The sequence below is a fragment of the Pedobacter nutrimenti genome, from assembly GCF_003208655.1.
GTDB lineage: Bacteria > Bacteroidota > Bacteroidia > Sphingobacteriales > Sphingobacteriaceae > Pedobacter > Pedobacter nutrimenti.
This window is the reverse complement of the sequence record NZ_QKLU01000005.1, coordinates 30,889-88,559: the sequence shown is the minus strand read 5'-3', so window position 1 is coordinate 88,559 and position 57,671 is coordinate 30,889. Positions and strand designations below refer to the sequence as shown.

Here is a 57,671-nt window from a genome sequence, read left to right as displayed (position 1 = left end):
TGGTTAACTTTTTCTATGTTCTGTTGGTGAACTATCGCTTTTGGATTTTTGGTCAGATCAGTGATAAACTCTACAATCCTGAATTTTTCTGCTGCACCCAAAACCATGTCCACCCCTTCAATCTCTGCAATTTCAGTTGGTTTCAATTGTGCATAACAACCAACTATGGTAATGTAAGCGCTGGGTGAATATTTTAAAGCTTCTTTAACAACCTTTCTGCATTTTTTATCCGCATGATCAGTTACAGAACAAGTATTGATTACATATACATCTGCACCTGCAGTAAAATCCACTACAGCATAACCAGCGTCGGTAAATAAACGACCTATTGTTGAAGTCTCCGAGAAATTCAACTTACAACCTAAGGTATAAAATGCAACTTTCTTCATTAATATTCGATTGCTTCTTTAATTAGAAACCACCTTTAGTCTTTAATAAGTTCTATAGCGCAGTTCCATTTTGAATCCGCAAAGATACAGTTTTGGATTACTTATCTCATCAGAAAGCTTTCAGGTATTGTAAATTTTGTATAAAATTAATCATTCCACCGATAGCTATCCTGCTCTAAACCAGCCAGGTCTACAACCCTACTGACAACCGTTTGAGCGAGTTCCTCTATCGTTTTGGGTAAACTATAATAAGATGGATTTGCCGGACAGACAATGCCACCTGCCTCTGTGACGGTTTTCATATTATTAATATGGATCAGGCTAAAGGGGGTATCCCGAACCACTGCAATGAGTTTTCGTCGTTCTTTAAGAACCACATCAGCCGCCCTGGTGATCAGGTCATTGGAAATTCCTTGCGCAATTCTCCCTAAGGTTCCCATAGAACAGGGAACAATAATCATGGTATCGTATTTTGCAGAACCAGAGGCAAAAGGTGCATTAAAATCCATCTTTGAATAAAAATCAAACGGATAATTATCATAATCCCTATTCCCAAGCTCCACCTGCCATACTTCCTTTGCATTGTCCGACATCACCACTCCAACTTTTTCGATCTGCCCGGGCAGCAACTTCAGGTTGTCCAGCAAAAGTTTTGCATAAATTGAGCCACTGGCACCAGTAACAGCAACAACAATCTTCTTTCTTTTCATCATTTAAACACAAAGGTACAAGCTTTAGGCATAAAAAAAGGGCCGAATATTACTATTCGACCCTACATCTACCTATGAAAAACATACCCTCGAAAGGGTAAGCCCAAATGTAATTATCTTTTCTCAATAAATAAAGTTTAAACACTCTTTTTTTTAAATAAAATTAAAAAAGCTTAAACAAGGCCCCAAAAAGCACAAAAAAAAATAATCTACCTGATAAAGAATTATTTACCAAATATTCCCTTTCAATTGTCAAATAAATTTGAATAATAGATAAATGTTCGTACTTTTGTCGACACGAAAAAACACGGTGGTTTTAGCTCAGTTGGTTAGAGCGCCTGATTGTGGTTCAGGAGGTCGTGGGTTCGAGCCCCATATTCCACCCATCGTTTTAAAAGCAACTCTTTTCAGAGTTGCTTTTTTTTTGACATAAAGCTCCGCTCTGAATAACCCTTTCTTTTACAGCTTCACATAGCACCACCTATAAAACCTGCATATGCTAAAGGTCTGACATAAAAAAATATCTTTAAACAATATTTTTTTTACTATATTTATTTAAAAACAATCTATCCTTTTACCTATGGACAAAGATAGGCTTACATCAGCAATTGGATTTACAAAACTGAAAGAGTGAAATATGAAAAATCTAAGTTTTAATCTGATTCTTTTCATGGTTTCATTATTTAGTACCACAGATGCACTTGCTTGTTTCTGTGTATCACCTTTAATAACAGATAATTTTCAAAGGTCTCAGTTTGTTGCGCAAGTTAAGATTCTCAAAGTCACCCCAGATTCAAACAACACAGATTATCATGATGCACAGATTGAAGTACTCACGTTGTACAAAGGGGAGCGCCTAAAAAAAATTAAAATTTTGAGCAAACTAAATAGTTCATGTGCTTTTCTACCATCCGCAAACTCAACCTGGATTGTATTTGCCTCAGTCTGGCAAGGCATTCTTAACTTTGACTACTGTTCCGGCAGTTATAAACTAGATGTAGACTTCAATGGTCAGTACCCAAATGCAACCAAAAATCTCAGCAAGTCAACTATGTTAAAATTGCAAGTATTGGAGTATTTAAGCCATCACAGAATTTGGGATCCAAATCCAAGTGGTTTATATGCTATTAATGCCGGATTAAAAACAATAAAAGGATTTAAAAATAAAGATAGCTTTGCGGTATTCCAGGTTGATGTGAATACTGATTTGTCGGTTAATGGCGTCAGTATTCTGAAAAAATTTCAAAATAATGAGCTAACTAAAATTGTTTTCAACAATTTCAAGACAGATTTAAAGTTTGTAAATCCCCCTCACCATACCATACCAAACCCCACAAGAGTAATTGTATTTTGTTATTTTTATGAAAATCAGGACCCAAAAACAAGAGAGAGTATGGTAAGTCTTTTTGATATATAAATCAGATTCCTTATTGTCCCCATCAGCCCCGTTTTAGTTTTGCTAGACTAATGAAACGTAAGTCTTGACATTACAGCAAAACAGATGTGATTTCGCACCGTTATGAATCCAAAAATTTAAAAGTAGTTCTGAAAAGAACTACTTTTAAATTTTTGGATTCATATGTAATTTCCCAAACCAATCACTTGCCAAGAAATTTTAAAATCAGTTCGTTTAGCCTTTCAGGTTGCTCAAAAGGCACATAATGCGTACTGTTGGGAATAATCTCCAATTCGGAGTTCCGGATCTGCTGATGGATGAACCGTGTATGTTCTTCCCTGATCACATCTTTGCTTCCGGCAATGATCAAAACCGGGTTTTTGATGCGATCCAGTTGTCCCGAAGCGATATCCGGCTGGCTGAGCATGAGTTTCAATAAACGGGGATCTGTCATTTTATTTTCCGAAAGTTGCTGTTTAAATCCATCCATAATGGCTTTATCAACGCCCGAAGGATTCAAATTTGCCCCAATGGTAACCAGTTTAGCCACAAGCTCCGGATGGGCAGCGTTAAAAATTAAACCGGTATTTCCCCCATCGCTCCAACCGACAATATTCACCTTAGAAAGCTGCAGATGCTGTATGACCTTATACAAATCGGCAGCAAACTGTTCATAGCTATATTCACGTCCAGTCAAATCAGTACTTCTTCCCTGCCCACGGGTATCCAAGGCAATCACCTGGTAATTTTTCGAAAAAGCAGGAATTTGCTGATAAAAATCAGCAATACTTCCATTGTTACCATGGAGCAATAACAAAGGCGCTCCCTTTCCATATATCTCATAATAGATTTTAGCGTCCCCCACATCAGTAAAGGTTCCTTTTTTGTTTTTACCGTAATTTGTTTTTTTTGCTTTCTCCCGGTTTCTGTAGAAGTCAACCAATTGCTCAGTAGCGACATCAGAAGTTGTTGTGTCGCCTTGCTCCCGGGCAATGTTTTCTTCTTTGCCGGCATTACGGTAACCGACATCAATGTTGGAGATAAAATTGCCTTCGCTTGCTTCCCAACTTCCCTGAGGCTGGTACCTGAACAATAAGTTTTTTGACAATGATTTTTTTGCAGACATTCCAAATATAAACTTTGTATTCTCCAGGGATTTGCTATCAATCAATTGTATGGTAACAGCAATCTCTTTAAGATGATTAAAGACCAATTTGTAAGGGGATAAATCTATTTTTTGCCAACCCGTGGCAGAAGTTTTATAAATAACATTTTTGTTCAGAAGCGATTGGTCTGGCAAACCATTTTTCACCGCATATACATTAAGCTTTAAGGTAAGCTCGGCGAATTTCGAACTTGGGATAATGTAAAAACTGTAAGCATTCAATCTTGTTTTTTCATAAATCGGAAAAATATTACCTTGTTCAACGGTCGGTACATTTTCGTCAAACATTTTCGAAAAAGTAAGAAAGGGACGGGATTTCTGTCCGATAATTTTTTCTTTTAATCCCTTTGCCTGAATCACTACCTCCTCAAGGGCCATCACTTTATCAGCTAAAAACACATTTGCGTTTGCTTTCAGGTCCCTCACAGAAAAAGTCCTCTCTTGATAACCTGCCGAATTGAAAACAACCTCTTTATCTTTCAAATCATCCGGAATTGTTAAACGATACATCCCTTTGTCATTTGTTAGGGTTGCTACTTTGGAATTCTTAATGCCAATAGAACAATAAGGAATGTCTTCATTTTGCCGGTTTTTTACTTTTCCTTCCACAATTACTTGCGCTTTAACAGAAACATTCAGTGCAAGCGCCACTGCTACATAAAGATATTTGTACATATATAAATTTTGGTTTTAGCCTGAAGACGCCTTATGACACAAAATGGTTGCATGGACAGAAAAACAAGTCCATCCGGCACCCTGGTTTTCGGAAACCGATTCTATTTTTTACATTCGAAGACGGATTTCTCTCCTTAAAAAGGAACAACCTCCTTCAATCTGACAAACACTATTTAAACCGACTGGATTCAAATTAATGAGCACAAGCACCGTTACAAACCTTCAAACAAAAAAACATTTCGAAATCCTGGACGGATTAAGAGGCCTGGCTGCCCTTGCTGTAGTCGTATTTCATTTTATGGAATGGGTGTATACAGATCCCAGCAAAAACTTTATCGGACATGGTTTTTTAGCTGTTGATTTTTTCTTCTGTCTTTCCGGATTCGTAATTGGATACGCCTATGACGACCGCATCGCAAAAATAGGCATCCTTGAGTTCTTCAAATCAAGGATCATCAGGCTCCATCCACTGGTTATAGCCGGATCTGTATTGGGCCTGCTGGCATTTTTATTTGATCCTTTTGGGGGCCATCCGGAATTGTACAGCACCGGTAAAATTGTGCTTGCATTTATATGTTCCTTACTCATGATTCCCTTGCCTGTCATAGCCGACCGTGGCTTTAACCTGTTCAGCTTCAATGCACCATCCTGGTCTTTGTTTTGGGAATATATCGCCAATATTGTTTATGCGTTGGTACTTTACAGACTTAAGCGCAGCTTCCTGCTTTTGTTAACCGTTATCTCGGCGGTGGCCCTTTGCCTGGTATGTTACCGTTCCAACAATTTACTGGGTGGTTGGAGCGGGCCGACATTTTGGGATGGAAGTGCCAGGATATCCTATTCTTTTTTAGCCGGTCTGCTTATTTACCGTTCAAATTGGATCATCAAAAACAAAGTCGGGTTTAGCGGCCTGGCCATACTGTTGTTCCTGGCTTTTATAAGCCCCTTCTCTAAATGGAACTGGCTATCCGAGCCCTTAATTGTATTGTTTTACTTCCCTCTGCTGGTCGCTCTGGGAGCAGGTGCTATGCTTACACCTGGTTTAAAAAAGCTTTGTATATTTTCAGGAAAGATCTCTTACCCTTTATACATGACACATTATGCCGCCTTATGGATGTTCGGCAATTATTACACCAGCCATAAACCCGGTACCATGCAACTGACAATAATCATTGTCACAGCCCTGGTCCTGCTGGTAGGGTTGGCTTATGGGGTTATGGTGCTTTACGATATTCCTTTAAGGAAATATTTAAACAATAAGCGCATTAAAGCAGCCGAAAATTTAAAAAGGTCTTAGCATCACACTAAGACCTTCTTTCCATCCACTACCGCTACTTCACCTCAAATGAAGCTTTTTTTTACTGCGCGGCATCAGCGTAAGAATTCGCAATTCTTATTTTTTTCACAAAGTGCGTCACCTGAGAAGAATCACCACCATAAACACCCCACTTTGGATCACAGTCTGCCACATCGAGGGTTCTGCAGTACAGGCGCTGACTGCCGTTAGACAAAGTCTGCTTCACCCCGTTATACCAGAACTCTATATAACCAACAGCAGGGTCGCGGGATACTTTCATACGGATCACAAATTTAAGCCATGCATTCACAGACAATGTGGTCGACCAGGGCACTGTCGCAACATGGTTGTCGTCAAAATGCTGGAGTTCCAGGTTCCCACCCTTGGTCCTGAGCATCAGGGGATGATTCTGCAGAGCTCCCGCCGTTGGATAAGATTTCCATTGGAATATGGCATCAGTTTTTAAACTTGTCGGCATGTAAATTTTACTGGTCCAGCCGATATATATTTCATCTCCGTCCTGGGCCTGGTAATTTTTAGCCCCATGCCCTTCTGTGCGGTGGCTGTCTGCGGGTTTTAAAAATTTCCAGGTCAAAGTACCAGTTTCATCATTTACTGTAGTTACCGTTCCGGTGCCTTCAATATTGATGTCTTTCCACACGTTGGCCGAACCATTGGAGGCATCACCATTAAAAAGCACAGACATAATTTGCAGGCCGCCGGATGGACTACCAGGTGTGTCTCCGTTTTTTTTCAACTCGCCAGCTGCGGTTTCAGGTGTGGTTTCTTTTTTGCAGCCGTACTGCAATACCGCCGCGCAGCTCAGCGCCAGCATTAAGGTTTTAATTGTTTTCATAAAGGGGTATTTGATTAGTTATACTAAATTTACCCGCTTAAACGAACCTATTCTTCTGTAATACAGGCAAATTAATCAGTCAGATTGGCATAAGCCCTCCTATCTATAGAAAAGTTAAATTCTCACATTTCTCTATTTTTTTAAAAAAAATAAAGGTAAACTATGAAACGTACGTTTTTTATACATACCTTTAAAACATGAGTTCATCGAAACAGAAGCAAACTTCAGAAATAGTCCCTACAAAAACGGAAATGGCGGTGTTACAGGTACTCTGGCAATATGGCCCATCGACCGTCCGTTTTGTTCACGACCATTTAAACGAACAAAAGGAAGCCGTAATTTATACCAGCACCTTAAAACTAATGCAGGTGATGAAAGAAAAAGGAATGCTCCAAAGGGATGAGACGCACATGAAGCACATATACAGTCCCCTGTTGGAAGAGGAAAAAGTAAAAAACAATTTTCTGGGCCGTTTTATGGACAACATGTACCAGGGCTCTCCCAGCAATTTAATGATGGCCTTGCTGGGCAATCAAAAAACCTCTGCCGAAGAATTAAAAAAAATAAAAGAGATACTGGATCATATGGACAAATCCTAAACACCGCCAGACACAAAAAACCGACCTCCATACAGATCCCCTTCCCCAGCTGAGCACCGCAAATACGCGGAAGGGATTTATATGGTTTGTTCAACCATAAAAACCAAAAAAAATGAAAACAAACCCATTAAAAAACACCCTGTTACTGACCGCAATGATGGCCTTTTCAGTAACAGTCATTGCACAGGAAAAGCCAACAAACACTGTAACCCGTCATGAAAGTTATACCTCCACAACAAAAAACGGGAGCCATGAACAGATCATTACAGATTGGAAAGGCAAAAGATACCAGATTGAACTGGTTAATGATCAACTGACCAGCTTTTATATAGATGGCGAAAAAATCGCTTCCAACAAATGGGATCAATACAGCAGCGAAATCAAAGAGATCCGCGAACAGATTCAAAAAAACAGGATACAGGCCGAAAAAGATAGAGAACAAGCCAGAAAAGACAGAGCGCAGGCCAGAATGGATAGAGAACAAGCTCAAAAAGACAGAGAACAGGCCCAAAAAGACAGAGAACAAGCTTTAAAAGACCGCCAGCAGGCCTTAAGAGACAGGGACCAGGCCCTAAAAGACAGGGATCAAGCCATAAAAGATCAGCAAAGCGCCCGGGAGGACAAGAAGAAAACTGACGATATTATTAACGAACTGGTAAAGGACGGCATTATACCAAATGAAAAAGCCCTACGTAGACTAACTATAACAAATGATCAAATCAGCGTAAACGGGAAAAAACTTTCTGCCGAAGTCTTAAAAAAATACCAGGAAAAGTTTAATCTGGTTTCAGATGGACATAAAAGCCAGACCTATATGATCACCAGAGACAAATAACCTCCCTTCCCGCCACACCGTATTCCCATTCCCTGCTTTCAGAAACGGATCGGATTCCTTAAATTTGGCGGCATACACCTTCGCAAAAAAGTGTATACCGCCAATTTTTCAATCCCATTCACCCTATAATTAATGATAGATATCTATACAGACGGCGCAGCAAGCGGAAATCCTGGTCCAGGTGGTTACGGTGTTATTTTGCGCTCAGGCGCACACTACAAAGAACTGAGCGGAGGTTTTCGCATGACCACCAATAACCGCATGGAGCTCCTTGCCGTAATTGTCGGTTTACAGGCCATAAAAAGTCCCGGCCAGCAGGTGACCGTTTACTCCGATTCAAAGTATGTTGTCGATTCAGTGGAAAAAAAATGGGTATTCGGCTGGTTAAAAACAAGTTTTAAAGGTAAAAAGAATAAGGACCTCTGGCTGCGTTTTCTGGAAGTTTACAAACAACATCAGGTTCGTTTTATATGGATCAAAGGACACAACAGCCATCCGGAAAATGAGCGCTGTGACCAGCTTGCCGTGGCAGCATCAAAAAACAGCGCTGCCCTGGCTATAGACAGCGGCTTTGAAGCCGAAAGGGGAAAACCTACATTGCTATAAACAAAAAGCGGGGCACTGGGGCCCCGCTTTTTGTTTCAGACTAACTCGCTATAGCCTTATCTGGTGCAGGAAGGCTCAAATCAGCCACTGGAGAATACTCGGCCATGAGCTGCTCGGCTACCCTGACCATTTTTTCAGAACCAATAAAAATAGCCACCCGCTGATGGAGGGCTTTTGGCTCTATTTCAAGAATCCGGTTAAAACCATCTGAGGCAACACCACCAGCCTGTTCAATAATAAAAGCCATCGGATTGCATTCGTACAAAAGCCTCAACTTTCCGTTTGGCGAACTGGAAGTTGTTGGATACATATAAATCCCGCCTTTAATCAGATTCCGGTGAATATCGCCTACCATAGAGCCAATATACCTGGACGTATAAGGCCTGCCGGTAGCGGCATCCTCCACCTGGGCATACTTCAAATATTTTTTCACACCTTCCGGAAAATGCACATAGTTTCCTTCATTAATGGAATAGATTTTTCCATCGGCTGGAATACGCATGTTCGGGTGAGACAAACAAAACTCTCCAATTGAAGGGTCCAGTGTAAAACCATTCACTCCTTTTCCAGTGGTATACACCAGCATCGTCGAAGAACCATAAATCACATAACCGGCAGCCACCTGCTCGGTACCTTTCTGAAGCACATCTTCCAGCGTAGCCATTCCATCAACAGATTTGCGTCTGTAAATGGAAAAAATCGTTCCTACTGCCACATTACAATCAATATTGGAAGACCCGTCCAAAGGATCAATACAAACAATATATTTTGCATTTTTAGACACCGGGGAGTCAATCGGGACAAATTCCTCTTCTTCCTCAGTGGCCACAATACAACATTCACCCCCACTGGTCAATGCAGCAATAAATTGGGTATTGGCAAAAACGTCCAGTTTTTTCTGGCCTTCACCCTGGATGTTTACCGTACCGGCCTCCCCCAGGATATCCACAAGCCCTGCCTTATTCACCTCCCGGTTTACAATTTTAGAGGCAATCCCAATATCCCTCAATAATCTGGACAATTCTCCTTTCGCATATGGAAAGTCTGCCTGTTTTTCAATAATAAATTGTCCTAATGTTTTTATGCCCTGCATATACTTAGTGTACTTTATACGTTATCTAATGCCTAATTCTATGGCCTCTAAGGTATGTATTTTTTCTTCTGAAATACAAAAACGAATTAAAGTTCTTACTTTATGCCAGCCCGATTTTCCTGCCGCACCGGGATTTATATGCAGACATTTTATTTTTTCATCATACATCACCTTTAGAATATGGGAATGTCCGGTAATAAAAAGCATAGGAGACTTAGTGTAAATATCTGGCTTCACCAATGAAGAATACCGACCAGGATAACCGCCAATATGCGTCATCCATACATCCACCTGCTCACAATTAAAACGAAGGTGTTCGGGAAATACCGCCCGGACAGCTTTATCATCTATATTGCCATACACCCCCTTAATCGGTTTAAAGGCCGCAAGGGGTTCGGCAACACCAGCACCAAAATCTCCGGCATGCCAGATTTCATCGCAATCGTCAAAATATTTAAATACGGCATCATCCAAAAAACCATGGGTATCTGACAATAGTCCTATTTTCTTCATCTGCTATCTTATATTTATTTCATTTTTCTGGCAAGGCCTAAAAAGCCAGAAAAAAATCCTTTAGTAAAAGTCTGTACTTTTCTGTGTATACGCCCTGTTTCAGATAAATATAAAAGTTTTCATGCTCCGCTTCCCCGTTTACAAAACTAAAACAAAGGACCTGACGGAATTCAGCTTTATCAGCATCTGAATAAACATGAATAACCTTTAAAGGAAAGAGTTTCATCAGGACGGCATTTCTGACCAGTTCCTGGGCCTGCTTCAAGGGCAGGATCACCCAAAAACATCCCGAGGGTTTTAACAAAAGGGCTACTTTTCTAATCAATAACTCAAAAAAAGACTCATCTGCATGCCTGGCCATCCTTTTTCCAGGCTCCGGATTTTTCAGGTCCTTTACAAAATAAGGCGGATTGGACACAATCAGATCATAGTTTTTTCCCGGATCAAAATTATTAATGTCCTGATGATGAGCTTTCAGTCGCCCGGCAAAAGGAGAAAGCAAAAAATTATCAGAAGCCCTTTCCGCTGCCGACCGTTCTATTTCCACTGCATCGATTACAGCCTCTTCAAAGCGCTGGGCAAGCATCATTGCAATGACCCCTGTTCCTGTACCAATATCCAAAGCAGTGGCAGTATGATCCTGAACAGCCAAAGCCCCCAGCAACACCCCGTCGGTGTTGATCTTCATCGCACAACCGCTCTGGTTGACCTCAAACTGCTTAAATTTGAAAATATTGCCCATCTATGCCTGGTAAATCTCTAAAGGCAGGCCATCAGGGTCTGTAAAAAAAGTAAAACGCTTTCCGGTATATTCATCTGTCCGGACCGCTTCTGTTTGTACCCCTTTTTCCAGCAGCCCGGCAACCACCGCATCGATGTCATCGACTTCAAAAGCCAGATGCCTCAAGCCAAGTGCTTCCGGTCTGGAAGGGCGGGCAGGAGGTGCTTCAAACGAAAACAGCTCGATCTGATACGCGCCATTTACAGCAAGATCCAATTTATAAGACTTCCGTTCTTGTCGGTAAACCTCACCAAGCACCTCAAAGCCTAGTGTATTGACGTAAAAATCCTTGCTCCTGGGATAATCAGAGCAGATAATAGCCACATGGTGTATTTTTTTAAACATCATTTGTCAAAGGTAAAAAACATCTTCTTTCAAAACGATTTCCATCGGTAACTACCATTGCAAGACCACACAAAATTTCAACCGTTCTAAAATTTTATCTTTTTAACAAAAATTAACAGCTTAAATGGGCATAGAATTTGTAATATTGATGTAAAATAAAAAGACTTTACCCCGAGTTCCCCTAAATATGATAACGATTTCAAGAAAGTCTTTTTATGGATTGACAGCATTACTATGCTTTTATGGCCTGAAACTCTCTGCCCAGCAAACGCAGGTTTCAGGAAAGGTAACCGATAGCCGGGACAAGGGCCCGCTGCCCAATGTTACTGTTATCTTCCGAAATTCAAGAACAGCCACAAAAACGGATGAAAACGGGAATTTCAGCCTGAGCAGCAGCGCCCCATATACGCAACTGTCTGTAGAATTTATTGGCTATAAAACAAAATATATTGCCATTACCCCTTCCAAAAGCCAGGTGGTCAACATTAGCCTGCAGGAAGAATCCCAAAGCCTGAGTGAAGTAAAAATCAGTTCTAAAAAAGCGGCCCCTTACCGCAATAAAGGAAACCCCGCCGTTGAGCTGATCCGCCAGGTGATAGAACACAAACCATTAAACCGCATTGAAAGCAATCAGAATGTGGAATACCAGCAGTACGACTGGATGCAGTTTTCGCTCAGCAACCTTTCAGACAAGTTCAAAAACAAAAAAATCTTCCGCAAATACCAGTTTCTTTTTGACAAGCAGGATTCCACTGAAATCGGTGGAAAAAACCTGATGCCGATTTACCTCAGGGAAAGGTTATCTGATTTTTATTACCGCAAAAATCCCGAAAAAAAGAAAATCATTATGCTGGCCGACAAACACGTCAATTTCGATGAAGGCTTGGTAGACAATAATGCCATAGGCAATTATTTTGAAAGGATGTATGCAGACGTAAATATTTACGACAACAACATTATTTTCACCAACAGCCAGTTCCTGAGTCCAATTGCAGAGGGTGCCCCTACTTTTTATAAATTTTTTATTACCGATACCCTGAAAACCCACGATCCGCCGCTGATCGAGCTTTCTTTTGTACCCAGAAACCAGAATGCCCTACTCTTTGAAGGCCAGATATACATCACCATGGATGGAAGGTATGCGGTTCAGGATGCATTTTTGAAAACCGGAAAAAACATCAACATCAATTTTGTAAAGGCCCTGCAGGTAAAACTCAATTTCGAAAAAGATTCTGCCGGCCGCTATTACCTGAATAAAAGCCACCTACTGATGGATTTTGGCTTAGGAAAAGACGGAAGTCGTGGTTTTAAGGGAGAAAGAATGGTCACCATTAAAAACTACAAAACCAATGTACAGCGCCCGGACTCCCTTTATAAAGGAATGGAAATAGAAGTTTCGCCCGAGGCCTCAAAACGTTCGGAGGCTTATTGGAACAGCAACAGACTGGACACCATACCTGCCAATAAGCTTCGCATTTACAGCAATATGGACAGTTTAAGCAAAATGAAATCTTTTAGAAGAATGATGGATATTGCTGCCTTTTTCTTTGTAGGTTATAAGAAATTTGGTCCTGTGGAGATCGGCCCCTTTTATACTTTTTACACCTTCAACAACCTGGAGGGCTTTAAACCACGCATCGGTGGCCGGACCACCACTGATTTCAGTACCCGATATTTTTTTGACACCTATGTAGCTTATGGCATTAAGGACGAAAAATGGAAATATTTTTTTAGTGCAGCCTATGCCTTCAACAACAAAAGCATTTATACTTTTCCACAAAGTTTTATTCGCGCCAGTTTCCAGCGCGACACAGAAATTCCCGGTGACGAAACCAAAAACGTAATTACCGAAGACAATTTCATTGCCTCCTTTAAGCATGGGGTAAACAACCAGTTTCTGTACAATGATTTTTACCGGGCCGAATACATGCAGGAATACGCCAATCACTTTTCTTTCAACATTTCCTTTAAAAAATGGACGCAAAGACCTGCAGACGCATTGGTTTATAAAAGTTTTTCCGGTGGCTTGCCCCAATACACCAGCCAGATTACCAATTCGGAGTTCAACCTCGAACTTCGCTATGCACCCAATGAAAAATTCTATCAGGGCAAGGTTTTTCGCGAAAGGATCATTGAAAAATACCCGGTCTTTGACCTCAATTATTCTGTAGGGGTAAAGGGCTTTCTAAGAGGCGAAAACAATTACCACAGCCTATTGGGTAGTATAGACAAGCGTTTTTACCTATCGCAGTTTGGCCGGTCGGACGTACATCTGGAAGGCGGTTATATTTTTGGCCAGCTGCCTTTTCCTTTGCTGACCATTCACAGGGCCAACCAGTCTTATGCTTACCAGACCTATGCCTACAACATGATGAATTTTCTGGAGTTTGTAAGTGATCATTATGCCAGCATTTATATAGACCATAATTTTAACGGGCTCTTTTTAAACCGGATCCCTTTAATCAAAAAACTTAAACTACGGGAATACATTACTTTTAAAGGGCTTACCGGTGGGCTAAGAACAGAAAACAATCCCGACCTGCATTCTGGCCTGATCCAGTTCCCCGTCAATCCGGAAGGCATCCCAACCACCTATTTTTTAGGCAAAACCCCTTATATGGAAGGCAGTGTCGGAATAGGAAACATCTTTAAAGTAGGCCGGTTGGACCTGGTCAGGCGCTTCAACTACCTGGACAATCCTGGTGCCTCCAAATATGGATTAAGGGCCAGAATACAGTTTGAATTTTAAAAGGTTTCATTGATGCCAACCGATATGCCATTGGAACCATAATTCCCAAAACCATAATCCAGACAAAGATTGGTGCGGGTATGTTTATCAAATAAAATTCTTAAACCACCGCCACCACCTGGCTCCCAGTACTGAAACAATTTGGTCGTACGCTGGTTATTGGCAGTTTGCATATTAAAAAATGCCACCCCACTGATCAGCTTATTCCTGGTGATGGGAAAGCGGTACTCCAGTTCATTATAAAAATAAGAAGGACCTTTAAAACGGCTAATGGTATAACCTCTGCCCATGCGCTGCTCCGGGTCACTACCGGTTGCAGGCAACTCCAGATAAGGTACAGAGCCTTTTAACAGGTAAGAACCCCAAAGCCAGAAAGCCAATACATGTTCCGGGTTTTTATGGGAAAGGCTCCAGTATTTCCGGAGTTCGGTTTTAATCTGCGTTGCATCTTTTTCACTACCCAGCCAGGTTTGATTTAAACGAAAAGTCACATTAACAAATAAACCTTTGTAGGGACGAAAAGGATGGTCTTTTGTATTATACTGTAGATCAAACAATAAGCCCCCCGCCAGGTAACCATAGGCCGGATAGCCATTTTTTAAACTGTAAAAATGATTAAAAGTCCTGGAGTGTTCCCCATTCAGGCGTTCATCATCAATATTGGTGTAATAGTTATAAGCCAGTCCAGCGCCTGCAAAAAAATGATCAACTACCTTTTTTGAAACCTTTTCACTAAACTTGATATAGGTATACTTAATAGGGAATTCTCCCGGATCATCCCGCCCGGTACCGATACCATGGTCTACGACTTCTGTTTTGCCCAGTTCCCAGTTGCCCTGTAAAATCCATTTATCACCTGAGGTATATATATTATGGCGAAGCTGGACCAAAGCCAGCGTTTTAGTTGCTTTTTCAGCAAAAAGATCAAACAGGGAAAGCGTTGTTTTTTTAGGATCCCCAAGGTATTTCGAAACAGAAAAATCTGCTCCAAAGGCAAAACCATTACTCACGGTATAATTGAATGATGGCAAAATAACCACACTTCCGTTTTTTTTCTTCGTGGTATCGGGTTTTTTATTTTTTTTAAAGACCTCCCTGAACAGATCGTTCACATCTTTTTGGGCAACGGTATCGGGAAGATTTGTTTTTTCTTGTGCACACAGCTTAAATTCCGGCAAAAACAGGCCAGCAACCAGCAGGCCAACAGCATACAAATATTTTTTTACCATACCCTTGTTTTTCCCTCAAAAGAAATGACCAGCTCCAAAACATTGCTCAAGGCAATGTTTTCAGGATCAGAGACCAATAAAAAAAACCGGCACTTCATTATATATGGTATTGCTCTTTAATTTAAGGGGTAAAATTACAATTATTCTCCCAGCTATTAAACTCCCGAAAAGTAATTTTGTTACATCAAAAGATAAAAAGCCCTTCAGATTTAACAATTAGTAAACCTGAAGGGTTTTTTAAAAATATTCCGAGGCTTTACTGGCTGATGGTAAATGAAAGTGGCATATTGTACCTTACTCTAACCGCCTGTCCGTTTTGAACGCCGGCTATCCATTTTGGTGATTTCCGGATCACCCTTAAGGCTTCTTCATCACAGCCTGCACCTATTCCCCTGATTAGGGTCACATTAGACACTGAACCATCCTTTTCTACCACAAAACTTACAAAGACCCGGCCCTGAATACCTTCTTCCTGCGCCATGGCGGGGTAACGCAGGTTACGCTGGATAAATTTTGCCCAGGCCTTCATGCCCCCTTCAAACTCGGGGTAAACTTCCAAAGTTGAAGTGCCATTTTCATATATGCCGTTATCTTCTTTTTCAGCGGTCCCTCCGGATCCATTGCCACTGGTCTTCGCTTCTGTACCTCCCTGGGCCTGCGTCGCTGGCCCCTGCTGATTGCTTTGTCCGATCACCGCATGTTCAAGTTCCTTTATATCGGGTACGCTTTCTTCAACAAGAGGCTTATCCACCACCACAATACGGGAAGGTAATTTTACGGTTTTTACCTTTTCCTGTAAGGGTTCGGCCTTAAGGGGCTCCTTTTTTTCCTCTTTGGGCTTCACAGGTTCGGATGGCAATACGACATCTACCACCCTATCGCTAACAAGGGGCTTAATTTCTTCGGCCGGTTTTAAATGCCGGTAAATCACTGGCCCTGCAAAAGACAGGATAAAAACCCCGGAGGCAAAAAACAATGCCCGCATGGTGATCACCGAAGACTGCTGCCTGAGCAGATAAGCGCCATAATTTTGATTTCTGTTTTTGAATACAAGATTGAGCCACTCTTTCTTGTACAGGTTGAATGAATTGAGCATAGTTTTAAAGCTTATTTTAAACAGGATGTCAACACCCTGAAGATTCCACAAACAGATTCAAATTATTTCAAAAGCCAAAAAACAGCAAAAACACACTAAAAAAAGCATATTTCGAAACCAAAAAACGCAAACACCCATCAAAAACAAACAAAACAGCCTCCAAAAAAGTTATTAACAAGACATTTTTTACTAATATTTTGCGATTTATTAAGATTATATTTTATTTTTGATTCAAATTTTAACAAAATCAATGAAAAGTCTAAGAACAATTGCATTAAAAGAGGCAGAATCCAGAATTTCACCCGAAGTTAAGGCGCCATCAATCAAAATTTCGGAGTTTTATGGCTCGAATGTATTTGATAAGAAAAAAATGAAAGATTTCTTATCCAAAGAAGTATATGAGAAATTAATTTCAGCTATTGATCAGGGGGTGTTAATTAACCAGGAAGAAGCCAATCATATTGCAACTGCGATGAAAATATGGGCCATGTCAAAAGGCGCAACCCATTATACCCATTGGTTCCAGCCCCTGACCGGTACAACAGCTGAAAAACACGATTCGTTTTTTGAGCCAAGCGGCGACGGTGCAATTGAAAAATTTGCAGGAAGTGCCCTGGTTCAACAGGAACCTGATGCTTCCAGTTTCCCTAACGGTGGTATCCGCAATACTTTTGAAGCACGCGGTTATACTGCCTGGGACCCTTCTTCCCCTGCTTTTTTAATGGAAAGCAAAGCTGGCAAAACTCTTTGCATTCCAACTGTATTTGTTTCCTATACCGGTGAGGCCCTGGATTATAAAGCTCCATTGTTAAAAGCCTTAAATGCACTGGACAAAGCAGCAGTAGATGTTTGTCAGTATTTCGATAAAGGCATTACCAAAGTAAATGCCTCTTTAGGTATTGAGCAGGAATATTTTCTGGTAGATCTTGCCTTATATAATGCACGCCCGGACCTGGTACTTACCGGACGCACCCTGTTCGGACATATGTCTGCAAAAGGACAGCAGCTTGAAGACCACTACTTTGGTTCTATTCCAGAGCGTGTGTTCACTTTTATGGTTGATTTCGAAAACGAAGCTTTAAAACTGGGCATTCCTCTGAAAACCAGACACAATGAAGTGGCACCAATGCAATTTGAGTGCGCACCGATTTATGAAGAAATTAACCTGGCCATTGACCACAATCAATTGCTGATGGACCTGATGGAAAAAGTTGCGCGCAGACACCACTTTAAAGTCTTGTTGCACGAAAAACCTTATGCAGGGATTAACGGATCGGGTAAACACAACAACTGGTCATTAATTACCGATACAGGTAAAAACCTGCTTGCCCCAGGTAAAACACCAAAAAACAACCTGATGTTCCTTGCCTTTTTTGTGAACACCATTAAAGCCGTTCATGAGCATGCAGACCTTTTAAGGGCTAGTATTGCTTCTGTAAGCAATGACCACCGTCTGGGCGCAAATGAAGCGCCGCCGGCCATTATTTCCATTTTCCTTGGTCAACAGCTCAATGAGGTACTCGATGAGATCGAACATTCCCGCATCAGCAAAAAGATTAAAGAAGACAATGCTTTATGGCTCGGTATTCCAAAAATCCCTCAGATTTTATTGGACAATACAGATCGCAACCGTACATCTCCTTTTGCCTTTACAGGAAATAAATTCGAATTGCGTGCAGTAGGTTCTTCAGCCAATTCTTCTGCCCCAATGACGGTTTTAAATGCAATTGTTGCAGACCAGCTGGTTAAATTTAAAGCTGAAGTTGATAAACTGATCAAAAAAGGAGAGAAAAAAGACATCGCCCTGTTAACAGTGATCAAAAAATACATCAAAGAATCTAAAGACATCCGTTTTGAAGGCAATGGTTACAGCCAGGAATGGGCAGATGAAGCTGCAAAACGCGGTCTGGCCAATATCAAAACCACGCCTGTGGCTTTAGATGCTTATGTAAGTGAAAAATCTACAGAGCTTTTTGTTAAAACCAATATTTTCAGTGCACGTGAATTGCATGCCCGCCATGAAATCCTGCTGGAAAGCTATTATAAAAAACTACAAATTGAAGCCAGGGTAATGGGCGAGGTGACCAACAGCATGATCATTCCTGCGGCTATCGAATACCAGAACACTTTATTGGAAAATGCAAAAGGCTTGAAGGACCTTGGTTTGCCGAAAGAAACTTTAGAAACCCCTCTGGCCATTATTGGTAAAGTATCCGAGCATTTGGGCTTGCTGAAAACCAATATTGACACCATGCTGGAAGAACGCAAAAGAACCAATGCGATTGAAGATTCCCGTGAAAAAGCCATTGCTTATGATGAAAAAGTGAAAAGCTATTTCGATACCATCCGTTATCATACCGATAAACTGGAGCAAATTGTGGATGACAGCGTATGGCCTTTGCCTAAATTCAGGGAACTGTTGTTCTCAAAATAAAAGACCGTTACGGTTTTTAGTAGATTTGTTTTGATTTTTATAACCTCTGCCCTAAAAAGCAGAGGTTATTTTTTTAGGGCAAATCCTATCAAGATTGCTGAGTTTCCCTATCTTTGTAACAACATGAGTGACAACAGGTACAACCAGCGTGGCGTTTCTGCCTCCAAAGAAGATGTGCACCAGGCCATCAAGAACATTGACAAAGGCATTTTTCCTCAGGCCTTTTGCAAAATTATTCCGGATATTTTAGGCAATGACGAGTCTTATTGTAATATTATGCATGCCGATGGTGCAGGTACAAAATCTTCCCTGGCCTATGTGTACTGGAAGGAAACCGGCGACCTTTCTGTTTGGAAAGGAATTGCACAGGATGCCATCATCATGAACATTGACGACCTGATCTGCGTAGGGGCCACAGAAAACATATTGCTTTCTTCGACCATAGGCAGAAACAAAAACCTCATCCCTGCCGAAGTGATCGCCGCCATCATCAATGGTACCGAAGAAATTCTCGCTGACCTGCGCGAACAGGGCATTTCCATTTATTCTACAGGCGGGGAAACGGCCGATGTAGGTGACCTGGTGAGGACAATTATTGTAGATTCTACGGTAACCTGCCGGTTAAAAAGAGAAGACGTAATCAGCAACCACCATATCCGTCCGGGTGATGTGATCGTTGGACTGGCTTCTTACGGACAGTCGACTTACGAACAGGAATACAATGGCGGCATGGGCTCCAATGGACTGACCTCTGCCAGACATGATGTATTCAATAAATCTGTGGCCAGCAAATACCCGGAAAGTTTTGACCCGGATGTTCCATTTGACCTGGTGTTTTCAGGCGGAAGAAGATTAACTGATCTGGTTAAAATTGACGAAAATACTGAAATCACTGCAGGAAAACTGGTTTTATCTCCAACACGTACCTATGCGCCGGTGATCCAGAAAATTCTGAAAGCACACCGCAAACAAATTCACGGAATAGTACATTGCAGCGGAGGTGCCCAAACTAAAGTGCTTCACTTTATAAACAATGATATCCATGTAATTAAAGATAACCTGTTTCCTATTCCTCCATTGTTCCAGCTGATCCAGGAACAATCCGGCACAGACTGGAAGGAAATGTACAAAGTATTCAATATGGGCCACAGAATGGAACTCTACGTTCCTGAAGAAATTGCGGAAGACCTGATGTCCATTTCCAAAAGTTTCAACATTGATGCCCGTATCATCGGAAGGGTAGAAAGTTCTGATAAAAAACAGGTAACCATCAGCAGCGATAAAGGAAAGTTCATTTATCACTAAGGATACTATATCTTTTAAAAAGCACCCTTTTTAAGGGTGCTTTTTTTTTTACAGTCAAAGAACAGTTACCGCCCCAAGGTACTGGCTGTTGCTTTGGTTTTTCCGGTCATCACTAACAAAAGCAAGGTAAACATGGACCTCTTTTCCACTATAGCTTTTAGTCAGTTCAAGCGCATAGGTGCCTGCGGAACGCTTTACGGCTGCTGTATCGTAATAGGCCCTTTCATTTGCGATGTCATAAACCAAAATCATGGTCCGTTCATCGTAATGATATTTCCCACCCTTCCAGTTAAAAGTCAGCGAAGCAGGTTTTCCGGCCAGGACAGAAGCTTCTGTTGCCGGAGAAAGTGATCCAAAACTAACCAGGGCCTGCGCCGGATCTATAAAATATTTCTCCTCCACCTTTTTCACCACATGGGTCAACTGATAAGATTTTGCGGCAACAAAGCCCTGATAGTTCGGATGGTAATTGTTAAAACCAACCCGCAAAAAATCTGTTAAAGGTTTTAACCAGAGTTGTACATAACCAAATTTTTCCCGGTTATCCTGCTCCTTTGGACTTGGTTTACCTCTTCTTTTTTTGGGCTTGCCACGCATCACGTCCTTCCCTTTTAATTTATACCCTACAACGGTACCGACTTTCCCGCTAAAGCCGCCCATAATTCCATTTTTCATAATCGCCATAACATCAATTTTTAGGTTTAACTAAATACAATTTACCAATTACTTATATATTACACAAATAAGATAAATATTTTACCCGGATTATACCCGGAGTTTACCGAAAAGGTGTCTGGGTGAAGTCTTTGTAATCTCCCTTTAATCTCCGGACTAAGTCCCTGTAACCACTGGAAAGTTCGAGGTCTTTCTGTAGTTTTTGCTTAAAAAACAAATGGTTCATCCTGAAAAAGCAGTAACTTAAACTACATCAATCCCTTTACTGTTATGAACCTGAAAATAATCTGTTTTTTTACCTGCTGGTTGTGCTTTATGGCCAAAGCTTATAACCAAACCCCTCCTAAAGAAATCACCATTCTGTATACCAATGATTTTCACAGTGCCTTCGATCCTGTTCCGGCTTACTGGTTAAAAGACAGCCCAAAACTGGGGGGCGCCGGGCAACTGAGCACCATGATCGGCCAGCTCAGGGCTAAAGAAAAAAACACCTTTCTTTTCGATGCCGGAGACATGTTTACCGGAATGCTCTCCAATGTAAGCCAGGGAGAACTGTTAATGGAAATGATGATGAGCATGCACTATGATGCGATGGGCATTGGCAATCATGAATTTGATTATGGCAGTAAAAATTTCCTGAAACAGATCAACAGGGTACCATTTCCTGTACTGGGTGCTAATATTTTTTACAAGGGCACAGAAATTCCTTACGCCCGGCCTTATACCATCCTCGAGAAAAATGGCATCAGGTTGGGGGTTATTGGTATCATAGGCCTGGATGCCTTTAGTGTGCTCTGGCAGGAAGGTTCCGCTGACCTGGAATTCCGGGACCCGGTTCCCATTACTCAAAAAATAGTCGCAGAACTAAAACCACAGGTAGACCTGATTGTTGTACTGGCCCATCAGGGGAAAACCGGTCCCCAGCAAACTGATGCAGAAGCCAGGCCTGAGGTGCAACGTGATGTAAGGGAGGATATTGATTTTTGCAGCGTTGTGCCCGGAATTGACATTTACATTGGGGGCCATGCGCATAAAGGAATGGAAAGGCCTTATAGAGAACCTGTAAACGGTGCATTAATTGTTCAGACCTATGGTTACGGGACCAGGCTTGGCTATTTAAAAGTACAGTTTAAAGATAAAAAAATAACTTCCTATACAGGAGAACTGCTCAAGGTCTGGAGTGACCGCTACCCTGCGGATTCTTTGGTACAGGCTAAAATTAATGCCTACAAAGAAAAATTCGCTCCTCAGATCGGGATACCATTGGGTTCTTTAAAAAACCGTCTGGTGAGGGATTACATGCGGGAATCTTCCCTGGGTTGTTTTATTGCCGATGTGATCCGGGAAACCACAAATACAGATGTTGCCTTTGAAAATGCAGGGGGGCTTCGCGCAGACCTTCCCCAAGGTACCATTACCAATGGAAATGTACTGGATGCTGTTCCATTTTTCAATACCCTTTCTGTTCTGGAAATGACCGGCAAACAAATTAAAGAAGTTCTGGAACAAAGTTTTTCCCTGGAAAGGGGAATGATGCAGGTATCCGGTCTCAAAGCATGGTATGACCTTAAAAAGCCTGTCGGAAAACGATTGGTCCGGCTCCAGATCGGTTCGGCCCCGGTTCAGGACTCTAAAATTTACCGGGTAGGGACCAATAGTTTCATTGCAGATGGAGGCGACCTGTACCAGACCTTCCACGATTTGAAAAAAGTAAATGACAAAACACCTTTTTCGACCGTCATTATGGACCATATTAAAAAAACAAAAATCATCCAGGCCCCTGAAATGAACAGGCTCATTCCGGTTAAAAATTAATCACTATAAACAAAACAGGTACTTCATTGAAAAAACAAATTGCAAGCCGATGAAATTCATTTACATTTTACCCCTCCTTTTCATTTGTCTGAAAACAGCACCTTCAAATGCCCAGTCCAATGTCACCGATCTGCCCCTTAAAGAACTTCATTCCTTAACTGAGGCCGGAAGCTATGACAAATACCCTTCACTAGCTGTTGACCAGCAAAACAACTCCTGGCTTTCTTATACTTCTATGAAAGCCGACAAAGAAAGTATTGTAGTCCGCCATAAAACCGGTTTACAATGGGGGCCCGAACTTCAAATAGATGAAGGACAAGGGACAGAAAGCAACTCCCGGTTGTTGATTTCTAAAACAGGTCAGCTTTGGGTCTTCTGGCAAGGCAAACGGAACGGAAAATGGGCAGTTTATGCCAAAACAAATACAAAATCCAAATGGGGTCCAGAGTTAAAACTGAGCCCGGACAACGAAAATAACCTGCACCCTGCTGTTATTGAAGACAGCAGCGGAAATATATGGCTCAGCTATGAAAGGGTAAAGCCCGGCCAAATTGATCTTCGTTTTAGGGTTTTTCAACAAAACCAATGGAGCCGTCCTGAAAACCTGGGCCAGGGAGGGATGAACAGAAGGGCCAGTCTGGCTGCGAGTCCCAGTGGACAAGTATGGGTGGCCTGGGACAGCCCTGCATCGGGCAATTATGACATCTGGTTGGCCAGGTTGAGTAAAAAAGGCCGGCAGCCTGCCCGGATAGATACCCTGATCCAGGCAACAAAAAGTTTAAGCATTGACGACTCTCCTTCTATTGCCTGTGCTGCCGACGGAACTTTATGGCTGGCCTGGAACAGCTTGCGTTCTTTACAAAAAGAAAAAAGCCGTTCCGATCAGCATTCCGGTGCAATTTTTTTAAAAGCCTTTAAAAGCGGACAATGGTTTGTAACCGGTAAAATTTCAGAAGAACTTCAATTTGGCGAAATCAGCTACCGCAATATTGATAAGACCCCTAATGACGAAGAAGAGGATTACTGGCACTGGAAACAGACCCAGACTTTCCCGATACTTTATATAGACGGGCAGCAAAAACTTTGGATAACCTGGAGAACAGACCGCTACGGCGCCCATAATTTTGACCTCTGGGCAAGGGTATATAATGGAAATTCCTGGAGTGAACTGCTGGAGCTGACGACTTTTTCACCCGGAAGGGACGAATGGCCATCCTTTGCAGCACTCAAAGGAAAAGGCACCTATATGGCCTGGGAAGGCCAGACTTTACCTGAAAAAGGAAAGGAAAAAGAACTGATGGGTGGTTTTGTAGATGCTTACAACACCAATGCCAATCACAATGTGGTGTTGTATGCCCGGCTTCCAGAGCCCATATGGAAAAATCATCCGCATCCTTTGCAATTAATGGACATAGAAAGTACCGACAAGGCCATTGATCTGGAGCAGCCACTCATCAAAGCCCCCGCCCTTTCTATATCTGCCGATCCGAAATTGCAGGTCTTTTTTGGAGACCCACATTCGCATACCGTTTTAAGTGATGGAAAATATGGCTGGCCGGATCAGTTGATTTATCTGGCCAAAGAAAAAACCGGACTGGATTTTGGGGTGGTCTCTGACCATTCAGAGATGGGCAGGTTACAAAACAGCGAGTACCAGGAACTGGCCTTGCTTTCTAAAAACCTCTCTGTAAAAGACCATTACATTGATTTTTTAGGTTTTGAATGGACCGCCCCGCCGGCCTATGGCCACCGGATTGTGATCTATCCCGACACAAAAGGCTTAAACATCAGTTCGGCAGAGCAAAACGGGAATTCTACAGAAAAGTTATATGCTTTTATTAAAGCCTATGGAGGTATTGTTTCCGCGCACCATACCGGTCAGGCCGTTTGGGGCAGATGGAACCCTGCTGCATTTTACCAATCCCAGCTTGAACCTAATTTTGAGGTGGTTTCTTTTCATGGCCGTTTTGAATATTACAAAAACCCTTTTGAAGGCAGAAGACAGGTCCCCGGGCACCAATACCAGGATGCTTTAAAACAAGGCCGCCGCAGTGGCATTATGGGGGCAAGTGACACTCATTTTTTAACCCCGGGAGAAGGTGGCCTAACAGCAGTCCTCTCTCCTTCCCTGAGCCGGCAGGAATTGTTTCAGGCCATCAAAAACAGGCATACCTATGCCACATCAGGGGTTAAAATTGGGGTCGATTTTTCAGTCAACGGACAAATTATGGGTTCAGAATTTAAGGTATCCGGGACTGATTCGGTGAGAATTCACTTTGCCGTACAGGGTACAGCGCCTATTGACAGAATTGAAGTGGTCAAAAATACGGAAGATCATTTTGCCCTGCTCCGTTTGGAACAGGTTCCCGGAACCTCAAAAGGGATATTTATGCTGTATGACCCTTCTAAACCGCAAGGCGGAAAAAGAATTAGTTCGGCCGACCTGAGCCGGGTCAGCATAGACCTGGTTGACAAAACAGCCCTCCGGGAGGAAACCTCCTATTACTTAAGGGTCACCCAAACAGACGGACAGCAGGCCTGGACTTCGCCGGTCTGGCTTATTCCCGGAAAATAAAAAAGGCGGCCTTTCGGGCCGCCTTTTAAAAATCATACTATTTTTTGATTAGTTGAAGTTGTAACGAACTCCGAACTGCATGTAATAAGTAGATGATATAGTTTGGTTATCACTGAAAGTGCTTCTAACCAAATCTCCGTTGAAATCAGCCAATCTGAATTTAGGCGCAACAGTAGCACTGATGTCGCTCACGTTACTAGGTTGCAGGATACTAGCTGCATTTAACCTTTTTAAGGTTCCCCAGTTTTTATTGATCAGGTTGGTGAAGTTCAGGATATCAGCTGTAAACTGGAAAGAGTTTTTCTTGCCACCAACATTTCTGAATACTTCCTGAACAATTTTCAAATCCACACGGTGTAACCATGGGAATTTGATTCCATTACGCTCTGCATATTCTCCCTGGTGTTTGCTCAGGTATTTATCCTGTGCCACATAAGCGAAGAAAGCATCGCTTTGCTGTTGAGGAGTAAAGGTTTTTGAGACACCGTTTACCGTAATGGTTTTGGTATCGAATGTAATTTCAGAAGGGCTCTTAGGAATATAGATCAGGTCGTTTGCCTGTCCGTCCCTGTTGAAATCTGCTGAATACACATAAGAAGAACGGTCCTGGATAGATCCTGTATAGAACAAGCTCACTGTAGTTGCCAGGTTTTTCAGGTACTCTTTACGGTATGACAATGAAGCCACAACACGGTCAGGTACAACGTTACTGGTGTAACTTAAACTTGGGTTGTTCGGATTTCCGGAAGTTTGAGGAATAGACCATAAGTTGATCAGCTGATCACCTGCGCCATCACCAAAATTACGGGCATCACTATGGGTATAGGCTACCATTGCAGAAAGACCGCCTCTGAATTGTTTGGTCAATTGTGCAGTTGCAGACCAGTAGTAACCACCTTTTGCGTTATCTAAAACAGTAGTATTAAAAGCTCCTGTTCCATTTGCAGCTCCATTTGCCACCGGCAAACCAGCACTTGTCAATGGATTTATAAATTTATCTTTGTTGGCCGCAGGATAGAACGGTCTGTGGTCAGGGTATCCAGGAGAGTTTAAAGCTGTAGGATTAACTAAGTTCGCGTTTCTGGCAATTGCAGCATTGATGTCTTTGCTGTAAATACCTTCCACAGTGGCTACGATATCACCAGGTAATTTAAAGTCCAGGGCCAGGTTACTTTTCCAGGTTTGAGGCGCTTTGAAATTAGGTGATACTGTACTGATTGGATTTGGAAGTGCAGTTCCCGCAGCAGGAGGCGTTTTAGGCAAATATGCTCTTGGATCGGGATTAAATGGTCCCGGTACATTCGCACCTGAAGAAGTTTGAGTAAACTGGATCAGGCCCGCATCTCCGGACTGAGCAACTACCCATACAAAAGGAACTGTTCCCCTGAAGATACCAGAACCTCCCCTTAACTGTAGGGAACGATCGCCCTTAATGTCCCAGTTGAAACCAAAACGAGGAGACCATAAAATTCTATTCGATGGCAGGATACCTGTATTTAATTTTTCACCATTAGCAAAAGTCAATGGATTCAATAAAGGATGCTGCTGGATTTGCGGCACACTTGGATAAGTAAATTGTTCTGCCCTCACACCCACTGTGAATTTCAAACGGTCTGTTGCTGTAAATTCATCCTGAATATAGGCGGAGTAAGTATTGAATTTGAAAGTTGGGAAAGCTTGCTCATATCCTGGGGATAAAGAGTAAGTAATACCAAAATCACGTGGATTGGCTCCGGTTATAAAATCATTCCAGGAATTGAAGGTATAATAACTTGTTCCAAAACGTTGAAAACCATTTTGGGTAGTATTAAAATCTAATTGTGCACCCAAAGTTACGTTGTGTTTACCAAGCGCCATGTTAAAGTTATCGGTAATAGAGTAATTTTTTACATCTCTTAGGTTACCGAAAGTGAAAGGCTCATAACCAAAGCTGGTTAAAGGCTGACCATTATCCAGAATGTCTACAAAAGGGAATACTGCACTGTCTGATGACCTAGGGTCATTCTGATGAGAATAACTTCCCCTTAATACGTTGGTAAATTTATTGCCAAACTGGGAATTCAACTCTGCTGCCCAAGAATATAAATTGGCGGCCTGATAGTAATTTGAATTGTTAAACCATAAGGCATTTTTATCCGTTCTTCCAATACCGGTAGTATAATTGGTAAATGGACTTCTTGAAGTACTTACGTTACTTGGTGTTTTACTTTCCACCTGGTTGTAACGGATGTTAAAACGGTGGTTTTTAGAAATGTTCCAGTCTAAACGGAACAACAATTTGTCGTTATTTGACAATTGCTGATATCCCTGATACTGTCCTGGATCATATCCGTATTTAGACATCAGGTAAGATCTGACCCCGTCTAAAAAGCTAGCCGTTGGGCGGGCCACATTATCACTTGAACCAAAAGGATTTGCTGCTGAAGAAGCAATTCTTGGTTGACCTGGCTGATTTTGTTTGTTAAACTCTACGTTTGCAAAAAAGAACAATTTGTTTTTAATGATCGGGCCACCCAAACTTGCACCGTATTGTTTTTGGGTAAAAGGCTGTACATTGGTAATGGTATAATCACCAATTTTTGTTCCCTGCTGGTCCTGGTTACGCATCAGATAAAATGCAGTAGCAGAAAAATCATTCGAACCTGAACGGGTTACCGCATTGACCGCGCCACCTGTAAAACCAGACTGACGTACGTCGTAAGGGGTTACGTTTACTGAAATTTGTTCCAAAGCGTCGATGGAAATCGGTGCACCATTTGCAGGTACGTTTGATCCGATACCAAACATGTTGTTGAAGTTGGAACCATCTACAGTAAAGTTGTTCGAGCGGTAGTTACCACCGGCAATTGAAGTACCGTTAGACTGAGGGTTTAACCTGGTGATGTCATTGATACTACGCGAAATCGTTGGCAAACTCTGGATTTGCTGTCTGCTCACGATGGTCGATGAACCATTTTTGTTTGAATTTAAGATGGCATTTGCCGATGTTCCCACAATGGTTACTTCGTTTAAGTTAGACGAATTGTCCGAAAGTGTGGCGTTCACGACAAAAGGCTCACCTAATTTCAGGTAAACACCTTCGATTTTTTTTGGCTGATAACCAACAAAACTCACTTCAATAACATAAGGACCTCCAACACCCATGTTTCCCAGGGTGAAGCGGCCATCGTTATTGGTTGTAATGCCATACACTGTACCAGTAGGCATGTGCCGCGCCTTAATGCTGGCACCAGGTAAAGGACCTTTCGCATCCTTTACAATACCTGTCACCGAAGACGTGGTGATCTGCGCCATGGACGCAGAAAACGACCCAACGAATGCAATGACAATTACTACGATTTTAAATAGTAAAGATTTGTTCATACTTTTTAGATGAGTGAATAATTTTTGTTTGTAGGTAACGAATAATAGTATCCGGCAAAGATAATTATTAAATATTCACAGATTTCAATATTCAATGTTAAATTATTATTAATAATCCCAATATTTTTCAACATTTAACATAAAATTCAAACTATTTAATATACAGGGGCACAGAGTTTTGTTATTTAAAATGATTCTATCTTTCTATGTTAAGTTTAAGTGACCAAAAAATTAATTCCACCAAATGAGGTCACAAAAATCTTAGAAACCTGATATAACCAACATTTTTTTTAATTTTGAGCAGTTTAGATAATTTTCCTTTTATTAAGATATGAACTACGATGTAATTGTAATAGGCAGCGGTCCTGGTGGATATGTCGCTGCAATCAGAGCTTCACAATTGGGTTTAAAAACCGCAATTGTAGAGCGCGAATCTTTAGGTGGTATTTGCCTGAACTGGGGATGTATACCAACTAAAGCCTTATTAAAGAGTGCTCAGGTTTTCGAATATATTAACCATGCTTCCGAGTACGGAATTAAAACCGCCGAAGCTGAGGCTGATTTTGCGGCCGTCGTAAAACGCAGCCGTGGCGTTGCTGAAGGCATGAGCAAAGGTGTTCAGTTCTTAATGAAAAAGAACAAAATCGAGGTGATCATGGGTACGGCGAAAGTGAAACCCGGAAATAAGGTAGATGTAAAATCAGCAGACGGTTCCCAGAAAGAGATCAGCGCAAAACACATCATCATTGCTACCGGTGGCCGTTCCAGGGAATTGCCTAACCTGAAACAGGATGGTAAAAAGATCATTGGCTACAGGCAGGCTATGGTTTTACCTGAGCAGCCTAAATCTATGGTTATTGTCGGTTCTGGAGCAATTGGTTCTGAATTCGCCTATTTCTACGCAACAATGGGTACCAAAGTAACCATCGTTGAGTTCATGGACAATATTGTCCCTGTAGAGGACGAAGATGTTTCCAAACAATTGCTGCGCAGCTTTAAAAAGGTAGGCATTGAGGTCATGACTTCTTCGAGCGTGGAGTCTGTGGATACCAGTGGTACTGGCTGTAAAGTCCAGGTTAAAACTGCTGCAGGTATGCAGACCCTGGAATGCGACATTGTCCTTTCTGCTGCAGGTGTAGTTGCCAATATTGAAAACCTTGGTCTGGAAGAAACCGGAATTAAAACAGAAAAGGGAAAAGTGCTTGTAGATGAATTTTACAACACCAATGTAAAAGGTTATTACGCGATTGGCGATATCGTTTCCGGTCAGGCCCTGGCCCACGTGGCTTCTGCTGAAGGTATCACCTGTGTAGAGAAAATTGCTGGCCACCATCCTGAGCCTATTGATTACAACAACATACCTGGCTGTACCTACACTACTCCTGAAATTGCTTCAGTAGGTTATACCGAAAAAGCAGCTAAAGCCGCTGGCTATGAACTGAAAATTGGTAAATTCCCATTCTCGGCTTCTGGTAAAGCAAGTGCCGCGGGTGCAAAAGATGGCTTTGTAAAAGTAATTTATGATGCCAAATATGGAGAATTATTAGGTGCACACATGATTGGCGCCAATGTAACTGAAATGATTGCAGAAATTGTTGTGGCCCGTAAACTGGAAACCACCGGTCATGAAATGCTGAAATCTATACACCCACACCCAACCATGAGCGAAGCCATTATGGAGGCTACAGCTGATGCTTACGGTGAAGTGATCCATTTGTAGGCTAAAATTTACCTGATATAATTTCAAAAAACCTGCTGATCAGTTCAGCAGGTTTTTTTACTTTTACCCTGAACCCTAAAATCAGATCCCATGAACCTTTACACCATTGATACCGGATTGTTTAAATTAGACGGCGGTGCCATGTTTGGCGTCGTTCCTAAATCCATCTGGCAAAAAAGCAATGCAGCAGACGAAAACAATATGTGCAGCTGGGCAATGCGCTGCCTGCTGATTGAAGATGGAAACCGGTTGATCCTGGTGGATAATGGAATCGGGGATAAACAGGATGCAAAGTTCATGGGGCATTATTACCTGCACGGAGAAGATACCTTAGATAAATCTCTTGCCAAAAAAGGCTTCAGCCGCGCAGACATTACAGATGTATTTCTGACCCATTTACATTTTGACCATTGCGGAGGATCGATTGTCCGGGAAGGAGAGAAACTTCGTCCGGCATTTAAAAATGCATTTTACTGGAGCAACCAGAAACACTGGGACTGGGCTGTTCAGCCCAACGACAGGGAAAAAGCCTCTTTTCTGAAAGAAAACATTCTGCCTATTCAAGACAGCGGGCAACTGCGCTTTATACAGGACAAACAAGGTGTGGAATTCCATCCCGGCATCAACGTCCGCTTTGCCTACGGCCATACGGATGCCATGATGCTGCCCCAGATCAAGTATAAAGACAAGACCATCGTTTATATGGCAGATCTTTTGCCCTCTACAGGACATATCCCCCTACCCTATGTAATGGCTTATGACATGTTTCCTCTTCAAACACTTACTGAAAAAAAGGCTTTTTTAGAGGAAGCTGCTGAAAACAATTATATTCTTTACCTGGAGCACGATCCGGTGAATGAATGCTGCACCCTGCAGCAAACAGAAAAAGGCATCCGCCTGAAGGAGACTTTTCGTTTGCAGGATATTTTATAAAAAACAATTCCTCTTTCTGCTTTGTTATTGTTTTTGTAATTTAGGTTTAAGCCTACATATAAATAAATCATCTGCACTATGGGAAAATTTGAAATTACAACCCGAAAAAACGGAGAATTCCAGTTTAATCTTAAAGCGGGTAATGGTCAGGTCATTCTGACCAGTGAGGGTTACACCACAAAAAGCAATTGCATCAACGGCCTGGAATCGGTCCGCAAAAATGCGCAGGACGACTCCAAGTTTGACCGGAAAACGGCTGTAAACGGAAAACATTACTTCAATTTAAAAGCAACAAACGGACAGGTCATTGGCAGCAGTGAAATGTATGAAACGGCCGCAAGCCGGGACAATGGTATTGACTCTGTGCAAAAAAATGCCCCAACTGCGGAAATTTTGGACCTGAGTTGAATAAAATCCCATGCTCGCTTTTTCATTTTTAGTGAAAGCAGCCCTTTTCTGTCATCCTAAAATAAGATTTGACAGTTCTTGTCTTCCTACTGTCATCCTTAAGCCGATCCTTCGCAACAAAATAAATTTTAAAAATAAAAACACCGCCCTGATGCCCTATTTAAAGCTAAATAACCGACTGAATTTCAATCCTTAAAGCACAAAAAATACAAAAAAACACCCCGACTGACAAAACTATTTTGGAATAATTTTTGTTATAAGGATATGATACAAATAAAGCATGTAAAGTGTAACGTTTTCAGGATTTTATGTTTATAATTACCTTTAAATTCTTACCTTTGCACGTTCAAACACATAACGAGTACCAAAGCACATAAATGAGACAACTCAAAATCACGCAATCCATTACCAATCGTGAAAGTCAATCCTTAGACAAATACCTGCACGAAATTGGTAAAGTAGATTTAATAACCGCCGAAGAAGAAGTAATACTAGCAAGAAAGATACGGGAGGGAGATCAGGCTGCACTTGAGCGCTTAACCAAAACCAATTTACGTTTCGTTGTTTCTGTTGCAAAACAATACCAAAACCAGGGCCTGACCTTGGGTGACCTGATCAATGAAGGTAACCTGGGTTTAATTAAAGCCGCTAAACGTTTTGACGAAACCAAAGGTTTTAAATTTATTTCTTATGCGGTTTGGTGGATTCGCCAGTCGATTTTACAGGCTATTGCCGAGCAAAGCCGTATTGTGCGTTTGCCTTTAAATCAGGTAGGTTCCCTGAGCAAAATCAGTAAGGCCTTTTCTAAACTGGAACAGGAATATGAACGCGAGCCTTCTCCGGAAGAACTGGCAGATATCCTGGAAACTACTGTGGATAAAATTTCAGACACCCTAAGCAATTCAGGACGTCACGTATCCATGGATGCACCATTTGTACAGGGTGAAGAAAATACATTACTTGATGTACTGGAAAATCATGAACCCAATACAGACAGCAGCTTAATCAATGAATCCCTATCTGAGGAGATCAAACGTTCCCTGTCTACCCTGACTGAACGCGAACGGGAAATCATTGTGCTGTTTTTTGGATTAAGCACAAACCATCCCCTATCACTTGAAGAGATCGGCGAGAAGTTTAACCTGACCAGAGAGCGTGTACGTCAAATTAAAGACAAAGCATTACAACGCCTGCGCCACACTTCAAGAAGTAAAATTTTGAAGTCTTACCTGGGATAAACACTTACGGAACATAACCTTTTCATAAGGTGATATTTATACATAAAAAAGATTGGGTACTCACCCAATCTTTTTTACTTTTGTGGCATTCTAACCAAAATTTGTAGAAATGCTAAAAAAGTACCAATCAGAGTTTCAGAACTGGATTGAAAAAGAAAAAAAAGCAATTGAATTAATTAAGGTTGTCGGACAATTATGGTTTGACAAATCCATTGAACTGGTCCTGTTCCGTAAACCTTTATTTGATGTCGGCAGCAGCGAGATCCTCGCACACCATCAATATGCCAAAGAGGTCAGCGGAAAAGACATCAGTATCTACGAAACCCTGGAGCTGGCCATCGCCATTTCCAATTGCAGCATTGCCCCTTCCAGAATTGACCTGGGAAGACTGGCTTCAGAATGGCTGGACGACAATAACAATTACCCTTCGGTCCGTGATTTCATCATCAGCAAACTGAGCAAACACATTGGCAAAGACAAAATCAGCCTGACCCCAAAAGATGTTGTTCTGTTTGGTTTTGGAAGAATTGGACGTATTGCCGCCAGAGAACTGATCCTGCAGGCCGGAAAAGGGGAACAACTTCGCCTAAGGGCCATTGTTACCCGCAGCTGTAGTGATGAGGAACTGATTAAAAGGGGAGAATTATTAAGGACTGACTCCATTCATGGCCCTTTTAACGGAACCATTATTGAAGACTTTGAGAACAAAGCCCTGATCATTAATGGACAAACCATTTATTTTATTGTTGCCAAACAGCCCGAAGACGTAGATTATACGGCTTATGACATCCATGATGCCCTGCTGATTGACAATACCGGTGTTTACCGTGATCGTGAGGGATTAAGTAAACACTTACAAGCCAAAGGCATCAGTAAGGTCTTATTGACTGCGCCTGCCAAAGGTGACATTCCGAATGTAGTTACCGGCATCAACGATGCAGATATCGATTTTAATACAGAACATATTTTATCCAATGCATCTTGCACCACCAACGCTATTGTTCCGGTTTTAAAGATCATTGATGATGCTTTCGGTATTGAAAAAGGACACATTGAAACCGTTCATTCTTATACCAATGACCAGAACCTGCTGGACAATTACCATAAAAAATACAGAAGGGGACGTTCTGCGGCCCTGAACCTGGTGATCACAGAAACAGGTGCAGATAAAGCCGTAGCAAAGGTAATCCCTCATCTGGGCGGAAAATTAACCGGAAACGCGGTTCGTGTACCGACGCCAAATGTTTCCCTGGCCATTTTGAACCTCTCCCTGAACAAAATGACTTCACTCGACGAGGTAAAGGACATCCTTAAACAGGCTTCTTTATTTGGTGACCTTTCCGAGCAGATTGAATACTCCATCTCCAACGAACTGGTTAGTACCGACCTGATCGGCAACAGCCATGCATCTATTGTAGATGGTCCGGCCACCATTATTGCAAAAGACAATAAATCGGTAGTGCTGTATGCCTGGTACGACAATGAATATGGTTATACGCGCCAAGTGATCCGTCTGGCCAAAAAACTGGCCGGTGTGGTAAGGCTAACTTATTATTAAGCGCTCATGCGCTAAAAATAAAAAAGGGTTCTTCGATAAAGAACCCTTTTTTTTATGGAACAAAGATTAAAATTGAGGCAACACCGGTTTGGTTTTTACAATATCCTCTATCTTTTCCATTACTTCTGTGCTCAGCAAAGGAACAACTTCGAGCGTGGTTAAATTTTCTTTCAGCTGCTGGGTTTTTGAAGCCCCTAAAATGACGGTACTAACATTTGGGTTTTTAAGACACCAGGCCAGGGAAAGTTTGGCCAGGGGTACATTCAGCTCATCGGCAAGAGATTGTAACTTCCTTGCTTTTTCCAGTTTTTCCTCATTCAGGACGGCATCCTTTAACCATTCCATACCTTTGAGGTCCAAACGGGTATCTTTGACTTTTCCAGAGGTGTATTTTCCTGAAAGTAAGCCCGAGGCCAAAGGCGACCAGATGGTCGTCCCTAAACCATACTCCTTAAACAGCAGCAGGTATTCTTTTTCCATTTTATAGCGTTCAATCAGATTGTATTGCGGCTGCTCCATGGTTGGTCCGATCAGGTTGTACTGCTTTGCGACAACAATGGCTTCCATCAGTTCGGCCGCACTCCATTCGGACGTACCCCAATACAAAATTTTACCCTGTTGCAATAAGGTATTCATTGCCCAGACAGTTTCTTCTATAGGTGTATTTTTATCCGGCCGATGGCAAAAGTAAAGATCTAAATAATCTACCTGAAGTCTTTTAAGCGCCCCGTTACACGCCTCAATGACATGTTTTCTGGACAAACCCACCCGGTTTGGGCCTTTATGTTCTGTACCAAAAAAAACTTTACTGGACACCACAAAAGATTCGCGCTCCCATTTATGTTTTTTGATGCTCTTACCCATCACCTCCTCCGACTTACCTGCAGCATAACCTTCTGCATTGTCAAAGAAATTTACCCCTGCATCATAAGCAATTCCCATTAATTCATCAGCGACCGAATCACTGATTTGCTGACCAAAAGTCAGCCAGCTCCCTAAAGATAAGGCACTCACCTGTAAACCCGATTTACCTAAACGTCTGTATTCCATATTAAGCGATTTTTATATTTAAGCACAAATTATAATATAATTCCTACAACATTATTCCTTACGTTAAGTTTTTACAAAACCATGTGGAGTAGTCATAAAATAATGATATATTAGATCATCAAATTGTCATAAAACCTTGATAAGCTGTATTAACTAACCTTCCCCGTCATGAAAATTTATTTTTTACTTCCTCTGGCCTTGCTGCTGAGCTGCAGGTGTGTTAAAAATTTCAACAAAAATCAAAGCTACGAAAAGCAGCTGTTCAAGGATGTTGAAGTACTTTCATCAGACGCTTTTGAAGGCCGAAAGACAGGGACTAAAGGATCAGAAAAAGCAAGAAATTATATAGAAAAACGCTTTAAGTCTATTGGTGTTTTGCCTTTTTCCTCATTTCCAAAATATGAGCAGTCTTTCAACTTTAAAGACAACAGTGGAAATGCACTGACCGGTAAAAATGTAATTGGTTATATACAGGGAAAAACCGATGAAGCCATTGTTATTTCTGCACATTATGATCATTTAGGAATCATCAACAACGAAATTTACAACGGAGCCGATGACAATGCTTCAGGTGTGGCCGGCTTGTTAAAAATAGCGGCTTATTATGCCAAATCAAAGCCAAACAACACCTTAATTTTTGCTGCCTTTGATGCCGGGGAACAGGAATGGAAGGGTTCACGGGCTTTTGTCGCCGGTCCACCGGTTAAATTGTCCTCTATTTTTCTGAACATTAACCTGGATATGATCAGTCACAACGACCAGAATATTCTTTATGCTGCCGGTACTTTTAAACATCCTGAACTGAGAAACTATGTGATCTACACCAATCCTGAACTAAAAATTCTATTTGGCCATGACAATCCAAAGATCAGTAGTGATGACTGGACCAATCAAAGTGATCAGGGGGCATTTAATGCCGTAAACATTCCTTTTCTTTATTTTGGGGTGGAAGATCATAATGATTACCACAAATCAACAGACAAATTTCAAAACATCAATAAAACCTTCTTTATCAGCGCAGCCAATGCCATTCTTGAAGTGGTGGACCATATAGATAAGAAAAAAGATGTCAATGCCATTTTCAGGGAAAAGGTGATCATGAAGAAATAAAAAAGGCGGCTTTAAAAGCCGCCTTTTTTATTTCTTTTATTTTAGTCTGTGGCGGGTTTCCACCATGCCGTTAAACTTGGTGTTCACCCCATTACTTGGCATTTGTTTTAAAGTTTCGGTACTCATTGCCCTATTGTTAATGGTTACTGTAGAAGACAAGCTGCTTACCGTTGCCGGAGCCGGAGACAGAATGCTCAACGCCTTTTTAAAATAACTTTCATTAACATCACCAAAATCATGGGTGGAGTCATCATACAAGCCAGTACCAGCTGGAAAATCCGGCGTGAAACCAGCATAATAACCTCCTTCTCCCCTGGAGTTTTTGGTTTCAAAATTTGGCATATAAACCGTATAACGGTTTTCAAGTACAATTGGGAAAAACCCTACCGGCTTTCCATAAGTGGTTGTCCCGATCAGCTTAACGTTATTCACATATGGTTTTAAACAATTGATCACCAGTTCGCTTGCAGAAGCGGTATTGCCAGACACGATAAATATCAGGTTCTGTATACCGGTCAGGGAGCCTTTTTTGCTAATGTTATAGGTATTTCCCGCTTCCGAATAATTCACATCCGCATAGGTCAACATTCTTCCATTAGAATAGATAATTTTTCCGGCCCCATCGGTTAAAGGCTGATTAACCAGTATTTTGGCATTGCCGGCCTGCATGGTCGGATTATAGTACTCCTTATACAATACCCCTGAGGCGGAAGAAGGGATAATCAGGTTCATCAGGTATTCAGCAGTTTGAACAGAGCCTCCTCCGTTATACCTTAAGTCTACCACCAGGTCTGTAATTCCGTTTGAGGCAAAATTGGCAAAGATCGGATCCAGGCTTACATCGGAAGGGTTTCTTGAATCCGGATTGCTCAAAGTAGAGAAACGGGCATAGGCCAGATAACCGATCTTTTTTCCACCCTGGTTCACTACGGCCGATTTGTAAATTGGTGTACTGGTATATTTGGTAACGCTTAAGGATAAATTATCAAATTTTGTTCCATCGGTCCTGGTCCCTGAAAAAGTGGCTGTAGTCAGTTTATTACTGGTAATGTTGTTCATCACCACACTTTCATTGGCAAAATCAGTTCCGATACTCGCTCCGTTAATTTTGCTGATGATGGTGCCCCTTGTAATGCCTGCATTGGCTGCCGGAGAATTGGCATAAACGCCTCCAACATACAATACATAATTGTTGTCACTTGGTCCATAACCCTGGAAAAATAAAAATCCCATATCATAGCCAATGTTATCCGTTCCTACAGAGGCATCTGCGCTGGATTGCTGTGCATTAGAAAGCGTATTGTCTTCGATCCTTGAATATTTAGGAACGCTGGGGTTGCTTGTCCGGTATTCATAAGGCTTGCCTGTGGCCGGATTGATTTTCAGCTGCGAAATGGCAAAAAGCTCACTATTGTAATTTGTCAGGTTCACAGAAGAGGAGGAATAACCTCTGGGGTTAAAGACATCATAGCTTGGCAGGGCATCATTCCAATAATAAATATCTTTTGCATATAAAAATAAAGAGTCCAGGGTCAGCTGCATCCTGGTACCAGCAACGGGCGGTGTAGTAGTACCTCCCCCTCCGCCACCAGGTGCCGGGGCTTCTACATTGTTTTTTTTGCAGGATCCGGCTGTAATCGCAAGAACAAACAGCAGGTACCAGCCCATTTGTTTCTTTAGTAGGAATAGTTTCATCTGTACAATAAATTTAGGTTCTAATGGGGGTTTTAATATTCATTAACCAGCCATTGGCAGATGGACGGGGATTTCTGAATTAAGTTAATTACGTAATTAAGATACAAATAGTCTTTCAACTTGCAAAAAATCTATATCGGTATTGAAAACATAATAATCCTTACTCCAATTTTTTTCCACCACCAAGATCTTTTTGCCTTTAAGTTGATGGGTTTCAATCAAATGGTCCAGGCCCTTATCTCCTTCTTTGGTACTTAATTCTTCAGAAAAATAAAGCTGCAGATGAGGTTCAAGACCTTTCCAATCGGTTTGTTTGATTTTATTCAGCTGGCTTTCAGGATGTCCTGAAACCAATAAAAACAAAGGCTTTCTTTCCACAACAATAGCCTGAAGGAAACTCAGGACTTCTTCAAACAACAACAATTTGAGGGGCAACCTGATGTTCCTGTGCAGCAGATCAAAATTAAGTTTGTATTTTTCAGGTATGCCAAATTGCGCTGCTGTCTTTTCAAAAATACCATCAGGCCCCTGCTGCTGGTAAGTATTTTGCATAAAACTTAAAATCGGTCCTGCTTCCTGCTGCTCCCCGTATTCAATAAATTGTGCGAACAAATAATAAACCTGAAGAAAAAAATCCTTTTCCGGATAAATCACATTGTCCAGATCGAAAACAAAGGCATCGTAGGTTTCAATATATTTTTTTAATTCCATTATGCGATCGTAAAAAGCACAGCAGTTGGGTCTTGTATTCCCAACCCTATATAAAATACCCCATTTAATTGTTTGGATTTCCCGGTTGCGCGAATTTCAGGTTCAGCCGAGGTGGCAAAAATCAGTTCCCCCTTCTGAAAAACGGCCCATTCTTTTCCCCTGGCAACCTCCTGCTGAGGATAAAAATACTTGGGCAAGTCTGTCAATTCGGGCAATAAAACATGTATGCCAAACTCTTCAAACAGCAGTGCCGATTTTGTTACTGCTGATATTTCAAATTCATGCAGGGGTAAAAGCTGTTCTGCGCCATGATCCAGACAAGCATTCAGTAAATGATGTGCAGTAGTCTCGTCATTCCGTGCCCCCAGTGCAATCAGCTGATAATTACCCGCAGAAAATGCCGGCACATCACCATAATCGGCCAGTAAGACTTCCTGATTTTCAAAGGCTTTTAAAATTTTATAGGAAATGGAGGACTTGCCTCCGGTGATCAGTACTTTCAATATATTTAAATAATTAATCCATCTTTCATGGTAACCACCCGGTCACTGATTTTGGCCAGGTCTTCGTTATGGGTAACAATAACAAAAGTTTGCTGAAAGTTGTCCCTTAGGGTAATAAAAAACTGGTGCAACAGATCTGCATTTGCGGAATCGAGGTTACCGGAAGGTTCATCGGCTAAAATAATTGCCGGGTCATTGATCAATGCCCTGGCCACGGCAACCCTTTGCTGTTCTCCACCAGACAATTGGTTTGGTTTATGGCCCGCACGGTCCTTTAGCCCTAAAAGATCTAATAATTCAAGGGCCTTAGCCTCTGCTTCTTTTTTATTTTTTTTTGCAATGAAGGCCGGGATACAAACATTTTCCAGCGCCGTAAATTCAGGAAGCAGATGATGGAACTGGAAGACAAACCCAATATTTTCGTTCCTGAAGATACTAAGGAGTTCCCCGGAAAGCTGCGTAATTTTGGCACCTTTTAATTCTACAACACCGCTATCTGCCGTATCCAATGTTCCAAGTATATGTAATAAAGTACTTTTTCCTGCACCTGAAGCTCCAATGATACTTACAATTTCACCTTTATTCACTTCAAAATCGACCCCCTTAAGGATAGGGAGTTTTCCATAAGACTTTTTTATACCTGTAGCTTTCAGCATAAATGCAAACTTACAAATTTTAAAGGCGCTTTAAACAGATCATGGCCAGTTAAATTGCTATTTTTTCATACAAAACAATAACGGACTGCAGATGCTTTATATAAAAAGCGACAAATGCAAAGTTTGAGGATGTATTCTTCTGCCGGATCTTCACAATAAGGGCATGGTTCTTACAAAACTTTTACCTTTTCTTTTAAACAGTTTCTTAGAATAAGTTTTTTAAACCAATCTGAAATTGTAGATTTGAGCAAATTTTTTCAGCAAATGAATATCCACGAATATCAAGGTAAAGAAATACTTAAAAGTTTTGGTGTAGCCGTACAGGAAGGCATTGTTGCCGATACGGTAGAGCAAGCTGTTGAAGCTGCAAAAAAAATGAAAACTGACTTTAACTCCGACTGGGTTGTGATCAAAGCGCAAATCCATGCTGGTGGAAGAGGTAAAGGCGGAGGCGTAAAGCTGGCTAAAAACCTTGACGAAGTTAAGGAAAGAGCATCTGCCATTTTAGGCATGCAGTTGGTTACTCCTCAGACTGGTGCTGAAGGTAAAAAAGTACATAAAATTTTAGTGGCACAAGACGTTTATTATCCAGGTGCTTCAGAAACCAAAGAATTCTATATCAGTGTATTGCTTAACCGTGCAAGCGGAAGAAATATCATCATGTATTCTACCGAAGGTGGTATGGACATTGAAGAAGTTGCAGAACATACCCCTCACCTGATCTTCAAAGAAGAAATTGACCCTAAAGTTGGTCTTCAGGGATTCCAGGCCAGAAAAATTGCTTTCAACCTGGGCCTAAGTGGTAACGCGTTTAAGGAAATGGTAAAATTTGTTTCTGCCTTATATAAAGCTTACGACAGTACAGATTCTTCTATGTTTGAAATCAACCCTGTGTTAAAAACTTCAGATGATAAAATCATTGCTGTTGACGCAAAAGTTGATTTAGACGAAAATGCATTGTTCCGTCATCCTGATTATGCGGCCATGCGTGATAAACTGGAAGAAGATCCTACAGATGTTGAAGCAAGTGAATCTAACCTGAACTATGTAAAACTTGACGGAAACGTTGGTTGTATGGTAAACGGTGCTGGTTTGGCGATGGCCACTATGGACATCATTAAAATTGCAGGTGGTGAGCCGGCTAACTTTCTGGATGTAGGTGGAACAGCAAATGCACAAACAGTTAAAGCTGGTTTTAACATTATTTTAAAAGATCCTAATGTTAAAGCGATTCTCATTAATATTTTTGGTGGTATTGTTAGATGTGACCGTGTAGCACAAGGTGTTATCGATGCCTATAAAGAAATTGGTAATGTACCTGTTCCGATCATCTGCCGTTTACAGGGAACAAATGCAGAAGAGGCAAAAAAATTAATTGACGATTCTGGCCTGAAAGTATATTCAGCAATTGCTTTGAAAGATGCTGCAGACCTGGTAACCAAAGTACTCGCCTAATAATTAATTAAATTTTTTATATAGAGGGCCGGTTACAAATTGTAACCGGCTTTTTTTATACAGGTTGTTTTTGAATAGGTTATGCTAAAAATAAAGAAACCTCCTGCATGAGCTGCGGGAGGTTTCTTAAACCAAATATAAATTAAACGAGCATTACAAATATATATAAATTTTATATAAAAACAATTTTTTATCATTTATTTTTAATAAAAGAATAATAAAATCATAAAAACAAAAATAAACCACACTAAAAAACAATAAAAACAATAAAAAAATACAAATAATTTAAAAAAAATATAAAAATAACAATCAAAAAAATATAAAAAACGCATAAAAAACTAAAAACAAACAAAAAAATAAAATAATACAAGTAAAAAATCACAAAAACACCAAATAATAGAGGTAAAAACTCAAAAAAATACAAAAACGACAAAAAAGAAACAAAAATAATTTAGATACTGATTTTCCAATACCACATCCATTTATAGAAGTAAATCATTATTTTTGACGCTCTTTCAAAAAAGACCATGATTAAAAGAGAAAAAATAAAAGACCTGCTGGAGTATACCGAGTTTAACAAAGAGGTAACGGTTATGGGTTGGGTGCGTACTTTTCGCAACAACCAGTTTATTGCACTGAACGATGGCTCATGTATGGGTAATGTTCAAATTGTTGTAGACTTTAATAATACCCCTGATGAGTTGTTAAAAAGGATCACTACCGGCGCAGCCATTGCTGTTCAGGGAACAGTAGTCGAATCTCTTGGAAAAGGTCAGAAGATTGACATCAAAGCCTCCTCTATTGAGATTCTGGGAGACAGCGATCCGGAAAAATTTCCTTTGCAGCCTAAAAAGCACAGCCTGGAGTTCCTGAGAGAAATCGCTCACCTGCGTTTTAGAACAAATACTTTTAATGCCGTATTTAAAGTCCGTCATGCGCTGGCCTTTGCCATTCATCAGTTTTACAATGAAAGAGGCTTTGTTTATATGCATACACCGGTCATTACCGCATCTGATGCTGAAGGGGCAGGTGAAATGTTTAAAGTCACCACACTGGATTTTGACCATACCCCACGCACGGAAGATGGAAAAGTAAATTTTCAGGAAGATTTCTTTGGACGGGCAACCAACCTGACGGTTTCCGGACAATTGGAAGGCGAACTGGCTGCAATGGCTTTTGGACAAATTTATACTTTCGGACCTACTTTCAGGGCTGAAAATTCCAATACGACACGTCACCTGGCAGAATTCTGGATGGTAGAACCTGAATTTGCCTTTGCAGATCTGGAAGACAATATGCAACTGGCTGAAGACATGCTTAAATATGTGATCCGCTATGCTTTGACCCATTGTAAAGAGGAACTTGAATTTTTAAACAACAGGCTGCTGGAAGAAGAAAAATCAAAACCACAGAACGAACGCAGTGCGCTTTCCTTATTGGAAAAACTAAATTTCTGTCTGGACAATGATTTCGAAAGACTAACTTATACAGAAGCTATTGCCATTTTAAAATCTTCAAAACCAAACCAGAAAAAACAGTTTAAATACCTGATCGATGAGTGGGGGGCTGATTTACAATCTGAGCATGAACGTTACCTGGTTGAAAAGCATTTCAAAAAACCAGTGATCCTGACCGATTATCCTGCAGACATCAAATCTTTCTATATGCGCCAGAATGAGCTGGATGGGCAAGGCAGAAAGACCGTTGCAGCCATGGACATTCTTTTCCCGGGTATTGGGGAGATCGTTGGTGGTTCACAAAGGGAAGAACGCCTGGACAAGCTTACCGCACGTATGGAAGAGCTTAACATTTCACAGGAAGAACTTTGGTGGTACCTGGATACCCGTCGTTTTGGTTCTGCCCCACATTCGGGCTTTGGACTGGGTTTTGAAAGATTGATTTTATTTGTAACCGGAATGACCAACATCAGGGATGTAATAGCCTTTCCTCGTTTCCCGAACAATGCGGAGTTTTAAACTCCAATTGTTATCGTATAAAAAAAGCCCTGTTCTAAATGAACAGGGCTTTTTTTATACGATTTATTTTTTAGTGCTCCTGGTGCAGGTTATCTGTATAAGAGTTTGCATGGGCATAATCAATTGAAGACACCTTATAGTCTGTTGGCGCAAAACTAGAGGCCGTACTTAAAGCCATCCCCAACTCAAATCGCAATGGATATGGGGTTTGCATTAAACTACCTTCAGGGATATACGGAAAGGTTTCAATATAGGACTGTGTCATGTTTTGTGCAATTCTCCTGTTGATATAAGCCCTTGTCAGCTGATAAGGATGGCGCAAGCCTGCTGCTCCAAGCAATTCCACTGCGCTCGCTACAGTTAACCGGTGAAAGTTAAATACCCTTACTTTTTTATCGTCTACCACCAACCCCTTCATTAAACTAGGGTCTTGTGTGGCTACCCCTGTCGGACAGGTATTGCTGTTGCATTCCAAAGCCTGAATACAACCCAAAGCAAACATCATGGCCCGGGCAGCATTACACATATCGGCCCCCAGGGCTATATTTTTAACCAGATCAAAACCAGAAGCCACTTTACCTGAGGCAATAATTTTAATGTGTTTTTTGATTCCAAATCCGGTCAGTACATCATATACAAAAGCGACCCCTTCTCTGAGCGGCATACCAACAGCATTGGAGAACTCCTGAGGAGAGGCACCAGTACCACCTTCCCCACCATCAACGGTAATAAAATCCGGATAGGTATTGCTTTCAATCATTGCCTTACAAATTGCAAAAAACTCACTTTTACGGCCAATACACAATTTAAACCCTACTGGTTTGCCACCAGACAATTCCCTGAGTTTTTTAATGAAAGCCATCATCTCTAAAGGAGTAGAAAAAGCCGAATGTCCCGGAGGCGAAATCACGTCAAACCCTTCTTTAACCAGTCTGATCCTGGAAATTTCAGGAGTCACCTTTCTGGCCGGCAAAATTCCGCCATGCCCAGGTTTAGCTCCCTGAGAAAGTTTTATTTCGATCATTTTTACCTGTTCCAGTTTTGATCTTTCAGAGAAGGCATCAAAGTTGAATGTTCCGTCATGGTGCCTGCAGCCAAAATAACCTGTACCGATTTGCCAGATCAGATCACCACCCGGGTTCAGGTGATAATCACTAATTCCTCCCTCACCGGTATTGTGTGCAAAATTACCCATTTTAGCACCGCCGTTTAAAGCCATAATGGCATTTTGGCTCAAAGATCCAAAACTCATGGCCGAAACATTATAAATACTCGCAGAATAAGGCTGAGCACAATCTGGTCCGCCGACCAGAACCCGTGGATCTTCATCAAGTTCGTGATGGCTGATGGCCGCAATACTGTGACTTAACCATTCATATCCATTTTCATAAACATCCAGCTGGGTCCCAAAAGGAATGGTATCATTTTCTTTTTTGGCCCGCTGGTAAATCAGGGAACGGTTTAAACGGCTAAAAGGCTTTCCATTGGTATCGCTTTCAACAAAGTACTGATAAACTTTAGGCCTCAGGTCTTCCATCAGGTATCTAAGTCTGCCCAATACGGGATAATTTCTTACGATGCTGTGTTTAGGCTGATATAGATCATAAACACCAAGAATTACAATGGGACCTACAAAAATAAAAGCCCAGAAGAACGGTGGCCAGGCCAGACTGATCATAACCGTAGCTGTCACCAGAAATGCAGCTATTGCGATAAATGCTTTTCTCATAAGAGTTAAAATACTAAAATAAGGTCAATAGTACGAGATTTCTAAGGATAGAGACGAAAGTTTTTCATATTTTTACATATGCTTATCAAAATCTATCCTGAGAATCCAAACCCAAAAGCCATAGAACAAGTTGTTGAGGTTTTGAAAAAAGGAGGCTTGATCATCTATCCTACTGATACCGTGTATGGACTGGGTTGTGACATCACCAACCAGAAGGCCATAGAAAAGATTTGCCAGATCAGGGGCATAAAACCGGATAAAGCAAATTTCTCTTTTGTCTGCTCCGACCTGCGGCATATTTCTGATTTTATAAAACCCATTGACACCACGACCTTCAGGGTCCTTAAAAAAGCCTTGCCAGGTCCCTATACTTTTATCCTGAATGCCAACAATAATGTGCCTAAGCTGTTAAGCTCCAAGAAAAAAACAGTAGGTATCCGTGTCCCTGATAATGAAATTGCACAGGAAATTGTAAGACAGCTGGGAAATCCCATCATTTCGGCCTCTATTAAGGATGATGATGAACTGATCGAGTATTCTACAGATCCAGAACTGATCCACGAAAAATATGAAGAGCTTGTGGATCTGGTTATTGATGGGGGTTACGGAGACAATGAACCTTCTACGGTGATCGATTGTACTTCCGGTGACTTTGAAGTGATCAGAACAGGGAAAGGAAGCCTGGAAGATCTTTTTTAAACCTTCCAGACTGTGCCGGACATTAGGCCCTGAATGCCTCCATAAATGCTGTAACAGACTTCTTTGAAGGGCTTTCATTTAAGGACTTTACAAAAGCAGTTCCTATAATAGCGCCGCTGGCGTATGCACAGGCCTGGTCAAAAGTTGCCTTGTTGTGAATCCCAAACCCAATCATTAAAGGGTTTTTAAGATTCATCCCTTTAATCCGGGAAAAATAGGCTTCTGTACTTTGCGATACTTCCAGATTTTTACCTGTGGTCGCAGAAGAGGAAAGCAAATAGATAAATCCAGTCGTTAGGGCATCAATTTTATGAATGCGTTCTTCGGAGGTTTGGGGGGTTACCAGAAAAATATTACATAAACCATATTTTTTAAAAGTTTCCTGATAATACAACTCGTATTCTGTCATCGGTAAATCGGGAACTATGCATCCATCTACACCAACCTCTGCGCATGCCTGACAAAAATTTTCTACACCAAACTGTAGCATTGGGTTCACATAACCCATTAACAATACCGGGATACTGATTCTGGAACGGAGCTCTTTTAATTGTTTGAATAACGTTTTCAGACTCATGCCGTTCTCCAGGGCCTGCTTACTGCTGGCCTGGATTACAGGCCCGTCTGCGACAGGGTCAGAATAAGGAAAACCGATTTCCAGCAGGTCAGCACCTGCCTGCTCCAGTTCTTCTGCAATTTTCAGGGTATCTTCCAGACCTGGAAAACCTGCTGTATAATATATAGACAGGATGTTCGATTTTTTATCCTGAAATAATTTATTGATTCTGTTCATTTTTTCGGGTTTATAAGCCAAAATATTTCATATATGTATCCATGTCTTTATCGCCTCTTCCTGAAAGACAAACCACTACATTTTCCTGTCCATTGAATTTCATTTTTTCCAGATACGCCAATGCATGGGCACTTTCTATTGCCGGAATGATTCCCTCCAGCTGGGTACACAATAATCCAGCCTGCAAGGATTCGTCATCTGTAATAGAAACGTAAGTCCCTCTTCCGGTTTTAAACAAATGGGCATGCTGAGGGCCTATGCCAGGATAATCCAATCCGGCAGAAACCGAAAAAGGTTCCACCACCTGTCCATCTTCGGTTTGCATCAGAATGCTTCTGCTGCCATGCAAGACCCCTTCTTTTCCAAGGGCGGTGGTCGCTGCAGAATGTCCGCTATTTACACCTTTTCCTGCGGCTTCTACAGCAATCAGCTTTACTTTTTCATCCTGGATAAAATGATAGAACATTCCCATTGCATTACTCCCTCCTCCTACACAGGCCAATACATAATCCGGTTGATCGTTTCCGGTTTGCTCCAGCAATTGTTTTTTTGTTTCCTGTGAAATAATCGATTGAAAAATAGCAACCATATCGGGATAAGGATGAGGCCCAACAACAGAGCCGATGATGTAATGTGTATCTATCGGATTATTGACCCAGTCTCTCATGGCCTCATTGGTGGCATCCTTTAGGGTTTTGGAACCGGAAGTTGCCGGAACAACAGTGGCCCCCAGCATTTTCATTCTGGCCACATTCGGGGCTTGTCTTTGGATGTCAATTTCACCCATATAGACCACACATTCCAGCCCCCTTAAAGCACAGACCGTTGCAGTTGCGACCCCATGTTGCCCTGCTCCGGTCTCGGCAATAATCCGTTTTTTACCCAACCGTTCGGCCAAAAGGATCTGCCCAATGGTATTGTTGATTTTATGCGCCCCGGTATGGTTCAGGTCCTCACGTTTTAAAAAAATATTTGCATTGTACCTGGCAGACAATCTTTTAGCCAGGTATAAAGGAGAGGGCCGCCCAACATAGTCTTTGAGCAATTGATGGAACTCTTTTTTAAAGGACTCCTCCTGAATAATATTCAAATAGTTCTGCCTGAGTTCTTCTACATTGGGATACAACATTTCGGGAATATAAGCTCCTCCAAAATCTCCGTAATAACCGCTTTGGTCAACAAAATAATTCATACGTTTATGATATTTGTTTCCATTAAACTTTTAATGGAACAGTTTATTTTTAAATTCTCTTAACTGGTCAATATTTTTAAGACCAGGTTCCAGTTCAAACCGGCTGTTGATGTCAACAGCATACAATCTGTTGTCTTGTATTTCTTTGATAAGCTGCACCTGCTGCGGGCCGATCCCCCCACTTAAGAAATATGGAGTATCCAAATGATACTGCTCCAGCAATTTCCAGTTAAACAATTTCCCGGATCCACCGTGCCCTGCTGTCTGGGTATCAAATAGAAAATAGTCCACAAATTCCTGATAGGCTGTAAGTTGATCGAAATCAAACGTTTCACTAAGCCCAAAGGCTTTAATGAGCTCAATCCGCAAACCAAGTTCCTTAAATTGCGCACAATATGCAGGGCTTTCATTTCCATGGAGCTGGACGGCTGAAAGCTTATATTTTAGGATGTATTCCAGAATTACCCCGATCGGCTGGTTCACAAAGACACCGGTCTTTTTCACATGCTGCGGAAGCTCTGTGGTTAAGTCTGCTGCATATCTTTTAGATCCCGGATAAAAAATAAAACCCATATAATCAGGTCCCAGTTCTGCTACCTCGGCAATGTTCTGTTTTTCCCGCATCCCGCATATCTTTAACTTGAGCTCCATTGGTCTATGAATTAAGCAATCTTTTAAAACTGTGTAAGGCTTTCCCGCTCAACAAAGACGCTTCTGCTTCATAAAAACAATCTCCAAATGACCTGGAACCATTTATGGTTTGCAATGCCAAAGCGGCGTTACAAAGCACCACATTGTTCTGGGCATCGCTTCCTTTCCCTTCCAGAATATCCGTGAAAATTTTTGCTGAAGAAGCCACACTATCCCCACCTTTAATCTCCTTTTCACTGATCGTCTCAAAACCAAGGTCTGAAACTTTTATAATCGCCTCTCCTTTTTTACTGAACGTTTTAATGTCACAGGTCAGGGAAATTTCATCAAAGCCATCCAATGCATGCAAAATGGTATAGTTGTTTCCTGTTTCCTGATACAAATAGGCATATAAACGGGCCAGTTCCAGACTAAAAACACCTACCAACTGGTTTTTTGGCCTGGCCGGATTACACATTGGCCCCAGCATATTAAAAAAAGTTTTTACGCCCAGTTCTTTACGGATCGGAGCTACTATTTTCATGGCCGGATTAAAAAGGGGGGCATGGATAAAACAAATCCCTGCCTCATCCAGATTTCTTCGCAGTACATCCTGATCATTGCTGAAGGTGTAGCCCAGGTATTCCATCACATTTGAGGAACCACAACCGGACGAAACACCGTAATTACCGTGTTTGGCCACCTTATTGCCCGTCCCGGCGAGTACAAATGAAGCCAGGGTCGAAATGTTAAAGGTATCTTTACCATCTCCTCCGGTGCCACAAAGATCTATGAGCTCATAATTGGAAAAATCCAGTTTTACGCAAAGGTCCAGCATGGCATCCCGAAATCCCTGTAACTCCTGCACAGTAATGTTTCGCATGCCATAAGCGGTAATGAAGGCCGCAATCTGGGCATTATTGTATTCTCCCATGGCAATAGAGGTCAGGATCTTCTGTGCCTGCGGCCGGCTGAAACTTTTGTTTTCAAATAAGTGGTTGAGTATTTTCTTCATTGCTGTAAAACAAAAAAGGTTGCCTTTTATAGCAACCCTTAAATTATTTATATAAAATAAAACGTACAAAAACAGGGTCACACTACGCGCTTGCGTTGTGCCACCACCAAAAATTAAGTCCGTTTGTTAAAATCATCTTAAAGCAAAGATGGAATAGTTTTTAATATTTGCAAAATAATTATTGAAATAACTTAGAGATTATGGCAATCATTTAACCAAAATTATTTTATCAGGGCCTTTTTCTCTTTTGTAAAATGGTTGAAAACGAGTTTATCGGCCAGTGCAGGAAACAGTTTATTGATCCACACAGTCAATTTACCCTGTCCTCCCATAATGAGAGTTCTTTTGCGTGAAATGACGCCTTTAACAATATCCGCCGCGACCTGTTCGGCTGTCATCATTTTTCCTTCATCCATACTGGTCTCACCATGCGATTCTCCATCAGCCGACAAGGCTGTTACCCGGATATTTGATGCTGTAAACCCGGGACAGGCCACCATTACATGTACGCCGGTATGCAGCAATTCCGTTCTTAAAGATTCCATAAAACCATTCATCGCAAATTTGGATGCAGAATAGCCCGTCCTTCCCGGCAAACCACGATAACCGGCTATGGAAGAAACACCAATTATACTCCCCTTAGTCTTCTGAATTTCACTTAAGGCATATTTTGTACAATAAACGGTCCCCCAAAAATTCACATCCATCAGTTTTTTAAGTACAGAAAGATCCAATTCGCTGAACAGGGCCCGCATGGATATCCCGGCATTGTTCAGCAATATATCTATCCCGCCAAATGTAGCCATCGCCTGCCTGACGAGCTGTTCACAGTCGTCTTCTTTACTGACATCTGCGGAAACGGCAATGGCCTTAACCGGATATCTTTTTTCAAGGTCGGCAGTGATTTCACAAAGCGTTACATATTGTCGGGCGGCAAGAACAAGATTTGCACCTTTTTTTGCAAATTCTTCTGCGCAAGCTTTTCCTATGCCTGAAGATGCCCCTGTAATCAGGACGGTTTTACCCTTAAAGTTCATCTGGTATAAATTCAGTTAAAATGTATTATTTCATTGCAGTCTCATACGGCACCCGCGTTACAATAGAACGGCCAAGCGTAATTTCGTCGGCATACTCCAGTTCTCCGCCAAAAGCTATGCCCCGGGCAATCGTTGTAATCGGAACCTGGAAGTCTTTAAGTTTTTTGTATAAATAAAAAATAGTGGTGTCCCCTTCCATGGTTGCACTTAAAGCAAGAATGATCTCTTTGACTTCTGTTGTGGCCACACGTTGCACCAGTGAATCTATAAATAAGTCCGATGGCCCAATTCCATCCATTGGTGAAATCAATCCACCAAGCACATGATAGGCCCCAAAATACTGGGAGGTATTCTCTATCGCCATCACATCACGGGTGTCTTCCACCACACAAATCACCTCTTTTTCCCTTTTATTGGATCTGCAGATCTCACAAACATCCAGATCGGAAATATTATGGCATACGGTGCAATGCTTAATTTCCTGTCTTAATCTGATGATGGAATTGCCAAAATGTGTTACTTCTTCTTTTTCCCTGCCAAGTAAATGCAAAACCAGGCGCAATGCTGTTTTTTGACCAACTCCAGGTAATTTTGAAAATTCATTGACTGCATCTTCCAGCAGTTTAGAAGAAAAATTCATTTTACAAAAATAGATAAATTGCTCAAGCATTTATAAGCGGCTCTAATTTTTTTCAAAGCTGTTAAAAATGAAACAATACCTGTTTCTTTTACTTTTTTAATTGTCATACAGCTTTTAAAGCCCAATTCATTGTATTTTGTTGGTATTAAGTTTATGCTGGTTTCAGCATTTGCGTTTTTTTTAATTGGAAAATCGCGATCGTTTCTTACATTTAGAACCTAAAAACAAACTATGAGCCCAGCGATACTACTTTCTTTTTTAATTGGTTATTTTCTGATCCTGATCATCATTGCCTTTGCTACCTCAAAAAAATCATCTGACAATTCCACCTTCTTTATTGCAAACAGAAATTCCAAATGGTACCTGGTTGCTTTTGGGATGATTGGAACGGCCTTATCTGGCGTAACCTTTATTTCTGTTCCCGGCGAGGTTGGTGCCCCTTCGGGTAACCAATTCCAGTATTTTCAGTTTGTACTGGGCAATGCAATTGGCTTCATTATTATTGCCACTGTGCTCCTTCCGCTTTATTACCGAATGAAACTCACCTCTATTTACAGCTATATAGAACAGAGGTTGGGTTATTACAGCTATAAAACGGCAGCCTCTATTTTTCTGATCAGCCGCACCATCGGTTCGGCCTTTCGCTTGTACTTAGTGGTTATCGTATTACAGCGTTTTATATTTGACAGTTACGGTGTTCCTTTCTGGGCAACTGTACTGATTTCCCTTGGACTGATTTGGTCCTATACTTTTAAGGGTGGTTTGAAAACCATTATCATTACCGATACCCTGCAGACTTTTTTCCTGGTCTTGTCTGTATTTTTAACTTTATACTTTATTTGTAACAGTCTGGATCTGGATATACCAAGAGCTTTTGAAACCGTCAAAAACAGTGGTTATTCCAAAATATTTTTCTATGAAGATTTTCTGACCAGTAATTTTCATTTCAGCAAACAACTGCTCGGGGGGATCTTTGTAACCATTGCCATGACTGGTCTTGACCAGGATTTGATGCAAAAAAACCTGAGTATGAAAACCATTAAAGAAGCACAGAAAAATATGTTTACTTTCACTGGCGTTTTTGTGGTCTTAAACATTTTCTTTTTAAGCGTTGGTGCCCTGTTGTATATCTATGCCACAAAAAATGGTATTGCAATTCCTTTGGATCATATGACCGGCAAACCCAGAACGGATTTTCTTTTTCCTGAAATTGCTTTAAATCATTTAAGCGTAATTCCTGCCATTGTTTTTATGTTGGGATTAACCGCAGCAACGTTTGCTACCACAGATTCTGCACTTACTGCCCTTACCACTTCTTTTTGTGTGGATTTCCTTCATATGGATAAAAAAGAAGATTCCAATTCCAAAGAAGCGGTTAGAAAACGTCACACTGTACATATTGCCTTTTCCGTTGTCCTTTTTCTGGTCATTATTATTTTTAATGCCGTCAATGATGAATCTGTGGTTAAGGGAATTTTTAAAGTCGCCTCCTATACTTATGGTCCGCTTTTAGGCTTATACAGTTTTGGTCTCTTTGTAAAAAGAGGATTACATGATAAATTAGTACCTTTAGTGTGTATCCTTTCCCCTGCTTTGTGTTATTTGTTAAATGCATATTCCGCAGAGCTACTGGGAGGTTATGCCTTTAGTGTCGAATTGATCCTTGTAAATGGATTGATCACTTTTGTTGGATTATTACTGATCAGTAAAAAAACAGATCTACAAACAAAATTTTAAAACATTAATATAGTAAGAATGACAAGTGAAGAGAAAATAAGAAGTGCTTTTGAAAATAAAAACTGGCAGGAGATTAAAGTAACAGACTCCTGGCAAATTTTCAAAATAATGGCCGAGTTTGTTGACGGCTTCGAGAAATTAGCAAAAATAGGTCCCTGTGTTTCCATATTTGGTTCTGCAAGAACTGCAGAGACCAATCCATATTACCAAATTGCCGTAGAGTGTGGCCGGCTATTAACTGAACGTGGTTATGGCGTCATTACCGGTGGCGGACCTGGCATTATGGAGGCGGGTAATAAAGGCGCCCATATGAATGGGGGTAAATCTGTAGGGTTAAACATAGACCTTCCTTTTGAGCAGTTTCATAATAAGTACATTGACCATAATAAACTCCTGGAATTTGATTATTTCTTTATCAGGAAAGTGATGTTTATGAAGTATTCCCAGGGTTTTATTGTGCTACCTGGCGGAATGGGTACTATGGATGAGCTTTTTGAAGCCATTACACTGATCCAGACAGGAAAAGTAGCCCGTTTTCCGATTGTACTGGTTGGAAAAGAATACTGGAGTGGTTTGGTGGACTGGATTACCAATACCATGCTAAAGAAAGAACACAACATCCATGCAGAAGATCTGAATTTATTCAGGCTGGTGGATACTGCTGAAGAAGCGGCAGAACATATTTTTCGTTTTTATGATAAATATGTGCTTAAACCAAACTTTTAAGGGTTTGGTTTATAAAGAAAAAGGCAGGCCGCTTATTGCGGTCTGCCTTTTTCTTTAGGATAAATATCTGTTTAAATTTAATTCAAATGGCTTACCCCACCTGAAACCACCAGCTTCATGGCTTCTGCAGCACTCATATTCAGGGGCTTTATCTTTTCATTTTTCACCACGTAAACCTGGCCGGCAAAAGAATAAGAAAAGGGAAAATAAACAATGGCTTCCCCAGGCAAACCAATAGATTTTAAATCACTCTGCGTAAGGAAACCTATTCTTTTCAAATCCCCTTCAACATCTACCAGAACCGGATGGTTAAATTTCTTTTCATCACCGACAAAGGCTTCGGTCAGGTCCTTAATTGAAGAGTAAATAAACTTGATAATAGGGAGCTTGTCCAGCAGTTTCTGAAACCAATTATACATGGGTTCGGTTACAAAATTGGTCACAAAAATTCCTGCGGCCAGAATAATACCAACCACCAGTGCCAAACCAAGTCCGGGAATATTCCGGCTTGCACCCGTCCGGGGATCTACGCCAAGAATGTTATTGACGTTCAGCCAACTGTCTACGGTGGTTACCCCCCAAACGACAATAAAAATACTTAAAGCAACGGGCAATACAATTAATAAGCCTTTAATCAGGTAATTCAGCAGTGCCCTTCCAAGTCTGTTCATAGGACAAAATTACTCATAATAATAGATCCGTTTAACCCTTTGGGAAATATTGGTCAGGATTTCATAGGGAATCGTACCTATTTGTCTGGCAAGATCAGAAATGGTCAACTGTTCATTAAAAATAATTACTTCATCCCCATTTTTCACCTCTGTTCCCGAAACATCCAGCATACACATGTCCATACAAATTGAACCTATTGTAGAAACTTCCTTTCCCCGGATGAGCATTTTACCTACCCCCTTACCAAAACTCCGGCTATAACCGTCTGCGTAACCAATTTTGACCGTTGCGACTTTCCCCCCTTCAGGTAAAACCCCGTTACGGCCATAGCCTATGGTTTCTCCGGGTTTAACATCTACGACCTGCGTTACAGTCGTTTTGAGCACAGCCACTGTTTGCAAGCCCTTATTGTGTTGCAGGCCCGCATCAAATCCATACAGGCCAATACCAAGTCTCACCATGTCCAGTTGCGCTTCCGGATGTCTTGAAATACCGGAAGTATTGGAAATATGACGAATAAATTTGTAGCCTAAACCCATTTCCACTTGTTCTGTAATGCGAAGGAACAAACCGATCTGCTGGCGGGTAAATTCATCGTGCTGTGGATCTTCACTGCCTGCCAGATGCGAAAAAACTGACATAACCTTGATTTTATCTGCAGTTTTAAATACAGAAAGCATATCATTGACTTCATTTTCTGCAAAACCCAGCCGGTGCATTCCCGTGTCAATTTTCAGATGGACTGGGTAATCATGTTCATGATCCGGAAGAAAATCGAGAAACCCTTTTAAAATATCCAGGTTATAGAGCTCGGGTTCTAATTTATATTTTATAATCGCTTCAAAAGCAGAGGGCTCCGGGCTCATGACCATCAATGGCAAGGTGATACCTGCTTTTCTAAGCGCAATACCTTCGTCGGCATAAGCTACGGTCAGATAGTCCACCTTATGGTATTGTAAAACATTGGCAATTTCAAAACTTCCACTCCCATAAGAAAATGCTTTAACCATAGCCATGACCTTTACACCAGGCTTAAGTTTTGATTTATAAAATTTAAGGTTGCTGGCCAGGGCATTAAGGTCTATTTCTAACACGGTATCATGAATTTTCTGTGTCAGCAATTTACTGATCCGCTCGAATTCAAACTTACGCGCGCCTTTAACCAGTATGGTCTCATTACTAAAGTGCAGTCCTGGAAAATCCTCAATAAAGTCCTGGGTACTGTTATAAAATATAGTTTCCAGTTCAAAAAGCTTAGCAAAAGCAGCGATATTGGGCCCTATGCCAATTAGCCGGTTCAGGTGTTTCTGCTTAATCAGAAAGGCAATGTCAGCATATAAAATAGCGTTATCCTTACCCGTTTCATAAATATCAGAAAGGATCAGGGTCTTTTTTAGGTGCTGGTTCTGCTGGTTCAAAAAGTCGAGGGCAATCGCCAGCGAAGAAATATCTGCACTGTAAGAATCATCTATAATAGAACACTGGTTAATGCCGTTTTTAAGTTCCAGGCGCATTTTGACCAGGCTAAGTTTTTCCAGTCGCCGATCTGCTTCTTCAGGACTATAGCCCAAAGCAAGCAATGTTGCCCAGCAAATGATTCCATTTTCTACAGACGCTTTATCTCTGAAAGGGATCAGGCATTCGATTTCATTTCCTGCATAACTTGCCCGGATATAACTTCTTCCATCTATTGGTTCTACAAACAGGATCCTCAAATCAACACCTGCACTGTTTCCCCAGGAAAATTTCCTTTTCCCTGGTAATTCTTTAGAGGACATGCCCTGGGTATATTCGGGTGAATAGATAAAAAGTTCCGAATCAGAAAAAAGTTTTAACTTCTCCTGCAGTTTCTCCTTTCCGGATGAAAAGCCTTCAGCATGTGCTTCACCAATATTGGTGAGTATTCCTATACTGGGACGGATCATTTTTTCAAGGATTTCCATCTCTCCATTTTTTGAAATCCCTGCTTCAAAAATACCCATCGTATGTTCTGCCTGGATTTGCCAAACCGATAAGGGTACCCCTATTTGCGAATTGAAACTTTTAGGGCTTCTGACAATGTTATAATCTGCAGCCAGGAGTTGGTACAGCCATTCTTTCACAATTGTTTTGCCGTTACTTCCGGTAATGGCCAGCACGGGAAGGTTAAAAGCATTTCTATTATAGGCCGCTATTTTTTGCAAAGCACTTAATACATTGCCGACCAAAATAAAGTTCGCATCTGGGTACCTGGCAATATATTCTTGTTCACTGATCACAAAATTTCTTAATCCATGCTGATAAGCATCTTTAATGTATTCATGCCCGTCCCTTTGCGCCGATAAGGCAAAAAACAAAGAATTCTCTGGATCGATAACCGTGCGGCTGTCAATAACCAGATGATTGATAATGCTATCCGGTGTTGAAATAAAAGGCTTGGCGTCTAAAATGCTGGCTATATGCTGCATGCTGTAAATCGGTTCCATGTGTAGATTTTGAAATGACCGTTTTTGATTGGGCTAATACAACACGAAGGTAACAAAAAGATGGCCAATGTCTGAATTTTGAAACATTGACCATCTTTATTTTAGCGATTAATACGCTGCCGTAAAACGTTGTTTGGGATGCTTATGATGTTCCAGTTCATCGGCAATAACCACAGCAAGGTCCTGCACGGAAAGAAAACTCCTGTTGTTTTGGTCAAATACCGGCTCATCTTTTCCTAAGCGGTATTTACCTGTACGTCCGGTTGCTATACCGGGGTGCATTTCAATGGCGGGGCTAAAAAAAGTCCAGTTCAGTTCATGCTCTTTTCTAATCGTATTCAGGTAATCTCTGGCTGCTGTTGCGCCGGCTTTATATTCGGCAGGAAAATCCGGGCCATCCACCAATTGCTGGCCGTTGATTTCCAGGCTGCCTGCTCCTCCAATAACGATTAAACGTGGTTTTGCTGCAGCCTTAACTGCTTTTTGTATCGCCTGGGAGCCGGCAAGAAAATCATCATATAAATTCGGATTGGTCCATCCGGCATTGTAAGCACTGATCACAGCATCTTGTTCTTTAACAGCTGCGGTTAAGGCTTCTGTATCCAGAACATCTATCCCTTTAACAGTTAATTTCTCATCATTTACGGTCAACTTTTCCGGATGACGCACCAGGGCCAGAACTTCGTGTCCCCTGTTTAATAATTCTTTAAGGATGCTGGTTCCAACAAAACCGCTTGCTCCGATTAAGGCTACTTTCATCTTGATTTTATTTATTGTTTTTAATTGTAAGATGGATCCTTTGAGGTTCAAAATAATCATGGC

The 57,671-nt window shown here is 41.3% G+C and carries 48 protein-coding genes and 1 tRNA gene (1 of these 49 running past the window's edge); 22 read left to right on the top strand and 27 right to left on the bottom strand.

The genetic code is table 11. From position 1 onward, the window contains the following. Nucleotides 1–389, bottom strand: the start of a protein-coding gene (gene mtaB, locus B0O44_RS15235) for a tRNA (N(6)-L-threonylcarbamoyladenosine(37)-C(2))-methylthiotransferase MtaB (RefSeq protein ID WP_110832162.1). The gene continues 931 nt to the left of window position 1, outside the view; 389 of the gene's 1,320 nt are visible here — the first part of the coding sequence; it begins with the start codon at nt 387–389; the stop codon falls past the left edge of the window. 146 nt (nt 390–535) lie between these two features. After that, a complete protein-coding gene (locus B0O44_RS15230; RefSeq protein WP_110832159.1) occupies nt 536–1,099 on the bottom strand; it encodes a UbiX family flavin prenyltransferase in 564 nt (187 codons plus the stop codon). 309 nt (nt 1,100–1,408) lie between these two features. On the opposite strand from B0O44_RS15230, the gene B0O44_RS15225 reads away from it, so the two are divergent. Then, nucleotides 1,409–1,484, top strand: a tRNA-His gene (locus B0O44_RS15225). A gap of 252 nt (nt 1,485–1,736) precedes the next feature. Further along, nucleotides 1,737–2,516 carry a hypothetical protein gene (locus B0O44_RS15220; protein WP_110832157.1) on the top strand — a complete coding sequence of 260 codons (780 nt, stop codon included), beginning with the start codon at nt 1,737–1,739 and terminating at the stop codon, nt 2,514–2,516. A gap of 181 nt (nt 2,517–2,697) precedes the next feature. Here the strand turns inward: B0O44_RS15220 and B0O44_RS15215 are convergent, their stop codons facing one another. Beyond that, complete coding sequence (locus B0O44_RS15215; protein ID WP_110832155.1) at nt 2,698–4,335, bottom strand: alpha/beta fold hydrolase; 1,638 nt, start codon at nt 4,333–4,335, stop codon at nt 2,698–2,700. Between the two features lie 196 nt (nt 4,336–4,531). Between B0O44_RS15215 and B0O44_RS15210 the strand changes: the two genes are divergently transcribed. Further along, nucleotides 4,532–5,632: an acyltransferase family protein gene (locus B0O44_RS15210; RefSeq protein WP_110832152.1), complete on the top strand. Its 1,101-nt coding sequence runs from the start codon at nt 4,532–4,534 to the stop codon at nt 5,630–5,632. Between the two features lie 61 nt (nt 5,633–5,693). On the opposite strand, the gene B0O44_RS15205 is transcribed toward B0O44_RS15210, so the two are convergent. Then, nucleotides 5,694–6,488 (bottom strand): heparin lyase I family protein, encoded by a 795-nt coding sequence (locus B0O44_RS15205; RefSeq protein WP_110832150.1) that lies wholly within the window; start codon nt 6,486–6,488, stop codon nt 5,694–5,696. A 197-nt stretch (nt 6,489–6,685) separates the two neighbouring features. Here B0O44_RS15205 and B0O44_RS15200 point away from each other — a divergent pair, with 197 nt between their 5' ends. The 3 genes from B0O44_RS15200 to rnhA all read left to right on the top strand — a co-directional run bounded on the left by B0O44_RS15200 (nt 6,686) and on the right by rnhA (nt 8,528). Further along, a complete protein-coding gene (locus B0O44_RS15200) occupies nt 6,686–7,087 on the top strand; it encodes a BlaI/MecI/CopY family transcriptional regulator (protein WP_110832147.1) in 402 nt (133 codons plus the stop codon). 112 nt (nt 7,088–7,199) lie between these two features. After that, nucleotides 7,200–7,922 carry a hypothetical protein gene (locus B0O44_RS15195; RefSeq protein WP_110832145.1) on the top strand — a complete coding sequence of 241 codons (723 nt, stop codon included), beginning with the start codon at nt 7,200–7,202 and terminating at the stop codon, nt 7,920–7,922. Nucleotides 7,923–8,054: 132 nt separating this feature from the next. Continuing rightward, a complete protein-coding gene (gene rnhA, locus B0O44_RS15190; RefSeq protein WP_110832142.1) occupies nt 8,055–8,528 on the top strand; it encodes a ribonuclease HI in 474 nt (157 codons plus the stop codon). A 40-nt stretch (nt 8,529–8,568) separates the two neighbouring features. Here rnhA and fbp read toward each other — a convergent pair whose 3' ends face one another. The 4 genes from fbp to gloA2 are packed head-to-tail and all read right to left on the bottom strand — an operon-like array spanning nt 8,569 to nt 11,260. Next, the gene (fbp, locus tag B0O44_RS15185; protein ID WP_110832140.1) at nt 8,569–9,621 is read right to left on the bottom strand and encodes a class 1 fructose-bisphosphatase; all 1,053 of its coding nucleotides are present in this window, start codon (nt 9,619–9,621) and stop codon (nt 8,569–8,571) included. Nucleotides 9,622–9,642: 21 nt separating this feature from the next. Continuing rightward, the gene (locus tag B0O44_RS15180; protein WP_110832138.1) at nt 9,643–10,134 is read right to left on the bottom strand and encodes a metallophosphoesterase family protein; all 492 of its coding nucleotides are present in this window, start codon (nt 10,132–10,134) and stop codon (nt 9,643–9,645) included. A 37-nt stretch (nt 10,135–10,171) separates the two neighbouring features. Further along, nucleotides 10,172–10,876 (bottom strand): tRNA1(Val) (adenine(37)-N6)-methyltransferase, encoded by a 705-nt coding sequence (locus B0O44_RS15175; RefSeq protein ID WP_110832136.1) that lies wholly within the window; start codon nt 10,874–10,876, stop codon nt 10,172–10,174. Further along, nucleotides 10,877–11,260, bottom strand: coding sequence for an SMU1112c/YaeR family gloxylase I-like metalloprotein (gloA2, locus tag B0O44_RS15170; RefSeq protein ID WP_110832134.1), 384 nt, complete (start codon nt 11,258–11,260; stop codon nt 10,877–10,879). Between the two features lie 187 nt (nt 11,261–11,447). Between gloA2 and B0O44_RS15165 the strand changes: the two genes are divergently transcribed. Further along, nucleotides 11,448–14,009 (top strand): DUF5686 and carboxypeptidase-like regulatory domain-containing protein, encoded by a 2,562-nt coding sequence (locus B0O44_RS15165; protein ID WP_110832132.1) that lies wholly within the window; start codon nt 11,448–11,450, stop codon nt 14,007–14,009. Here the strand turns inward: B0O44_RS15165 and B0O44_RS15160 are convergent. Beyond that, entirely contained in the window at nt 14,006–15,238 is a 1,233-nt protein-coding gene (locus tag B0O44_RS15160) for a BamA/TamA family outer membrane protein (protein WP_110832130.1), read from the bottom strand. The two genes, B0O44_RS15165 and B0O44_RS15160, sit on opposite strands and share 4 nt — an antisense overlap. A 256-nt stretch (nt 15,239–15,494) precedes the next feature. Further along, entirely contained in the window at nt 15,495–16,334 is an 840-nt protein-coding gene (locus B0O44_RS15155) for an energy transducer TonB (protein ID WP_146229849.1), read from the bottom strand. A 250-nt stretch (nt 16,335–16,584) separates the two neighbouring features. On the opposite strand from B0O44_RS15155, the gene B0O44_RS15150 reads away from it, so the two are divergent. Continuing rightward, nucleotides 16,585–18,768 carry a glutamine synthetase III family protein gene (locus tag B0O44_RS15150; RefSeq protein WP_110832125.1) on the top strand — a complete coding sequence of 728 codons (2,184 nt, stop codon included), beginning with the start codon at nt 16,585–16,587 and terminating at the stop codon, nt 18,766–18,768. A gap of 123 nt (nt 18,769–18,891) precedes the next feature. Next, entirely contained in the window at nt 18,892–20,073 is a 1,182-nt protein-coding gene (locus B0O44_RS15145; RefSeq protein WP_110833005.1) for an AIR synthase related protein, read from the top strand. A gap of 54 nt (nt 20,074–20,127) precedes the next feature. Here B0O44_RS15145 and B0O44_RS15140 read toward each other — a convergent pair whose 3' ends face one another. Beyond that, a complete protein-coding gene (locus tag B0O44_RS15140) occupies nt 20,128–20,757 on the bottom strand; it encodes a DUF6266 family protein (protein WP_110832123.1) in 630 nt (209 codons plus the stop codon). A gap of 261 nt (nt 20,758–21,018) precedes the next feature. Between B0O44_RS15140 and B0O44_RS15135 the strand changes: the two genes are divergently transcribed. Then, nucleotides 21,019–22,563: a bifunctional metallophosphatase/5'-nucleotidase gene (locus B0O44_RS15135; protein WP_110832121.1), complete on the top strand. Its 1,545-nt coding sequence runs from the start codon at nt 21,019–21,021 to the stop codon at nt 22,561–22,563. A gap of 49 nt (nt 22,564–22,612) precedes the next feature. Continuing rightward, nucleotides 22,613–25,138 (top strand): CehA/McbA family metallohydrolase, encoded by a 2,526-nt coding sequence (locus B0O44_RS15130; protein ID WP_110832119.1) that lies wholly within the window; start codon nt 22,613–22,615, stop codon nt 25,136–25,138. A gap of 48 nt (nt 25,139–25,186) precedes the next feature. On the opposite strand, the gene B0O44_RS15125 is transcribed toward B0O44_RS15130, so the two are convergent. Then, entirely contained in the window at nt 25,187–28,501 is a 3,315-nt protein-coding gene (locus B0O44_RS15125; RefSeq protein ID WP_110832117.1) for a TonB-dependent receptor, read from the bottom strand. A gap of 331 nt (nt 28,502–28,832) precedes the next feature. Here B0O44_RS15125 and lpdA point away from each other — a divergent pair, with 331 nt between their 5' ends. The 5 genes from lpdA (at nt 28,833) to B0O44_RS15095 (ending at nt 34,358) form a co-directional block, all read left to right on the top strand. Beyond that, entirely contained in the window at nt 28,833–30,221 is a 1,389-nt protein-coding gene (gene lpdA, locus B0O44_RS15120; RefSeq protein ID WP_110832115.1) for a dihydrolipoyl dehydrogenase, read from the top strand. A 90-nt stretch (nt 30,222–30,311) separates the two neighbouring features. Then, complete coding sequence (locus tag B0O44_RS15115) at nt 30,312–31,154, top strand: MBL fold metallo-hydrolase (RefSeq protein WP_110832113.1); 843 nt, start codon at nt 30,312–30,314, stop codon at nt 31,152–31,154. 78 nt (nt 31,155–31,232) lie between these two features. Next, a complete protein-coding gene (locus B0O44_RS15110) occupies nt 31,233–31,562 on the top strand; it encodes a YegP family protein (RefSeq protein ID WP_110832111.1) in 330 nt (109 codons plus the stop codon). Nucleotides 31,563–31,939: 377 nt separating this feature from the next. After that, nucleotides 31,940–32,800, top strand: coding sequence for a sigma-70 family RNA polymerase sigma factor (locus tag B0O44_RS15100; RefSeq protein WP_008242129.1), 861 nt, complete (start codon nt 31,940–31,942; stop codon nt 32,798–32,800). Between the two features lie 109 nt (nt 32,801–32,909). Continuing rightward, nucleotides 32,910–34,358, top strand: a complete 1,449-nt coding sequence (locus B0O44_RS15095) for a glyceraldehyde-3-phosphate dehydrogenase (protein ID WP_110832107.1) — start codon at nt 32,910–32,912, stop codon at nt 34,356–34,358. Between the two features lie 66 nt (nt 34,359–34,424). Here the strand turns inward: B0O44_RS15095 and B0O44_RS15090 are convergent, their stop codons facing one another. After that, the gene (locus tag B0O44_RS15090; protein ID WP_110832105.1) at nt 34,425–35,408 is read right to left on the bottom strand and encodes a potassium channel beta subunit family protein; all 984 of its coding nucleotides are present in this window, start codon (nt 35,406–35,408) and stop codon (nt 34,425–34,427) included. A 168-nt stretch (nt 35,409–35,576) separates the two neighbouring features. Here B0O44_RS15090 and B0O44_RS15085 point away from each other — a divergent pair, with 168 nt between their 5' ends. Further along, on the top strand, nt 35,577–36,518 hold the full coding sequence (locus B0O44_RS15085) for a M28 family peptidase (protein ID WP_110832103.1): 942 nt from the start codon (nt 35,577–35,579) through the stop codon (nt 36,516–36,518). Between the two features lie 36 nt (nt 36,519–36,554). Here the strand turns inward: B0O44_RS15085 and B0O44_RS15080 are convergent, their stop codons facing one another. From B0O44_RS15080 to B0O44_RS15065, 4 genes are all read right to left on the bottom strand, one after another. Next, entirely contained in the window at nt 36,555–38,213 is a 1,659-nt protein-coding gene (locus tag B0O44_RS15080) for a S41 family peptidase (protein ID WP_146229848.1), read from the bottom strand. A 96-nt stretch (nt 38,214–38,309) separates the two neighbouring features. Further along, on the bottom strand, nt 38,310–38,924 hold the full coding sequence (locus tag B0O44_RS15075; protein WP_110832099.1) for an HAD family hydrolase: 615 nt from the start codon (nt 38,922–38,924) through the stop codon (nt 38,310–38,312). Then, a complete protein-coding gene (locus tag B0O44_RS15070; protein ID WP_110832097.1) occupies nt 38,924–39,427 on the bottom strand; it encodes an ATP-grasp domain-containing protein in 504 nt (167 codons plus the stop codon). Before B0O44_RS15070 ends, B0O44_RS15075 begins: the two co-directional genes overlap by 1 nt. Nucleotides 39,428–39,432: 5 nt before the next feature. Next, the gene (locus B0O44_RS15065; RefSeq protein WP_110832095.1) at nt 39,433–40,083 is read right to left on the bottom strand and encodes an ABC transporter ATP-binding protein; all 651 of its coding nucleotides are present in this window, start codon (nt 40,081–40,083) and stop codon (nt 39,433–39,435) included. Nucleotides 40,084–40,347: 264 nt separating this feature from the next. Here B0O44_RS15065 and sucC point away from each other — a divergent pair, with 264 nt between their 5' ends. Together sucC and asnS are read left to right on the top strand one after the other, a co-directional pair. Then, entirely contained in the window at nt 40,348–41,538 is a 1,191-nt protein-coding gene (sucC, locus tag B0O44_RS15060) for an ADP-forming succinate--CoA ligase subunit beta (protein WP_110833003.1), read from the top strand. 527 nt (nt 41,539–42,065) lie between these two features. Next, entirely contained in the window at nt 42,066–43,514 is a 1,449-nt protein-coding gene (asnS, locus tag B0O44_RS15055; protein ID WP_110832093.1) for an asparagine--tRNA ligase, read from the top strand. Between the two features lie 70 nt (nt 43,515–43,584). Here the strand turns inward: asnS and B0O44_RS15050 are convergent, their stop codons facing one another. Next, the gene (locus B0O44_RS15050) at nt 43,585–45,243 is read right to left on the bottom strand and encodes an FMN-binding glutamate synthase family protein (RefSeq protein ID WP_110832091.1); all 1,659 of its coding nucleotides are present in this window, start codon (nt 45,241–45,243) and stop codon (nt 43,585–43,587) included. 78 nt (nt 45,244–45,321) lie between these two features. On the opposite strand from B0O44_RS15050, the gene B0O44_RS15045 reads away from it, so the two are divergent. After that, complete coding sequence (locus tag B0O44_RS15045; RefSeq protein ID WP_110832088.1) at nt 45,322–45,942, top strand: L-threonylcarbamoyladenylate synthase; 621 nt, start codon at nt 45,322–45,324, stop codon at nt 45,940–45,942. Between the two features lie 22 nt (nt 45,943–45,964). Here B0O44_RS15045 and trpA read toward each other — a convergent pair whose 3' ends face one another. The 6 genes from trpA to recR all read right to left on the bottom strand — a co-directional run bounded on the left by trpA (nt 45,965) and on the right by recR (nt 51,249). Then, a complete protein-coding gene (trpA, locus tag B0O44_RS15040; protein ID WP_110832085.1) occupies nt 45,965–46,735 on the bottom strand; it encodes a tryptophan synthase subunit alpha in 771 nt (256 codons plus the stop codon). Nucleotides 46,736–46,745: 10 nt separating this feature from the next. Next, nucleotides 46,746–47,927, bottom strand: a complete 1,182-nt coding sequence (gene trpB, locus B0O44_RS15035) for a tryptophan synthase subunit beta (RefSeq protein ID WP_110832082.1) — start codon at nt 47,925–47,927, stop codon at nt 46,746–46,748. A 30-nt stretch (nt 47,928–47,957) separates the two neighbouring features. Next, the gene (locus B0O44_RS15030; protein WP_110832080.1) at nt 47,958–48,578 is read right to left on the bottom strand and encodes a phosphoribosylanthranilate isomerase; all 621 of its coding nucleotides are present in this window, start codon (nt 48,576–48,578) and stop codon (nt 47,958–47,960) included. Nucleotides 48,579–48,582: 4 nt separating this feature from the next. Next, nucleotides 48,583–49,572 carry an anthranilate phosphoribosyltransferase gene (trpD, locus tag B0O44_RS15025; RefSeq protein WP_110833001.1) on the bottom strand — a complete coding sequence of 330 codons (990 nt, stop codon included), beginning with the start codon at nt 49,570–49,572 and terminating at the stop codon, nt 48,583–48,585. Nucleotides 49,573–49,793: 221 nt separating this feature from the next. Then, the gene (locus B0O44_RS15020) at nt 49,794–50,609 is read right to left on the bottom strand and encodes an SDR family oxidoreductase (protein WP_110832078.1); all 816 of its coding nucleotides are present in this window, start codon (nt 50,607–50,609) and stop codon (nt 49,794–49,796) included. A gap of 25 nt (nt 50,610–50,634) precedes the next feature. After that, on the bottom strand, nt 50,635–51,249 hold the full coding sequence (recR, locus tag B0O44_RS15015; RefSeq protein ID WP_110832075.1) for a recombination mediator RecR: 615 nt from the start codon (nt 51,247–51,249) through the stop codon (nt 50,635–50,637). A 231-nt stretch (nt 51,250–51,480) separates the two neighbouring features. On the opposite strand from recR, the gene B0O44_RS15010 reads away from it, so the two are divergent. Continuing rightward, nucleotides 51,481–52,986 (top strand): sodium:solute symporter, encoded by a 1,506-nt coding sequence (locus tag B0O44_RS15010; RefSeq protein ID WP_110832073.1) that lies wholly within the window; start codon nt 51,481–51,483, stop codon nt 52,984–52,986. Nucleotides 52,987–53,004: 18 nt separating this feature from the next. Next, nucleotides 53,005–53,712, top strand: a complete 708-nt coding sequence (locus B0O44_RS15005) for an LOG family protein (RefSeq protein ID WP_110832070.1) — start codon at nt 53,005–53,007, stop codon at nt 53,710–53,712. Between the two features lie 77 nt (nt 53,713–53,789). On the opposite strand, the gene B0O44_RS15000 is transcribed toward B0O44_RS15005, so the two are convergent. The 3 genes from B0O44_RS15000 to B0O44_RS14990 form a co-directional block, all read right to left on the bottom strand. Further along, nucleotides 53,790–54,383, bottom strand: coding sequence for a DUF502 domain-containing protein (locus tag B0O44_RS15000; protein ID WP_110832068.1), 594 nt, complete (start codon nt 54,381–54,383; stop codon nt 53,790–53,792). 9 nt (nt 54,384–54,392) lie between these two features. Next, the gene (locus tag B0O44_RS14995) at nt 54,393–56,849 is read right to left on the bottom strand and encodes a bifunctional UDP-N-acetylmuramoyl-tripeptide:D-alanyl-D-alanine ligase/alanine racemase (RefSeq protein ID WP_110832065.1); all 2,457 of its coding nucleotides are present in this window, start codon (nt 56,847–56,849) and stop codon (nt 54,393–54,395) included. 108 nt (nt 56,850–56,957) lie between these two features. Further along, nucleotides 56,958–57,671 (bottom strand): NAD(P)-dependent oxidoreductase (locus tag B0O44_RS14990; protein ID WP_245943675.1); only part of this gene is annotated, 714 nt, incomplete at its 5' end.

Coding starts and splice junctions, on each gene's coding strand:
- B0O44_RS15140 (WP_110832123.1), bottom strand. CDS start 20,757: ATGGCGATTATGAAAAATGGAATTATGGGCGGCTTTAGCGGGAAAGTC.
- B0O44_RS15090 (WP_110832105.1), bottom strand. CDS start 35,408: ATGGAATACAGACGTTTAGGTAAATCGGGTTTACAGGTGAGTGCCTTA.
- B0O44_RS15200 (WP_110832147.1), top strand. CDS start 6,686: ATGAGTTCATCGAAACAGAAGCAAACTTCAGAAATAGTCCCTACAAAA.
- asnS (WP_110832093.1), top strand. CDS start 42,066: ATGATTAAAAGAGAAAAAATAAAAGACCTGCTGGAGTATACCGAGTTT.
- B0O44_RS15075 (WP_110832099.1), bottom strand. CDS start 38,924: ATGGAATTAAAAAAATATATTGAAACCTACGATGCCTTTGTTTTCGAT.
- B0O44_RS15045 (WP_110832088.1), top strand. CDS start 45,322: ATGCTTATCAAAATCTATCCTGAGAATCCAAACCCAAAAGCCATAGAA.
- B0O44_RS15125 (WP_110832117.1), bottom strand. CDS start 28,501: ATGAACAAATCTTTACTATTTAAAATCGTAGTAATTGTCATTGCATTC.
- B0O44_RS15155 (WP_146229849.1), bottom strand. CDS start 16,334: ATGCTCAATTCATTCAACCTGTACAAGAAAGAGTGGCTCAATCTTGTA.
- B0O44_RS15135 (WP_110832121.1), top strand. CDS start 21,019: ATGAACCTGAAAATAATCTGTTTTTTTACCTGCTGGTTGTGCTTTATG.
- B0O44_RS15080 (WP_146229848.1), bottom strand. CDS start 38,213: ATGAAACTATTCCTACTAAAGAAACAAATGGGCTGGTACCTGCTGTTT.
- B0O44_RS15030 (WP_110832080.1), bottom strand. CDS start 48,578: ATGGAGCTCAAGTTAAAGATATGCGGGATGCGGGAAAAACAGAACATT.
- B0O44_RS15195 (WP_110832145.1), top strand. CDS start 7,200: ATGAAAACAAACCCATTAAAAAACACCCTGTTACTGACCGCAATGATG.
- B0O44_RS15005 (WP_110832070.1), top strand. CDS start 53,005: ATGACAAGTGAAGAGAAAATAAGAAGTGCTTTTGAAAATAAAAACTGG.
- gloA2 (WP_110832134.1), bottom strand. CDS start 11,260: ATGTTTAAAAAAATACACCATGTGGCTATTATCTGCTCTGATTATCCC.
- lpdA (WP_110832115.1), top strand. CDS start 28,833: ATGAACTACGATGTAATTGTAATAGGCAGCGGTCCTGGTGGATATGTC.
- B0O44_RS15085 (WP_110832103.1), top strand. CDS start 35,577: ATGAAAATTTATTTTTTACTTCCTCTGGCCTTGCTGCTGAGCTGCAGG.
- trpB (WP_110832082.1), bottom strand. CDS start 47,927: ATGAATTATTTTGTTGACCAAAGCGGTTATTACGGAGATTTTGGAGGA.
- B0O44_RS15205 (WP_110832150.1), bottom strand. CDS start 6,488: ATGAAAACAATTAAAACCTTAATGCTGGCGCTGAGCTGCGCGGCGGTA.
- B0O44_RS15115 (WP_110832113.1), top strand. CDS start 30,312: ATGAACCTTTACACCATTGATACCGGATTGTTTAAATTAGACGGCGGT.
- B0O44_RS15065 (WP_110832095.1), bottom strand. CDS start 40,083: ATGCTGAAAGCTACAGGTATAAAAAAGTCTTATGGAAAACTCCCTATC.
- trpA (WP_110832085.1), bottom strand. CDS start 46,735: ATGAACAGAATCAATAAATTATTTCAGGATAAAAAATCGAACATCCTG.
- B0O44_RS15220 (WP_110832157.1), top strand. CDS start 1,737: ATGAAAAATCTAAGTTTTAATCTGATTCTTTTCATGGTTTCATTATTT.
- B0O44_RS15165 (WP_110832132.1), top strand. CDS start 11,448: ATGATAACGATTTCAAGAAAGTCTTTTTATGGATTGACAGCATTACTA.
- B0O44_RS15230 (WP_110832159.1), bottom strand. CDS start 1,099: ATGAAAAGAAAGAAGATTGTTGTTGCTGTTACTGGTGCCAGTGGCTCA.
- trpD (WP_110833001.1), bottom strand. CDS start 49,572: ATGAAGAAAATACTCAACCACTTATTTGAAAACAAAAGTTTCAGCCGG.
- B0O44_RS15160 (WP_110832130.1), bottom strand. CDS start 15,238: ATGGTAAAAAAATATTTGTATGCTGTTGGCCTGCTGGTTGCTGGCCTG.
- B0O44_RS15110 (WP_110832111.1), top strand. CDS start 31,233: ATGGGAAAATTTGAAATTACAACCCGAAAAAACGGAGAATTCCAGTTT.
- B0O44_RS15050 (WP_110832091.1), bottom strand. CDS start 45,243: ATGAGAAAAGCATTTATCGCAATAGCTGCATTTCTGGTGACAGCTACG.
- B0O44_RS15180 (WP_110832138.1), bottom strand. CDS start 10,134: ATGAAGAAAATAGGACTATTGTCAGATACCCATGGTTTTTTGGATGAT.
- B0O44_RS15215 (WP_110832155.1), bottom strand. CDS start 4,335: ATGTACAAATATCTTTATGTAGCAGTGGCGCTTGCACTGAATGTTTCT.
- B0O44_RS15100 (WP_008242129.1), top strand. CDS start 31,940: ATGAGACAACTCAAAATCACGCAATCCATTACCAATCGTGAAAGTCAA.
- fbp (WP_110832140.1), bottom strand. CDS start 9,621: ATGCAGGGCATAAAAACATTAGGACAATTTATTATTGAAAAACAGGCA.
- B0O44_RS15175 (WP_110832136.1), bottom strand. CDS start 10,876: ATGGGCAATATTTTCAAATTTAAGCAGTTTGAGGTCAACCAGAGCGGT.
- rnhA (WP_110832142.1), top strand. CDS start 8,055: ATGATAGATATCTATACAGACGGCGCAGCAAGCGGAAATCCTGGTCCA.
- B0O44_RS15210 (WP_110832152.1), top strand. CDS start 4,532: ATGAGCACAAGCACCGTTACAAACCTTCAAACAAAAAAACATTTCGAA.
- B0O44_RS15150 (WP_110832125.1), top strand. CDS start 16,585: ATGAAAAGTCTAAGAACAATTGCATTAAAAGAGGCAGAATCCAGAATT.
- B0O44_RS15095 (WP_110832107.1), top strand. CDS start 32,910: ATGCTAAAAAAGTACCAATCAGAGTTTCAGAACTGGATTGAAAAAGAA.
- B0O44_RS15000 (WP_110832068.1), bottom strand. CDS start 54,383: ATGAACAGACTTGGAAGGGCACTGCTGAATTACCTGATTAAAGGCTTA.
- B0O44_RS15145 (WP_110833005.1), top strand. CDS start 18,892: ATGAGTGACAACAGGTACAACCAGCGTGGCGTTTCTGCCTCCAAAGAA.
- B0O44_RS15010 (WP_110832073.1), top strand. CDS start 51,481: ATGAGCCCAGCGATACTACTTTCTTTTTTAATTGGTTATTTTCTGATC.
- B0O44_RS15020 (WP_110832078.1), bottom strand. CDS start 50,609: ATGAACTTTAAGGGTAAAACCGTCCTGATTACAGGGGCATCTTCAGGC.
- recR (WP_110832075.1), bottom strand. CDS start 51,249: ATGAATTTTTCTTCTAAACTGCTGGAAGATGCAGTCAATGAATTTTCA.
- B0O44_RS15130 (WP_110832119.1), top strand. CDS start 22,613: ATGAAATTCATTTACATTTTACCCCTCCTTTTCATTTGTCTGAAAACA.
- sucC (WP_110833003.1), top strand. CDS start 40,348: ATGAATATCCACGAATATCAAGGTAAAGAAATACTTAAAAGTTTTGGT.
- B0O44_RS14995 (WP_110832065.1), bottom strand. CDS start 56,849: ATGGAACCGATTTACAGCATGCAGCATATAGCCAGCATTTTAGACGCC.